This window comes from Streptomyces sp. NPDC093510, assembly GCF_040683555.1.
GTDB lineage: Bacteria > Actinomycetota > Actinomycetes > Streptomycetales > Streptomycetaceae > Streptomyces.
This window is the reverse complement of sequence record NZ_JBFBEE010000013.1, coordinates 1-57671: the sequence shown is the minus strand read 5'-3', so window position 1 is coordinate 57671 and position 57671 is coordinate 1. Positions and strand designations below refer to the sequence as shown.

The window sequence follows — 57671 nt, the reverse complement described above, 5'->3', positions numbered from 1 at the left end:
ACCCAAAGGTGTCGCGGTGTCGCACCACGGGCTGCGGAATCTCGTGGCGGAGAACGTGCGGCGGTACGCGGTCGACCCGGACAGCCGCGTGCTGCAACTGGTCTCGCCGAGCTTCGACGTCTCCCTCGCGGACATCTGGCCCGCTCTCTGCGCCGGCGGCCGGCTCGTGCTCGCGCCGACGCGGCTCGACATCTCCGGCGAGGAACTGGCCCGCCTGGTGCGCGCCGGGCGCATCACCCACGCCGCGATTCCCCCCTCCTTCCTCTCGCAGATGCCGCCGGACGAACTGCCGGACCTGCGCCTGCTGATCACGGGCGGCGAGGCCATGCCCGCCGAGGTGCGGCGGCGGTGGTCGGCAGGCCGCGCCATGTACAACCAGTACGGCGTCACCGAGTCGACGATCATCTCCACGGCGGGGCTGATCCGGCACGGCTCATCGGACGGCGAAGGGCCGCCGCCGATCGGCCGTCCGGTCACCAACACCCAGGCGTACGTGCTGGACGCGTCCCTGCGGCCGGTGCCGGTGGGCGTGCCGGGCGAGCTGTACGTCGCCGGGGCCGGACTCGCCCGCGGCTACCTGGGACGCCCCGGACTCTCCGCCCAGCGCTTCGTGGCGAACCCCTTCATGGTGGACTCCTTCCAACCCGGCCGACGGATGTACCGGACCGGCGACGTGGTCCGCTGGACCCACGACGGCGAACTGGTCTTCGCCGGCCGCGCCGACGACCAGATGAAGATCCGCGGACACCGCGTCGAGCCCGGCGAGGTGGAGGCCGCCCTCGCCGGGTGCCCCGGCGTGCGCCACGCCGCCGTGACGATCAGGGAGGACCGCCCCGGCGAGCGCCGCCTCATCGGCTACGTAGCCGCCGAAACGGGGACGGTCGACGGCGGAACGGTCCGCGAATACGTCGCCGGTGTGCTCCCCGAGTACATGGTGCCGACCGCCGTGCTGGTCCTGGACGCCCTCCCGCGCACCGCCCACGGCAAGGTCGACCGGGCCGCGCTGCCCGCCCCCGACTTCGCGGAGCGCGTCACGAGCCGGGAGCCGCGTACGGCGGCCGAGCGCATCCTCTGCGACCTGTTCGCAGACATGCTGGGCCTCGACCGGGTGGGCGCCGAGGACGGCTTCTTCGAACTGGGCGGCGACTCGATCAGCTCGATGCAGCTGGTGTCACGGGCGCGTCGTGCCGGGCTGGTCGTGACGCCCCGGCAGGTCTTCGAGGAGAAGACCCCGGAACGCCTCGCGGAGGTGGCGGAGCTCGCCGGGGACGAGACCGCGGCGGACGACGACGGTGTCGGCGAGGTGCCGTGGACGCCGGTCATGCGGGCCTTCGGCGAGAAGGTCGCGGGCCCCGGGTTCACCCAGTGGACGACGGTGGGCGCCCCGCCCGACCTCGGCCTCGACACCCTCACGGCGGGCCTCGCCGCCCTCCTCGACACCCACGACATGCTGCGCGCCCGCACGGTCCCCGACGAACCGAAGCTGATCGTCGGCGAGCGGGGTTCGGTCGACGCGTCACCCCTGGTGTCCCGCGTCGACGCGACGGCTCCCGTGGGGGAGACGGGGAGCGGTGCCGCGTCCGTAGCGCGGGACGTTGCTGTGCGGGGGGCCCGGGGGGCCCGGGGGGCCCGGGGGGCCGGGGGCGCCTCGGAAGCTCCGGGCGCCCCGCGGGCCGCGCACACCCCGGACGGCGACGGGCCGGGAGCGCTGTCCGCTGACGTGTCCGTGGCGCGGCAGGTTGCCGTGCCGGGTGCCTCGGAAGCCTCGGGCGTCCCGCGGGCCGCGCAGGCCCCGGACGCTGTCGCGCCTGAAGCGCTGCCCGCTGCCGCGTCCGGAGCCGGGCACAGCACCGTGCCCGAAGCTCCGCCCGCCACCGCCCCGGGGGCTCCGCCCACCCCCACCCCCACCTCCGAAGATCTGGACTCGATCGCCGGCAGGGCCGCGCGTGAAGCTGCTCGGATGCTTGATCCGGAGGGGGGCGTGATGGTGCGGGCGGTGTGGGTCGACGCCGGGCCCGGCCGGACCGGGCGGGTGGTTCTGGTGGCGCACCATCTCGTGGTCGACGGCGTGTCCTGGCGCGTGCTGCTTCCCGACCTGCGGGCCGCGTGCGAGGCGGTCGCCGCGGGGCGGGCGCCTCGGCTCGACCCGGTGGGGACGTCGTTCCGCCGCTGGTCGCAACTGCTGGCCGAGCAGGCGACCGACGAGCGGCGCACCGCCGAGCTGGCGGACTGGCTGGCCCTGCTGGGCGAGCGCCAACAGCCCCTGACGCGCCGCGCGTCGGACCCGGCCGTCGACACCGCGCGGACCCTGCGCCGCCGCTCCTGGACCGTCCCGTCGGAGCAGGTGGAGACCCTGGTGGGCCGGACACCGGCCGCCTTCCACTGCGGAGTGCACGAGGTGCTCCTCGCCACCTTGGCGGGCGCGGTGGCGCACTGGCGCCCCGACAGCGTGTCGTCCGGAGGGCTGCTGCTCGACATCGAGGGGCATGGGCGTGAGCCCGTGGACGGGACCGATCTGCTGCGGACGGTGGGCTGGTTCACGAGCGCGCACCCGGTGCGGCTCGACGTGACCGGCGCCGACCTGGACGGCGCTATGGCGGGCGGCCGGGCTGCCGGTACGTTGGTGAAGGCCGTCAAGGAGCAGGTGAGGGCGGTCCCCGGCGACGGGCTCGGGTACGGGTTGCTGCGTCACCTCAACCCCCGGACGGCCCCGGTCCTCCGGGCCGCCCCGACGGCACAGATCGGCTTCAACTACCTGGGCCGGTTCGCTGCGGGAGCGCGAACGACGGCAGGAACGGGCTCAGGGGAAGCGGCAGGAACGAGCTCGAGGGAAGCGGCAGGAACGAGCTCGAGGGAAGCAGCGGGAACGGCCCCACGAACCGCTCGGACCGGCCAGGTCGGACCCTGGCAGCTCGCCGGACCGGCGGGAACCGGCGGCACGGACGGCTCGGACACCCCGGCCCCGCACGTCCTCGAAGGGATCGCGGCCGTCCGGGACACACCGGCGGGCCCCGAACTCACCGTCACGCTCAGCTGGCCGGGACGGCTCCTCACCGAAGCCGACGTGGAACGACTCGGCCGGACCTGGGTGCACATGCTGACCGGCCTTGCCGCACACACCGACGACCCCACCGCGGGCGGGCACACCCCGTCCGACTTCCACCTCCTCGACCTGGAGCAGGACGAGGTCGACCAGTTCCAAGCGATAGCAGCGAAGCTCGAGGGAGGCCTGTCCCGGTGAAGTCTTCAACCGCCGCCCACGGCTCGGCCCTGGCCGAGGTGTGGCCCCTGTCCCCGTTGCAGGAAGGGCTGCTGTTCCACGCGGACTTCGACGACCGGGGCCCCGACGTCTACGCCGTCCAGTTCCTCCTGGACGTGGCGGGACCGTTGGACGCGGGGCGGCTGCGCGCCTCGTGGGAGGCGCTGCTGGGCCGGCACGCGGCGCTCCGGGCCAGCTTCCACCGCAGGAAGTCCGGCGAGGCCGTACAGCTCATCACCCGCAACGTGACGCTGCCCTGGCGCGAGGCCGACCTCACGGACCTCACCGAACCGGACATGACCGAGCAGGCGGAGAAGCTGGCCGCACAGGAACGCGCCCAGCGTCTCGACCTGACCGTGCCCCCGCTGCTCCGCCTCCTCCTCGTACGGCTCGGCGAGAAACGGCACCGCCTCGTCGTGACGTCCCATCACCTCCTGATGGACGGCTGGTCGATGCCGGTCCTCCTCGACGAGCTCTCCCAGGTGTACGAGGCGGGCGGCGACCCGTCCGTACTCAAGCGCGCGGCCTCCTACGGCGAGTACCTGGCGTGGCTGGGACGCCAGGACAAGGAGGCCGCGCGCGCCGCCTGGCGGGCCGAGCTGGCCGGCGTCGACGAGCCGACGCTCGTCGCTCCTGCGGACCCGAGCGGCGCCCTCGTCCTGCCTGACGAGACCTCCCTGCGGCTCTCCGAAGAGGACACACGGGCCCTGACCGAGGTGAGCCGAGCCCACGGGCTCACGGTGAACACGCTGGTGCAGGGCGCGTGGGCACTCGTCCTCGCGCGCCTCGCCGGCCGCACGGACGTCGTCTTCGGCGCGACCGTCGCGGGCCGTCCCGCCGAACTGCCGGGCGCGGAGTCGATGATCGGCCTGCTCATCAACACGCTCCCGGTACGCGTACGCCTCGACGGCACGCAACCCGTCGCCGACATGCTGGCCCGGCTCCAGGCACGCCAGTCCGGCCTGATCGCCCACCAGCACCTGGGCCTCGCGGACATCCAGCGGCTCGCGGGCCCCGGAGCGGTCTTCGACACCCTCGTGGTCTACGAGAACTACCCGAACCCTCCCGCCCGTTCGACGGACGCCGACCTGCCCGCCTTCTCCGCCTCCGCGGGACACCAGGCGACCAACTACCCCGTCACACTCGGCGTCCTCGTCACCGACCACCTCCACATGCGCGTGACCTCCCGGCCGGACCTGGTCGCCCGGGAGGAGGCCGCCGAGATGGGCCGACGGCTCATCCGCGTCCTCCAGCAGTTCGTGGCCGACCCGTCGACACCGGTGGGCCGGATCGATGTGCTCGGCACACCGGAGCGCGAACTGGTCGTGGACCACTGGAACGACACGGCGGCCGAGGTCCCGGACACCTTGGTCCCCGACCTGTTCGCCGCGCACGCGGAGCGAGCGCCCGATGTGACGGCCGTGCGGTGCGGCTCGGACTCCTTGTCGTACGGGGAGTTGGAGGCGCGGGCGAACCGTCTGGCCCGGTATCTGGTCGGGCTCGGCGTCGGCCCGGAAACACGTGTGGCCCTGTGCCTGCCGCGTGGCGTCGACGTCGTCGTGGCGGAGCTGGCGGTGTGGAAGGCGGGCGGCGCGTTCGTGCCGCTGGACCCGGAGTACCCGGCGGACCGGCTGTCGTTCATGGTGGCCGACAGCGGGGCACGGCTCGTCCTGGGTGCGGGGGAGGGCCTGGCCGGGACAGCAGCGGGCGTGGCGAAGGTGGTGTCGCTGGACGAGACGGCTGTCGCGGAGGCGGTGGCGGCCGAGTCCGACACACCTCTCGGCTGCCGCCTGACGCCTGATCAGCTCGCCTATGTCATCTATACGTCGGGTTCGACGGGCCGTCCCAAGGGTGTGGGGGTGGCGCATGGTGGCGTGGCGAATCTGGCGGCGGCGATGTGTCCGGTGATGGGGGTGGCCGAGGGTGTCGCTGTGCTGCAGTTCGCGTCGTTCAGTTTCGACGCGGCGGTGCTGGATGTGGCGGTGACGCTGTCCGGTGGCGGCACCCTGGCGGTCGCCTCGGCCGAGGAGCGCGCGGAGCCGACAGCGCTCGCGGAGATGATCGAGTCGACCGGAGTCACCACGGCCAGCGTCGTGCCCTCCCTCCTGGGAGTCCTGGACCCGTCGGCGGTCCCCGGCGTACGCGACTGGGTCCTGGGAGCCGAGCTGCTGACCGGGGAACTGGCGAGCCGTTGGACGGCGCGGGCACGGGTGTGGAACACCTATGGCCCGACCGAGGCCACCGTCATGGCCACCGCAGGGCCCGTGGACACCGCGACCGGCCCGTCCGACGCCCCGCCCCCGATAGGCCGCCCGCTCGGGAACGTACAGACGTATGTCCTGGACGGTTTCCTGCGCCCGGCCCCGGTGGGTGCGACGGGGGAGCTCTACGTGGCGGGGCCTGGTGTGGCCCGCGGTTATGTGGGCCGGTCCGACCTGACGGCGGAACGTTTCGTTGCGTGCCCCTTTGGTGCGGGTGGTCGGCGGATGTACCGGAGCGGGGACCTGGCCCGCTGGACGGCCGAGGGGCAGCTGACCTTTGTCGGCCGTGCGGACGAGCAGGTGAAGGTGCGTGGGTTCCGGGTGGAGCCGGGCGAGGTGGAGGCGGTGCTCGCGGCGCATCCCGGGGTGCGGCAGGCCGCGGTGGTCGCCCGCGAGGACCGACCCGGCGACAAACGCCTCATCGGCTACGTGGTCCCGGTCGCGGGCCACCGGGGCGTCGACGACGGCGCCCTCCGCGCTTACGCAGCGGGAAAGTTGCCGGAGTACATGGTGCCGACGGCGGTCGTCGCCCTGGACGCACTCCCGGTCACGGTGAACGGAAAGCTCGACCGAGCCGCTCTCCCCGCACCGGACTTCACCGAACGCATCTCGGGCCGTGAGCCGCGCACGGATGCGGAGCGGGTGTTGTGCGATCTGTTCGCCGAGGTGTTGGGGCTGGAGCGGGTCGGGGTCGAGGACGGTTTCTTCGAGCTGGGCGGCGACTCGATCAGCTCGATGCAGCTGGCCTCACGGGCCCGCCGCGCGGGGCTGATCGTCACGCCCCGCCAGGTGTTCGAGGAGAAGACACCGGAACGTCTGGCGGCTGTCACGCAGACCTCCGGTGAGGCGAGCCCCACTGTCGACACCGGCGTCGGTGAGGTGCCGTGGACGCCGGTCATGCGGGCGCTGGGCGAGCGGGCGGCAGCACCGGGTTTTGCGCAGTGGGTGGTGCTGGGAGCACCGGCCGGGCTGGGTCTGGACGTCGTTACGGCCGGCTTGAGCTGCGTACTGGATACACACGACATGCTGCGGGCCCGCACTGTTCCTGGCGAGGCGAAAATGCTCGTGGGTGAACCGGGGTCGGTCGATGCCGGGGCTCTGGTCTCGCGTGTCGACGCGAGGGGTGTCGGACCGGAGGCGCTCGGGGAGGTCGCCGTGCGGGCCGCGCGGGAGGCGGCGGGGCGGCTGGACCCGGTGTCCGGTGTGATGGTGCGGGCGGTGTGGGTGGACGCGGGCCCCGACCGCCCCGGCCAACTGGTGCTCGTAGCGCACCACTTGGTGGTGGACGGGGTGTCCTGGCGTGTGCTGGTCCCGGATCTGCGGGCCGCGTGCGAGGCGGTGGCTGAGGGCCATGCGCCGAAGTTGGAGCCGGTCGGCACGTCGTTCCGGCGCTGGGCGGAACTGCTGGTCACGCAGACGACCGACGAGAGCCGGGCCGCGGAACTGGACGGCTGGCTGGACCTGCTGGGGGAGCACCGACCACCCCTTGCCCGGCGCCAATTGGACTCGTGCATCGACACCGTGGGCACCCTGCGCCACAAGGTGTGGTCCGTGCCGCCGACGCAAGTCGAGACCCTGCTGGGCCGTACGGCGACCGCCTTCCACTGCGGCGTCGACGACATCCTGCTCGCAGCGCTGGCGGGCGCGGTCACGCGCTGGAGGCCGGAGACGGTGTCCGGGCTCCTGCTGGACGTGGAGGGGCACGGCCGCGAGCCGATCGGAGAGGTCGACCTGGCACGCACGGTCGGCTGGTTCGCCAGCGCCCACCCCGTCCGGATCGAGACGACCGGCATCGACCTCGCGGAGGTACCGACGGGCGGACCTGCGGCCGGGTCGCTCCTCAAGGCGGTCAAGGAACAGGTGCGCGCGATCCCGGGCGACGGGCTCGGCTACGAGCTGCTGCGCCACCTCAACCCCCGGACCGCCCCCATACTCCGGTCCCGTCCCACCCCCGAGATCGGCTTCAACTACATGGGCCGCTTCACCACCGACATCAGTGAAAACCCGGTGGCGGCATGGCAGTTGGCGGGGGAGACGGCCATCGGAGGGACGTCCGACCCGGACATGTCCCTCCAACGCCTCCTGGAAGCGGGCGCGATGGTCCGGGACACCACGGGTGGACCCGAGCTGACAGTCACCTTGAGCTGGCCCGGCCACCTCGTGACGGAGGCCGAGGCCGAGCACCTCGGCCGGACCTGGGTGGAGATGCTGGGCGGTCTCGCCGACCACACGGACGCCCCCGCCGCGGGCGGCCACACGCCCTCCGACTTCCCCCTCCTCGACCTGGCGCAGGACGAGGTCGACGAGTTCGAAGGTCTCGACGCATTCGATGACCTGGACGGCTCCGCAGAACGCCCCAGCTGATTTCGACCCACTCGAGCACATCGCCGTTGCCGCTGTGAGGAGACAGAGACGATGACCCGGTCCCTTGTCGAGGATGTCTGGCCACTGTCGCCGTTGCAGGAAGGGCTCCTGTTCCACGCGGCCTTCGACGACCAGGGACCGGACGTCTACCAGGGGCAGCGCATGCTGGAGCTGGTCGGGCCGCTGGACGTGGACCGGTTGCGCAGGTCGTGGCAGGCGCTGCTGGCCAGGCACGGCGCGCTGCGGGCGAGCTTCCGCGGCCGCAAGTCCGGAGAGGCGGTACAGGTCATCGCCCGCGAAGCGGCGCTGCCGTGGACCGTGGCGGACGCCTCCGGCCTCGTGGAGAGCGCGGCCCTCGACGAGACCGACCGGCTGGCCGCGCGCGAGCGGTCACAACGCTTCGACCCGGCGGTCGCCCCGATGCTGCGGCTGCTCCTGGTCCGCCTCGCGGAGGAACGGCACCGGCTGGTCGTCACCAGCCACCACATCGTCATGGACGGCTGGTCCATGGCGGTACTCTTCAACGAGTTGCCCGCCGTGTACGCGGCGGGCGGCCACACCCGGGGCCTGCCCCGCACGACGTCCTACCGCGAGTACCTGGCCTGGCTGAGCCGTCAGGACAAGGGTGCCGCGCGGGCCGCCTGGCGGGCGGAGCTGGCCGGCTCCGACGAACCGACGCTCGTGGCACCCGCTGACCCGGCCCGGACACCCGTCGCCCCCGAGATCCTGATCACCTACGCCTCCGAAGAACTGACGCACGCCCTCGCACGGACGGCCCGCGCCCTCGGGCTCACCGTGAACACGGTGATCCAGGGCGCGTGGGCGCTGGTCCTGGCCCGCCTCGCCGGACGTACCGACGTGGTGTTCGGCGCGACAGCGGCCGGCCGGCCCGCCGAACTGCCGGGCGTGGAATCGATGATCGGCCTGTTCATCAACACGCTCCCGGTACGCGTACGACTCGACGGCGCGCAGACCGTCACGGAGATGCTGACCGCGCTGCAGGAACGTCAGGCCACCCTCATGGCCCACCAGCACCTCGGGCTCCCGGAGATCCAGAAGCAGTCGGGCCCCGGAGCGGTCTTCGACACGATCGTCGTGTACGAGAACTACCCCCGCCCCCCGGAGGAGGAGCCCGCACCCGGCACCTTCGCCATCCGGTTCCTCGGCGGCGAGGAGGCGGCGCACTACCCGCTCACCCTGGTCGTCGCCCCTGAGGACGACCGGATGGGCTTCAAGCTCGACCACCGCCCCGACCTGTTCGACCGGGTCGCCGCACAGTCGGTCGTCGACGGCCTGACACGGGTCCTCGAACAGATGGTCGCCGATCCATCGCTGCCGGTGGGCCGGATCGACGTCGCGCAGGCGGCCGAGCGGTCGCTGGTGGTGGCGGAATGGAACGCCACAGAGCACCCCGTGCCGACGGAGCCGGTACCCGAACTGATCACCCTCCAGGCGGATCGAGCGCCGGACGCCGTGGCGGTCGAGGACGGCGATCGGTCCATGTCCTACGGGGAGTTGGATGCGGCGTCCGGTCGTCTGGCGTCGTATCTGGTGGGTGTGGGTGTGGTGCGGGGTGATCGGGTCGCGGTGGTGATGGAGCGTTCCGTCGATCTGGTTGTGGCGTTGTTGGGGGTGTGGCGGGTTGGTGCGGCGTATGTGCCGGTGGATGTGGAGTATCCGGCGGAGCGGGTGGCGTTCTTGCTGGCCGACTCGGCGCCGGTGGCGGTGGTGTGCATGGAGGCGTACCGGGACGGGGTGCCTGCGGATGCGGGGACGCGGTTGGTGGTGTTGGACGACCCCGGGGTGCGTGCGGCTGTCGCGGCGTGCCCGGCTGACCCTGTAGCCGTCCCTGCCGGGGCGGAGGACGTGGCGTATGTGATGTACACGTCGGGGTCTTCGGGTGTGCCGAAGGGTGTGGCGGTGCCGCACGGGAGTGTGGCGGGGCTGGTGTCGTCCGGTTCGGGTTGGTCGGTGGGTCCGGGTGACGCGGTGTTGATGCACGCGCCGCACGCTTTCGACGTCTCGTTGTTCGAGGTGTGGGTGCCGTTGACGGCGGGTGGCCGGGTGGTGGTGGCCGGGCCGGGCGTGGTGGATGCGGAACGGATTCGTGCGGCCATCGACGGTGGCGTGTCCGCGCTGCATGTGACGGCGGGGATGTTCCGGGTGCTTGCGGAGGAGTCCCCGGAGTGTTTCGCGGGCTTGGGTGAGGTGCTGACCGGCGGCGATGTGGTGCCGGCGAGTGCGGTGGCGCGGATGCGGGAGGCATGTCCGGGGCTGGCGGTACGGCATCTCTACGGGCCCACAGAGATCACCCTCTGCGCGACGGCCCACCTGCTGCGGCCCGGCGACGAGGCGGGCCGGGCGCTGCCGATCGGCCACCCCCTCGCCAACCGCCGCGTGTACGTGCTCGACGCCTTCCTGCGCCCGGTCCCGCCCGGAGTGGCGGGTGAGCTCTACATCGCCGGGTCAGGACTCGCGCGCGGCTACCTGGGGCGGCCAGGGCTGACGGCGGAGCGCTTCGTGGCGTGTCCCTTCGGTGGGCGTGGGCGGATGTACCGGACCGGTGACCTGGTCCGGTGGACGGCTGACGGTGAGCTGCTGTTCGTGGGGCGTGCGGACGAGCAGGTGAAGGTGCGCGGCTTCCGTGTGGAGCTGGGTGAGGTCGAGTCGGTCCTTGCCGGGCACGGGTCCGTAGGTCAGGCCGTTGTGGTGGCCCGCTCCGACGCCGGGGGCGGCGAGAGGCGCCTTGTCGGCTATGTCGTGCCTCAGGAGCAGGAGGACGCCGATCCCGAGCAGTTGCGCCAGTACGTGGCCGGGGTGCTTCCGGAGTACATGGTGCCGGTGGCGGTCGTGGTGCTGGACGCGTTGCCGTTGACGGTGAACGGGAAGGTGGATCGGGCCGCTCTCCCCGCACCTGATCTCGCCGATCGGGTGACCGGGCGTGAGCCGCGTACTGAGGTGGAGCGGGTGTTGTGCGGCCTGTTCGCCGAGGTGTTGGGGTTGGAGCGGGTCGGGGTCGAGGACAGTTTCTTCGAGCTGGGCGGCGACTCGATCAGCTCGATGCAGCTGGCCTCACGGGCCCGCCGCGCGGGTCTCGTGCTCGCGCCCCGCCAGGTGTTCACGGAGAAGAGCCCGGAGCGGCTGGCGCTGGTCGTGGAGGAAGCGTCGGGACGAGAGGCACGGGCGACCGACGTCGGCACCGGTGAGGTGCCGTGGACGCCGGTCATGCGGGCGTTGGGCGAGCGGGCGGCAGCACCGGGTTTCGCGCAGTGGGTGGTGCTGGGAGCACCGGCCGAACTGAGTCTGGACGTTGTTACAGCGGGCTTGAGTGCCGTAGTGGATACGCACGACATGCTGCGGGCCCGCGTCCTCCATGGCGAGGCGAAGTTGCTCGTGGGTGAGCCCGGGTCGGTCGATGCCGGGGCTCTGGTCTCGCGTGTCGACGCGAGGGATGTCGGTCCGGAGGCGCTGGGGCAGGTTGCCGTGCGGGCCGCGCGTGAGGCGACGGGGCGGCTGGACCCGGCCGCCGGTGTGATGGTGCGGGCGGTGTGGGTCGACGCGGGCCCCGACCGCCTCGGCCAACTGGTCCTAGTAGCCCATCACTTGGTGGTGGACGGGATGTCCTGGCGTGTGCTGGTCCCGGATCTGCGGGCCGCGTGCGAGGCGGCGATCGAGGGCCGTGCGTCGAAGTTGGAGCCGGTGGGCACGTCGTTCCGGCGCTGGGCGGAACTGCTGGTCACGCAGGCGACCGACGAGAGCCGGGCCGCGGAACTGGAGGACTGGCTCGCCCTGCTGGGCGAGCCTCGGCAGCCGCTGGGGCAAAGGGCACTCGACTCCGGCATCGACACTGCCCGAACCCTGCACCAGCAGACCTGGACGGTGCCGCCGAAGCAGGCCGAAGCGCTGTTGAGCCGGACGCCCTCCGCCTTCCATTGCGGTGTCGACGATGTCCTGCTGGCGGCGCTGGCCGGCGCGGTCGGGCTGTGCAAACCGGAGGCGGCGGCAGGGCTCCTGGTGGACGTCGAGGGGCATGGCCGTGAGCCGATCGGGGATGTCGATCTGTCGCGCACGGTGGGCTGGTTCACCAGTGCGCACCCGGTACGGACGGACACGAGCGGCATCGACCTGGCCCAGGCCCTGGCGGGCGGATCTGCCGCCGGGACGTTGCTGAAGGCGGTCAAGGAACAGGCGCGCGCGATCCCGGGCGACGGGTCCGGCTACGAGCTGCTCCGCCACCTCAACCCCGAGACCGCCCCCATCCTCCGCTCCCGCCCTGCCCCCGAAATCGGCTTCAACTACATGGGCCGCTTCACCGCAGGCGCGGCAAAGGGCCAGGGCCGCCAAGGGACGCCCCGCGCCTGGCAGTTGACGGGCGAGAACCCCATCGGCGGCACCGTCGCCCCGGACCTGCCCCTGCCGCACGCCCTGGAGGCCAACGCCACCGTCCGGGACACGCCCGCCGGGCCCGAGTTGGAGATACGGCTGAGCTGGCCGGGCGGCGTGCTGGCGCAGGATGAGGCGGAGCGGCTCGGCCGGACCTGGGCGGCGATGCTGGCCGGTCTCGCCGCCCACTCCACCGCCGACCCCACGGCCGGTGGGCACACGCCCTCCGACTTCCCGCTCCTCGGCACCGCCGCCCTGACGCAGGGCGACGTCGACAGGGTGGAGGCGGCGGTGCCGGGGCTGACCGACGTATGGCCGTTGTCGCCTCTGCAGGAAGGCATGCTGTTCCATGCCACGTACGACGGAGACGGGCCGGACGCCTACCAGAGCCGGCGCGTGCTCGCCGTCGACGGACCGTTGGACGCGCCGCGACTGCGGGCGGCCTGGGAAGCGCTGGTCTCGCGGCACGACGCGCTGCGTGCGTGCTTCCACCGTCTCGCCTCGGGCGAGGCCGTGCAGACCGTGGCCCGTGACGTACGACTGCCATGGCGCGAGGTCGACCTGTCGGACCTCGGCAGGGACGAGGCGTTCACCGAGGCGGACCGGCTCGCCGAGAACGAGACGGTGGAACGGCTGGACCTGACGGCCGCACCCCTGCTGCGCCTGCTGCTGATCCGTATCGGCGCGGAACAGCACCGGCTCGTCGTCACCAGCCACCACATCGTGGCCGACGGATGGTCGACACCGGTGATGCTCAACGAAGTCTCGGCGACCTACGCGGCATCACCCCTCACCACGGCCGCACCTCCCACAACCGCCACCACCCGCCCACCCACACCCACCTGTTCCGCCTCGTACGGGGACTACCTGGCCTGGCTGGACAGGCAGGACAAGGAGGCCGCGCGGGCCGCCTGGCGGGCGGAGCTGGCCGGAGCCGACGAACCGACACTGGTGGCACCGGCGGACCTCGGCGGCGGCCTCGTCCTGTCCGAGGAGCGCTCCGTGCGGCTGTCCGGGGCGGCGACGCGGGCCGTCACCGCGCTGGCCCGGTCCCAGGGGCTGACCGTCAACACCGTCGTGCAGGGCGCGTGGGCGCTGGTGCTCGCCCGGCTCGCCCGGCGCACGGACATCGTGTTCGGCACCACCGTGGCGGGGCGGCCGCCCGAGATCCCCGGTGTCGAGTCGATGATCGGCCTGTTCATCAACACCCTGCCGGTCCGCGTCCGTCTCGACGCCCGACAGCCGGTCCTCGCCCTGCTCACGCAACTGCAGGAGCGGCAGGCAGCCCTGATACCCCATCAGCACACTGGGCTCGCCGAGATCCAGGCGCTCGGCGGACCCGGCGCCGTCTTCGACACGATGCTGATGGTCGAGAACTACCCACGGAACACCTCCCGGCTCTCCGACCCCGATCTGCCCCACGACCCCGACCTGCCCCACGACCCGTCCGGCCCCGCCCGCGGCCCGGTCACCCTCACCCAGCTCAGCAGCCAGGCGGGAACGCACTACCCCCTGGCCATCGGTGTCGTCCCGGACGACCGCATCGAGATCCGGGTGACGTACCGCCCGGATGTGTTCGACGGACAGCGGGCACTCCAAGTGGGCCGGCAGCTGATACGGGTGCTCGAACAGCTCGCGGCCGACCCGGCCCTGCGGGTGAGCGACATCGACGTACTGGGAACGGCCGAGCGCACCGCGGTCGTGGACCGCTGGAACGACACCGCCCGTCCGGTCCGGACGGGGACGTTGGGCGAGCTGTTCGACGCGCAGGCGCGCCGCTCCCCGGACGCCCCGGCCGTGACGGGGACCGACAGGCAGTGGACGTACGCCGAACTCGGCCGGGCCGCCGACCACGTGGCGCACGAGCTGACGACGCGCGGCGTACGCCGGGGACACCTGGTCGGCGTGGTCATGGAGCGCTGCGTGGATGTCGTCGCGGTGCTGCTGGGGGTGGCCAAGGCGGGAGCGGCGTTCGTGCCGGTCGACCCGGCGTACCCGGCCGAGCGCATTGCGCACGTGCTCGCCGACGCGGACCCCGCGCTCGTCGTGTGCACGACCACGACCGAGCCGGCGCTACCCGCGGACGTCACCCGCTGGGTGTTCGACACCCCCCTGCCCGTCTCCGCGCTCACCGGGCGTACGACCCGACCGACAGAGCCGGCGTGCCACGAGGAAGACCCGGCGTGCCACGAGGAAGACCCTGCGTGCCGCATGGAGGGCCCGGTGTGCCGCGTGGAGGACGCCGCGTACGTGATCTACACGTCCGGTTCGACGGGCACACCCAAGGGCGTGGTCGTCTCGCACGGCGGCATCGGCAACCTCGCCACCGGCCAGATCGAACGCTTCGCCGTACGGCCGGACTCACGCGTCCTGCAACTGGCCTCGTGGAGCTTCGACGCCGCGGTCTCCGAAATGTGCATGGCCCTGCTGTCCGGCGCGGCGCTGGTGGTGGCCGACGGCGACAGGCTCCCGCCGCACGGCTCACTGGAGGAGGTCGCCGCCGAGCTCGGGGTCACCCACATGACCGTGCCCCCGTCGGTCCTCGGGACCGTGGATTCCCTGCCGGACACCGTGGAGACGCTGGTGGTCGCGGGGGAGGAGTGCCCGGCCTGGCTGGCGCGGCGCTGGTCGGACCGGCGGCTGGTCAACGCGTACGGGCCCACCGAGGTGACCGTCTGCGCGGCGATGAGTGAGCCCCTGCGGCCGGCGGCGGGCGAAGAAGCCGTGCCGATCGGCCGCCCCCTGGTCAACACCCGGACGTACGTCCTCGACGCCTTTCTGAAGCCGGTCGCCCCGGGAACCGTGGGTGAGCTGTACGTCGCCGGGCCCGGCCTGGCACGCGGCTACCTGCACCGGCCAGGGCTGACGGCGGAGCGCTTCGTGGCGTGTCCCTTCGGTGGGCGTGGGCGGATGTACCGGACCGGTGACCTGGTCCGGTGGACGACTGCGGGTGAGCTGCTGTTCGTGGGGCGTGCGGACGAGCAGGTGAAGGTGCGCGGCTTCCGGGTGGAGCTGGGCGAGGTCGAGTCGGTCCTAGCCGGACATGAGTGCGTAGGTCAGGCCGTCGTAGTGGCCCGCTCCGACGCCGGGGGCGGCGAGAGGCGCCTTGTCGGCTATGTCGTGCCTCAGGACCAGGGGGGTGTCGACCCCGAGCAGTTGCGCCAGTACGTGGCCGGGGTGCTGCCGGAGTACATGGTGCCGGTGGCGGTCGTGGTGCTGGACGCGTTGCCGTTGACGGTGAACGGGAAGGTGGACCGGACCGCTCTCCCCGCACCGGACTTCACCGAACGTGTCTCGGACCGTGGGCCCCGCACGGAGGCGGAGCGGGTGCTGTGCGGGCTGTTCGCCGAGGTGTTGGGGTTGGAGCGGGTCGGGGTCGAGAACGGTTTCTTCGAGCTGGGCGGCGACTCGATCAGCTCGATGCAACTGGCCTCCCGGGCCCGTCAGGCGGGCCTCGTGCTCACGCCGCGCCAAGTGTTCGAGGAGAAGACCGCGGAGCGGCTCGCGCTGGTCGTGGGGACAGCGGGCCGTGAGGTCGCGGTGCACGATGTCGGCGTCGGCGAGCTGCCCTGGACACCGGTCATGCGGGCGCTGGGCGCCCGCGTCACCGGCCCGGGCTTCGCTCAGTGGGTGGTGCTGGCCACCCCGGCCGGGCTGACGCCCGACGTCCTCGCGGCAGGTCTGGGTGCCGTGCTCGACCGGCACGACATGCTGAGGGCCCGCACGGTTGCCGACGAATTGAAGCTGATCGTCGGCGAGCCGGGGTCATTCGACGCCGCGAGCCTGATCACGCGCGTGGACGCGTCACGCGTTGACGCGCCGCATGGCGAAGGGCCGGACCTGGGTGAGCTGGCCCGTCAGGCGGCGGGACGGCTGGACCCGGTGTCCGGTGTGATGGTGCGGGCGGTGTGGGTGGACGCGGGTCCCGACCGCCTCGGCCAACTGGTGCTCGTAGCACATCACTTGGTGGTGGACGGGGTGTCCTGGCGTGTGCTGGTCCCGGATCTGCGGGCCGCGTGCGAGGCGGCAGCCGAGGGGCGTGCGCCGAAGTTGGAGCCGGTCGGCACGTCGTTCCGGCGCTGGGCGGAACTGCTGGTCGCGCAAGCGGCTGATGAGAACCGTGTCGCGGAACTGGGCGGCTGGCTGGCCCTGCTGGGTGAGACCCGACAACGCGTCGCGCGACGACCCTTGAACCCGGACACCGACACCGCCCGAACCCTGCGCCGCCGAACCTGGACGGTGCCGCCGAAGCAGGCCGAAGCCTTGTTGAGCCGGACGCCCTCCGCCTTCCACTGCGGTGTCGACGATGTCCTGCTGGCGGCGCTGGCCGGCGCGGTCGGGCTGTGCAAACCGGAGACGGCGGCAGGGCTCCTGGTGGACGTCGAGGGGCACGGCCGTGAGCCGATCGGGGATGTCGATCTGTCACGCACGGTGGGCTGGTTCACCAGTGCGCACCCGGTACGGACGGACACGAGCGGCATCGACCTGGCCCAGGCCCTGGCGGGCGGGCCTGCCGCCGGGATGTTGCTGAAGGCGGTCAAGGAGCAGGTGCGCGCGATCCCGGGCGACGGGCTCGGCTACGAGCTGCTGCGCCACCTCAACCCGCAGACCGCCCCCGAACTCCGCTCCCGCCCCACCCCGGAGATCGCCTTCAACTACCTGGGCCGCTTCACCGCAGGCACACCACAAACCCCCTCGTCCGTATGGCAGTTGACCGGCGAGACCGCGATCGGCGGCACCGTCTCCCCCGACATGCCGCTGCGGCACGCCCTGGAGGCAGGGGCCGCGGTACGCGACACCCCGGAAGGGCCTGAGCTGACCATCACCCTGAGCTGGGCGGACGAGGCGGTGCCGGAGACGGAGGCCGAGCGGCTCGGCCGGACCTGGGCGGCGATGCTGGACGGCCTGGCCGCGCACACCACCACCGACCTCACCGCCGGCGGACACACCCCCTCCGACTTCCCTCTCCTGCGCACCGCACTGACACAGGGTGACGTGGAGGAGCTGGCAGCCGCGGTGCCGGTGCTGACCGACGTGTGGCCGCTGTCACCGCTGCAGGAAGGCATGCTGTTCCACGCCACCTACGACGAGGGCGGCCCCGACGTCTACGAAGGCCAGCGCGCCCTGGAGCTCGAAGGGCCGCTGGACGCGGCCCGGCTGCGCGCCGCATGGCAGGCACTGCTGCGCAGGCACCCGACTCTGCGCGCGAGCTTCCACCGCCTCGCGTCGGGCGAGGCCGTCCAAGCCGTGGCCCGGGACGTCGAACTGCCCTGGCGCGAAGCCGATGTGGCGGGCCTCTCCGACGCCGAGGCGGTCGCCGAGACGGAGCGCCTGGCCGCCGGTGAACGCGCGGAACGGATCGATGTCACGAAGGCGCCGCTGATGCAGCTGCTCCTGATCCGCCTCGGCGAGAACCGCCACCACCTGGTCATCACCAGCCACCACATCATCATGGACGGCTGGTCCCTGCCCGTCCTGATCGGTGATCTCTCGGCCGTGTACGAGGCGTTGGCGGCGGACGGCGATGAACGGGACCTCCCGGCCGTGACGTCCTACCGCGACTACCTGGCCTGGCTCGACCGGCAGGACAAGGAGGAGGCGCGGCGGGCCTGGCGCACGGAACTGGCCGGTCTCGACGAGCCGACGCTCGTCGTGCCCGCCGACTCGGTGCGGGTGCCGGTCGTGCCCGACCGGGTGCGCTTCGCGTTCCCCGAGGAGCTGTCCCGGGGCGTCGCCGACCTGGCCCGCGACCGCGGCCTGACCGTGAACACCCTGATGCAGGGCGCGTGGGCGCTGCTGCTCGCGCGCCTCGCCGGACGCACCGACGTCGTGTTCGGCGCCACCGTCGCCGGGCGGCCCCCCGACCTGCCGGGTGCCGAAACGGCGATCGGCCTGTTCATCAACACGCTCCCGGTGCAGGTACGGCTCGACGCGCGGCAGCCTGCCGCCGACATGCTGGCCGGACTCCAGGAGCACCAGGTCGCCCTGATGACCCATCAGCACGTCGGCCTCTCCGAAATACACCAACTCGCCGGGCCGGGCGCCGACTTCGACACCCTCGTCGTCTACGAGAACTACCCCCACCCGCCCGCGAGCGGCGACACGTCCCCCGCGGCCCTCACCATCCGTCCCGCGGGCACCCCGCAGGACATGGGCCACTACCCCCTGACCTTCGTCGTCTCGCCGGGCGAGCGCATGCAGGGCGACTTCGTGTTCCGGCCGGACGTCTGCGACCGCGCCCGCGCCGAAACCATGGTCGCGTCCCTGACGCGGATCCTGGCGCAGCTGGTCGCGGACCCGTCGACCCCCGTGGGCCGGGTGGACGTGACCGACAACGCCGTGCACGACCGGGTCGTACGCGAATGGAGTGCCACGGGTCCGCCGATGACCCCGGCGCCGATCCCGGAGCTGCTCGACCGTCAGGTGGCGGAGTCGCCGGATGCGGTGGCACTGGTGGCTGGTGAAAAGGCGCTCAGTTATGGGGAGTTGGGTGCACAGGCGAGCCGTCTCGCCCGGTATGTGATGGCTGCGGGCGTGGGGCCCGAGGTGCGGGTGGCCGTGGTGGGCGAGCGGTCCGTGTCCCTGCTGGTGTCGCTGCTCGCGGTGTCGCTGGCGGGTGGCGTCTTCGTCCCGGTGGACGCGGGATATCCGGCGGAACGGATCGCGTACGTGCTGGAAGACGCGGACCCGGCGGTGCTCGTGTGCACGGTCGCGTCGCGGGGCGTGGTGCCCGACAGCTTCGCGGGGCGGGTCGTGGTCGTGGACGACCCGGTGGTGGCGCGCGAGATCGGGCGGCTCCCGGCGGGTCCGGTGCGGGAGGGGGAGCGGTCGGTGCCTTTGGCGGCCGACCACGCCGCGTACGTCATCTACACCTCGGGCTCCACCGGCGAGCCCAAAGGCGTCGTCGTCACCCACACGGGGCTGGAGAACCTCGCGCGGGCCCAGATCGACCGGTTCGCGGTGCGGGCGGACTCACGCGTGCTGCAGTTCGCGTCGCCGAGCTTCGACGCCGCCGTCTCGGAACTGTGCATGGCGCTGCTCTCGGGCGCTGCGCTGATCGTCGCGGGGGCCGACGAGCTGCCGCCGCGCGTGTCGCTGCACGCCGCCCTGCGGGAGACGCGCGCTACCCATGTGACCGTGCCGCCGAGCGTGCTGGCGGCCGAGGACGCCCTGCCGGACGGGCTCGCGACGCTGGTCGTGGCCGGGGAGGCCTGTCCGCCGGGGCTGGTGGACAGGTGGTCGTCCGGACGGCGGATGATCAACGCGTACGGGCCGACCGAGACCACGGTCTGCGCGGCGATGAGCGAGCCGCTGACACCCGGCCGCGACCTCGTCCCCCTGGGGCGTCCGATGACCGGCGTACAGACGTACGTCCTGGACGAGTTCCTGCTGCCCGTGCCGCCAGGGGTGACCGGCGAGCTGTACGTGGCCGGCGCGGGACTGGCCCGCGGATACCTGGCACGCCCGGCACTTTCGGCGCGGCGCTTCGTGGCCTGCCCGTTCGGCGCGGGGGAGCGGATGTACCGCACGGGTGACGTGGTCCGGTGGACCGACGAGGGCGAACTGCTCTTCGTGGGCCGCTCCGACGACCAGATCAAGATCCACGGACACCGGATCGAGCCCGGTGAGATCGAGGCGGTCCTCGCCGCGCATCCGGACGTCGCGCAGGCCGTCGTCGTCGCCCGCCAGGACCGCCCCGACGACACCCGCCGGCTGGTGGCGTACGTCGTCGCCGACGGCGATCTGGTGCCGGGACTCCCCGCGTACGTACGCGACAGGCTGCCGGAGTACATGGTGCCGACGGCGTTCGTGCCCCTGGAGAGGCTGCCGCTCACCCCCAACGGGAAGGTCGACCGGACCGCCCTGCCGGCACCCGACTTCGCCGGGCGGGTCACCGGCCGCGCACCCAGGACCGCGACCGAGCGCACCCTGTGCGAGCTGTTCGCCGAGGTGCTCGGCCTGGACCGGGTCGGCGTCGACGACAGCTTCTTCGAGCTGGGCGGCGACTCGATCATGTCGATGCAGCTCGCGTCACGGGCCCGTCGCGCGGGCCTGACGCTCACCTCGCGGCAGGTCTTCGAGGAGAAGACCCCCGAACGCCTCGCGCAGGTGACGGTGGCCGCCGAACCGGAGACCGCACCCGATGACACTCCTGACATCGGCGTCGGCGAGGTGCCCTGGACCCCCGTGATGCACGCGCTGGGCGAGCGTGCGACGAGCCCCGCGTTCGCGCAGTGGGTGGTGGTCGGCGCCCCGGCCGGTATCGGCCTCGACGTCCTCTCCGCAGGTCTCGCCGCCCTCCTGGACACGCACGACATGCTGCGCGCCCGGACCGTGCCCGGCGAGCCGAAGCTGATCGTCGGGGAGCGGGGCTCGGTCGACGCGAGCGCCCTCGTGTCCCGCGCCGACGCGACGGCCGCAGCGACCGGAACGCTGGACGAGGTCGCGGGCCGCGCGGCACGGGAAGCGGCCCGACAGCTCGACCCGTCCGCCGGGACACTCGCCCGCGCCGTATGGGTCGACGCGGGCCCCGGCCGCACCGGACGCATCGTCCTCGTGGTGCACCACCTCGTCGTGGACGGCGTGTCGTGGCGCCTCCTCGTCCCCGACCTGCGCGTCGCGTGCGAAGCGGCCGCCGCGGGGCACACCCCTCAACTGGAGCCCGTCGGCACGTCGTTCCGGCGCTGGGCGGAACTGCTGGCCGCGGAGGCGGCCGACGAACGGCGGACCGCGGAGGCCGACGACTGGCTCGCCCTGCTGGGAAAGGAACAACAGGCCGTCGCGAGCCGGGCGTTGGACCCGGGCATCGACACCGTACGCACCCTGCGGCACCGGTCATGGGACGTGCCGCCCGAGCACGCGGCCACCCTCGTGAGCCGCACGCCGACCGCCTTCCACTGCGGCGTCGACGACGTGCTCCTCGCGACCCTCGCGGGCGCGGTCGGCCACTGGCGGCCCGACACCGCGTCCGGCCTCCTCGTCGACATCGAGAGCCACGGACGTCAACCGCTGGAGGGCACCGACCTGTTGCGGACGGTGGGCTGGTTCACCGGCGTGCACCCGGTGCGGCTCGACGTGACCGGCGCCGACCTGGACGCCGCTAGGGCCGGCGGCCCCCCTGCCGGTACGTTGGTGAAGGCCGTTAAGGAGCAGGCCAGGGCGGTGCCAGGCGACGGACTCGGCCACGAACTGCTGCGCCACCTCAACCCCGGGACACGGCCCGTGTTCGAGGCCGCGCCGGCCGCGCAGATCGGCTTCAACTACCTGGGCCGGTTCGCCTCCGGAGGCGGCCGCGCCGCGGGACCGCCGGGACCGTGGGAGATGGCCGGCGAGACCGCGATCGGCGGCTCGGTCGACCCGGACATGCCCGCCACGCACGCAGTGGACGCGGCGGCGGTGGTCAGGGACACCGCCGACGGGCCCGCACTGACGATCACCCTCAGCTGGGCGAGCCGGCTGCTGGACGAAGCCGACGCCGAACAGCTCGGCAGGGCCTGGCTGGACATGCTGGCAGGCCTGGCGGACCACACCGCCGACCCCACCGCGGGCGGACACACCCCGTCCGACTTCCACCTCCTCGACCTCGCACAGCACCAGATCGACGAACTCGAAGCCGGATTCGCCGACGAGAAGCCATGGCCGACAGGCACAAGCCGTAATGAGGAGACAGAGCGATGACGACCCGATCCCGTTCCCTCGTCGAGGATGTGTGGCCCCTCTCGCCGCTGCAGGAGGGCATGCTCTTCCACGCCTCCTACGACGACCAGGGCCCGGACGTCTACACCGTGCAGTCGGCGCTCGACGTCGAGGGGCCCGTGGACACGGATCGGCTGCGGGCGTCCTGGGAGGCGCTCCTGGCCCGGCACGCCGCGCTGCGGGCGTGCTTCCGTCCGGTGACCGGTGCCCGCATGGTGCAGGTGATCCCGCGTGAGGTCGCCCTGCCCTGGTCCGAGGCGGACGTCAGCGCACTCGTGGAGCCCGAGGCCCTCGCCGAGACCGACCGCTTCGCCGCACGCGAACGCTCCCAGCGCTTCGACCTCGCCGTCCCGCCGCTGCTGCGGCTCCTGCTCGTGCGGCTCGGCGAACGACGCCACCGGCTCGTCATGACGTTCCACCACATCCTGCTGGACGGCTGGTCGATGCCGGTCCTCCTGACCGAGCTCTCCCAGGTGTACGAGGCGGGCGGCGACGCCTCCGTCCTGGGGCGCGTGGCACCCTACGGCGAGTACGTGGCGTGGCTCGGCCGCCAGGACAAGGAAGCGGCACGCGCCGCCTGGCGCGCGGAACTGTCCGGCGCCGAAGGAGCGACGCTCGTCGCACCGGCCGACCCGAGCCGCGCCCCGGTGCTTCCCGACCACGTGTTCACCGACCTCCCCGAGGAACTCACCGGCGCCCTGGTCGAGTTGGCACGCGGCCGGGGCCTGACGGTGAACACCGTTGTGCAGGGCGCGTGGGCGCTCGTACTCGCCCGGCTCGCCGGACGCACGGACGTCGTCTTCGGCGCGACCGTCGCGGGCCGCCCCGCCGAACTGCCGGGCGTGGAAGCGATGATCGGCCTGTTCATCAACACGCTGCCCGTGCGCGTACGCCTCGACGGGGCGCAGCACATGAGTGAACTCCTCACGCGGCTGCAGGAGGCCCAGTCCGGCCTCATCGCCCACCAGCACGTCGGACTCGCAGAGGTGCAGAAGCTCGCAGGGCCCGCGGCGGTCTTCGACACGCTCGTCCTGTACGAGAACTACCCGCTCCCGCCGGCCGGCCCCGAGCCGGGCCCCGACGCCGTCACCATCAGGCCCTCGGGGGCGGCGCGCGACGCCTCGCACTACCCGCTCACCCTGGTCGCCGTCCCGGGCGGCGACCGGATGCGCTTCAAGCTGGACTACCGGCCCGACCTGTTCGACCGGGCCGCCGCGGAATCCGTCGTCCAGCGGTTCGTGCGCGTCCTCGAACAGGTCGTGGCCGACCCGTCGGCGCGCGTGGGCGACATCGACGTCCTCGAACCCGCCGAGCGGACCTCGGTGACCGAGCGCTGGAACGCCACCGGACGCCCCCTGTCGGCCGGATCGGTCATCGAGGCGTTCGAGGCGCGGGCCCGCCGGGCGCCGGACGCGGCAGCCGTGCGGTGCGGCGAGGACGCGCTGACCTACGGCGAGCTGGAGGCGCGGGCGAACCGGCTCGCCCGGCACCTGACCGGTCTCGGCGTCACCCGCGAACGCCGCGTGGGCCTGTGCCTGCCGCGCGGCACCGACATGATCGTGGCGGAGCTCGCCGTGTGGAAGGCGGGCGGCGCCTTCGTCCCGCTCGACCCCGAACACCCCGCCGACCGGCTCGCCTACATGATCGCCGACAGCGGCGCCGACACCGTCCTGACCACCGGCGCCGCCGCGACCGGGGTGCCTGTGACCGGGGGGCCCGAGGCCGGGGTGCCCGCGACCGGCGTGTCCGCGACCGGTGTGTCCGCGGGCGCCGCCCGCGTGGTGATCCTCGACGAGACGGAGACCGCACGCGCGATAGCGGCGCAGTCCGCCGAACCGCTCGGCGTACCGGTCTCCACCGACCAACTCGCGTACATCATCTACACGTCGGGCTCGACGGGCCGCCCCAAGGGCGTCGCCCTCGCCCACCGCGGCGTGCTGAACCTGGCCGAGGCGATGCGGCCCGCGCTGGACCTGCGCGACGGCGTCGTGATGCTGCAGTTCGCGTCCTTCAGCTTCGACGGCGCGGTCCTGGACGTGGCCGTCACGCTGGCCGCAGGCGGCACGCTCGCCATCGCCACCGCCGAGGAGCGCACCGATCCCGACGCGCTCGCGGCCATGATCCGCTCGCACGGGGTCGAGGCCGCCAGCGTCGTGCCTTCGGTGCTGCGCACCCTGGACCCCGCGAGCGTCCCGGACGTACGGAACTGGGTCCTCGGAGGCGAATGGCTGACCGCCGACCTCGCGAGCCGCTGGACGGCGCGGGCGCAGGTGTGGAACACCTACGGCCCCACCGAGGCCACCGTGATGGCGACCGTGGGCCGCGTCGACGAGGGCATCAAGCCGGTGGACGCCCCGCCGGCCATCGGGCGCCCGCTGGGCAACATGCGGACGTACGTCCTCGACGGCTTCCTGCGTCCGGTGCCGCCGGGCGTGACCGGTGAGCTGTACGTCGCGGGGCCGGGCGTGGCCCGCGGCTATGCGGGACGGCCCGATCTGACGGCGGAGCGGTTCGTGGCCTGCCCGTTCGGCACGGGCGGACGCATGTACCGCACGGGGGACCTGGCCCGCTGGAGCGCCGACGGACAGCTGTCGTTCGCGGGGCGCGTGGACGAGCAGGTGAAGCTGCGCGGCTTCCGGATCGAGCCGGGCGAGGTCGAAGCGGTCCTGGCCGGGCACCCGTCCGTGAGCCAGGCGGCGGTGATCGCCCGCGAGGACCTGCCGGGCGACAAACGCCTCGTCGCGTACGTCGTCCCGGCGGCGGACGGCGCCCTCGACACCGAGGAGCAGACCCACACAGGGAACGCCGTCCTCGACACCGAGGAGCACACCCGCACAGGGCACGCCGTCCTCGACACCGAAGCGCTGCGCGCCTTCGCCGGCACCCGGCTCCCCGAGTACATGGTCCCGGCGACCGTGGTCGTCCTCGACGCGCTGCCGCTCACCGTCAACGGCAAGCTCGACCGCTCCGCGCTGCCCGCCCCCGAACTCGCCGTACGCGGCGGCCGCGACCCGCACACTCCCGTCGAGGCCGCCCTGTGCGACCTCTTCGCCGAGACGCTCGGCACCGAACGGGCCGGCGCCGAGGACTCGTTCTTCGCGCTCGGCGGCGACTCGATCTCGTCGATGATGCTGGTGTCCGGCGCCCGCCGCGCGGGCCTCGCGATCACCGCACGACAGGTCTTCGAGCACCGCACCCCGGCGGCCCTCGCGCTGGTCGCCGTCCCGTCGGACACCGCGAACGCGGGCGGCGGCGACTCCGGGACCGGCGAGGTGCCTCTGACGCCGGTGATGCACGAACTGCTCGACCGGGTCGGCGTCGACGCGGTCGGCCGGGTCGTCCAGTCCGCCGTGCTCGAGGCCCCGGCAGACGTGCGCACCGAGACGCTGGCCGACGCGGTGCGGGCGGTGGTCGACCACCACGACGCGCTCCGGGCGCGCCTGGTGACCGAACCGGAGCGGCGCCTCGTGGTGTCCGCACCCGGCACGGTGCCCGCCGCCTCGTTCGTACGCCGCTTCGACGCGACCGGCACGGCCCCCGAAGACCTGCCGCGGGTGATCGCGGAGGAGACCCGGGCCGCCGTGGAGCGGCTCGACCCACGGGCCGGCGTCATGCTGCAGGCGGTCTGGCTCGACCTCGGTCCCGACACCGCGGGGCGGCTCGTCCTGGTCGTCGACCACCTCGTGATGGACGCCGTGTCCTGGCGTATCCTGCTGCCCGACCTGGAGCGTGCGTGCGCCGCGACGGCCGCGGGCCGCACCCCCGAACTGGAGCCGGTGCCCACGTCGTTCCGGCACTGGGCGCGTGCCCTGGCGGAGCAGGCGGCAAGCGAGGAACGGGCGGCCGAGCTCGACGCGTGGACCCAGCTGCTCCAAGGGCCCGACCCGCAGCTCACCGCGCTGCCCATGGACCCGGAGCTCGACCTCGCCGACACCGTGCGGCGCACGTCGGTGACCGTCCCGGCCCACGTCACGTCCGCGCTCCTGACCGCGGTGCCCGAGGCGTTCCACGCGGGCGTCGACGACGTGCTGCTGACCGGACTCGCCGCGGCCGTCGCGGAGTGGTGCGACGGCGCGTCGGACGGCGGCTTCCTGGTGGACGTGGAAGGGCACGGCCGCGAGGCCCTGTCCGAGACCATGGACCTCTCGCGCACGATCGGCTGGTTCACCGCAAGCCACCCGGTACGGATCGATGCGGGCACGACCGGCCCTGACGACCTCGAAGACTTCCGCGACGGCGGCCCGGTCGCGGGCAGCGCCGTCAAGCGAGTCAAGGAACAACTGCGGGCGGTCCCCGGCGACGGACTCGGTCACGGCCTGCTGCGCCACCTCGCCCAAGGCGCGGCCGCCGGGCTCGCGAACCTGCCCGGCGCCCGGATCGGCTTCACCTACCTCGGCCGGGTCCCGGTCGGCGCGGGCGGCGGGACCGACGACACAGCACCCGGCCGGAGCCAGGGCCCGGCGGGCGATCCCGCGGGCGGCCGCTTCCCGGTGGCCCATCCGCTGGAGGTCACCTGCGTCGTCCACGACCACGCCGACGGGCCGCGGCTCACGCTCGACGTGGCATGGCCGCAGCGACTGCTCGACGAGACGGCGGCACAGGCACTGGTCGAGTGCTGGGCGGCGATGCTGGCCGGCCTGGCCGCGCACGTCGACGAGCCCACCGCGGGCGGCCACACCCCCTCCGACTTCCCGCTGGTCACCCTCGACCAGGCACAGATCGAGAAGCTGGAGACCGCGGCCCCCGACCTGGTGGACATCTGGCCGCTGTCGCCGCTGCAGGAAGGTCTCCTCTTCCACGCCCTGTTCGACCGGCAGAGCACCGACGTGTACGTCGAGCAGATGATCGTCGGCCTGGAGGGCCCGCTCGACGCGGCACGCCTCCGCGCGGCCTGGCAGGCGCTCCTCGACCGGCACGCCAGCCTGCGGGTGGGCTTCCGCCAGGTGGCGGGGTCCGGACAGTCCGTGCAGGTCGTCGCGGACCGCGCGATCCTGCCGTGGCGCGAGGAGGACTTCTCCGAGCTGGACGAGGACGCGGCATGGGCACAGTCCGAGCGGCTCGGCGGGGAGGAGCGGGACAAGGGCTTCGACCTGGCGAAGCCGCCGCTGGTGAAGGTGCTCCTCGCCAAAACCGGTGAGGACCGGTACCGCATGATGGTGACGCTCCATCACATCGTGCTCGACGGCTGGTCGTTGCCCGTTCTGCGGCGCGAACTGTGGGCCTGCTACGAAGCGGGCGGCACAGCGGCGGGACTGCCGCCGGTGACGCCCTACCGCGACTACCTGGCCTGGCTGGCCCAGCAGGACAAGGAGGCGGCGCAGGAAGCGTGGCGGGAGGAGCTCGCCGGCACGGACGAACCGACGCAGGTCGTCCCCATGTCTCCGGGCGCGGTCGCCGCGACGGACCCGAACGTCTCGTCCGGCGAGGTCTTCGCCGTGGCGGGACCCGCGCTCGACCGTGCGCTCGGCGACCTGGCCCGCGCCGGGGGCGTGACGCTGAACACGGTCGTCCAGACCGCCTGGGCGCTGGTCGTCGGCCAGTTGGCCGGACGCCAGGACGTGGTGTTCGGTGCCTCCGTGGCCGGCCGGCCCGCGGACCTGCCCGGCATGGAGAACATGCTCGGCCTGTTCATCAACACCGTTCCGGTACGCGTACGGTTCGACCCGGCATGGACCGTCGCCGACGTCCTCACGGACGTACAGGCCCGGCAGTCCGTCCTGATGGACCACCAGTACCTGAGCCTGGGCGACATCCAGCGCGTGGCGGGACGCGGAGCGACGTTCGACACGCTCATGGCGTTCGAGAGCTTCCCCACCGGGATGGACGCCGCGACGGAGGACGACGGGAGCACCCGCGAGCCCGGACCGGCCGGCGTGGAACTCACCGAGGCCGGCATGCGCGAGTCGATCAACTACCCGCTCGGCCTGGTGGTGGACCCCCTCAACGGCCTGCGGATGCGGCTCACCTACCGCCCGGACGCCTTCGACGAGGAGGCGGCCCGCGCACTCCTCGACCGGCTGCTGCGGGCCCTGCGGCAGATGGCCGCCGACCCGCGGGCACCCGTCGGCAGGCTGCGGCTCTCCGACGCCGCGGAACGCACCCGCGTCCTGGAGGGCTGGAACACCACGGCCGTGTCCCACCCGGACACCCTGGTCCCCGACCTGTTCGCCGCGCACGCTGAGCGCGCGTCCGATGTGACGGCCGTGCGGTGCGGCTCGGACTCCTTGTCGTACGGGGAGTTGGAGGCGCGGGCGAACCGTCTGGCCCGGTATCTGGTCGGGCTGGGGGTGGGCGCTGAGTCACGGGTCGGCTTGTGTCTGCCGCGTGGGGTCGACATGGTCGTGGGCGAGCTGGCGGTGTGGAAGGCGGGCGGCGCGTTCGTGCCGCTGGACCCGGAGTACCCGGCGGACCGGCTGTCGTACATGGTCGCGGACAGCGGGGCGGCCGTTGTGCTGGGCGCCGGGGAGAGCCTGGCCGAGGTGTCGGTCGGCGGGGCGCGTGCGGTGCTGCTGGACGACCTGGAGGTCGCTCCCGCCCTCGCCGAGGAGGCCGACACGCCACTTGGCTGCCGCCTGACGCCTGATCAGCTCGCCTATGTGATCTATACGTCGGGTTCGACGGGTCGTCCCAAGGGTGTGGGGGTGGCGCATGGTGGCGTGGCGAATCTGGCGGCGGCGATGTGTCCGGTGATGGGGGTGGCCGAGGGTGTCACCGTGCTGCAGTTCGCGTCGTTCAGTTTCGATGCGGCGGTGCTGGATGTGGCGGTGACGCTGTCCGGTGGTGGCACCCTGGCGATCGCCTCGGCCGAGGAGCGTGCGGAGCCGACAGCGCTTGCGGAGATGATCGAGTCGACCGGTGTCACCACGGCCAGCGTCGTGCCCTCCCTGCTCTCCATGCTCGACCCCTCCGCCGTCACCGGAGTGCGCACCTGGGTCCTAGGCGCGGAACTGATGACCGCCGGACTCGCCGGCCGCTGGACGACACAAGCACGGGTGTGGAACACGTATGGCCCCACCGAAGCAACCGTCATGGCCACCGCGGGCCCCGTCGACGAGGACATCCGGCCGCAGGACAAGCCACCGGCGATCGGACGCCCGCTGGACAACGTACAGACGTATGTCCTGGACGGTTTCCTGCACCCGGTTCCCGTCGGTGCGACGGGGGAGCTTTACGTGGCGGGGCCGGGTGTAGCCCGCGGCTATGTGGGCCGGTCCGACCTGACGGCGGAACGCTTCGTGGCGTGCCCCTTTGGTGCGGGTGGTCGGCGGATGTACCGGACCGGGGACCTGGCCCGCTGGACGGCCGAGGGGCAGTTGACCTTTGTCGGCCGTGCGGACGAGCAGGTGAAGGTGCGCGGGTTCCGGGTGGAGCCGGGCGAGGTGGAGGCGGTGCTCGCGGCGCATCCCGGGGTGCGGCAGGCCGCGGTGGTCGCCCGCGAGGACCGCCCCGGCGACAAACGCCTCGTCGGTTATGTCGTGCCCGAGACCAAGGACCTGGAGATCCAGTCCGTCCACGACCACCTGGCGAAGGAACTGCCCGAGTACATGCGGCCCGCCGCCGTCGTGGTCCTGGAGACGCTGCCGCTCACGGGCAACGGAAAGATCGACCGTGGCGCGCTGCCCCGCCCCGACTTCGCCGGACGCATCTCGGGCCGGGAACCGGAGACCGAGCTCGAAGCGACCCTGTGCGCGCTGTTCGCCGAGGTCCTCGGCCTGGAACGGGTGGGCGTCGACAACAACTTCTTCGACCTGGGCGGAGACTCGGGCCTGGCGATGCGGCTCGCCGCACGCATCCGCGAGGAGCTCGGCAGCGAGCTGAGCATGCGGCGGTTCTTCGGCGAGTCCACCCCGCTGGGCGTGGCCCGGATGCTGACGTCCAAGGAACTTCCGGAGCTGCGCCCGGTCGACCACCCCGACGAGATCCCCGTCACCGCGAGCCAGCTGCGCTCCTGGCGGCTCGCCCGAGCCAACCCGGACTCCGCCGCCCAGCGGACCTCGATCGCGCTGCGGCTGGGCGGCAGGCTCGACAAGGAGGCGCTGGAGGCGGCGCTGGGAGACGTCGCGGCACGGCACGACATCCTGCGGACGACGTTCGTGGGGGCCGGTGCCGAAGGCGACGACGTACAGGGCGACGTACAAGAGGACGCGCAGCATGGCGACGCACAGCGAGGGGACGCGGGTCCGGACGAGGTGCGGCAACGCGTCCTGGACGCCGAAGCCGTCCGCCCCGCCCTGCCCGTGGCGTCCGCGGCCGAGGAGGACCTGCCGCGCCTCCTCGCCGACCACGCGGCGCACGAGTTCGACCTCGCCAGGGAAACTCCGTTGGCGGCCCGCCTGTTCGCGGTCGCGGAGAACGACCACGTACTGCTCCTCGTCGTGCACCGCATCGCGACCGACGACGCGTCGCTGATCATCCTGGTCCGCGACCTGGCGGCCGCCTACGGCGCACGCAGGGAAGGCCGCGCACCCGAACGGGCCCCGCTGCCCCTGCAGTTCGCGGACTACGCCCTGTGGGAGCAGGAGCTGCTCAGGGACGAGGAGGACCGCGACAGCCTGATCGGCGAACAGTTCGCCTACTGGAAGAAGGCCCTGGCGGACGCCGAGACCGAAATGGAGCTGCCCGCCGACCGGCCGCGGCCGCCACGGCCCACCCACCGCGCCGACGAGGTGCCGATGGCCCTCGACAGCGCCACGCACATCCGGCTCACGGAGATCGCCGAGGCCGACGGAGCGACCTTCTTCATGATGGTGCAGGCCGCACTCGCGCTGCTCCTCGCCGGGCTCGGCGCCGGCACCGACATCACCCTCGGCACGGTGCTGCCGCGCCGGGACGAGGAAGGCGACCTGGACGGGCTCATCGGCCCGTTCGCCGGACCGCTGGTCCTGCGCACGGACACCTCCGGCGACCCCACGTACCGCGAACTGCTCCGCCGAGCACGCGACACCTACCAGCGCGCGGTCCAGAACCCCGACGTCCCCTTCGGCCGTCTCGTGGACGCCCTGGCACTTCCCGCCGAGGACCGGCACCCCGTCTTCCAGGTGGTGCTCGAGATCCTCAGCGACTCCGCCGAGATGTGGGAGTCCCCGGAACTGCCCGGCCTGCGCACCACCCGCCTGCCCGTGGGGACAGCGGCGGCCGAGACCGACCTCGTGGTCGGCCTCACCGAACGGCACGGGTCCGACAGCGGGCCGAACGGAGTCGACGGCGTGCTCCGCTACGCCACCGAACTGTTCGACCGCTCCACCGCCACCGCGCTCGCCCTGCGGCTCACCCGCGTCCTCCAGCAGGTCGCGGACGACCCGGAACTCCGGCTGAGCCAGGTGGAACTCCTCCTGGACGAGACGGAACGCCACCAGGCCCTGGAGACCCGGGACGCCACGGCGGCACAGATCCCGGACGGAACCGTCGTCGAGCTGCTCGCCGAACAGGCCGCGCTGGCCCCCGACGCCGTCGCCGTCATGGACCACGAGGGTCTGCTCACCCACGGCGCGCTGGACGCCGCGGCCGCCGGGCTCGCCCGGCGCCTCGCCGAGCGGGGCATCGGAGCCGAGGACGTGGTCGTCCTGGCGCTGCCGCCCACCACCGGCCTCGTCGTCGCCCTGCTCGGCGTGCTCAAATCGGGTGCCGCCTGCCTGATCGCCGACCCGAACCGGCCCATGGAGGACGTCGCGTCCTGCCTGCGGCAGGTCACCCCCGCCGCCCTGGTCTGCGCGACGGCCATGGCGCCGCTCCTCGGCGACGGCGTGACGGTCCCCGTCGTACTGCTCGACGACCCGAGGCTCGCCGCCACCAACGACCCGTCCCCGCAAGGCGGTTCGCCGCTCCGGGCGCCCCTGCCCCGGCAGGCGGCACTCGTCCTCGGCGCCACCGCGGCGGACAGTGACGACGGGACCGTCGCAGGCGCCGTCGTCGAGCACCGGACGCTCGTCGACCACGCCGTGCACCACCAGCACGCGGCCCCCACGCACCACGGGGTGACACTCCTCGACGTACGGGCCCCCATGCCCGCACTGCTGACACCGCTGCTCTCCGCCCTGTGCGCGGGCGGCGGCGTCCGCCTCGGCACGCCGGGCCAGGACGCGGCACCGACCGCCGGGCCAGGCGGCACACAACACCTCGTCACCGCGCTGGAGTTGCTGCCGACCGCATCCGGCAGGGCAGCAGGGGAGGCGCCCTTCGCGGAGGTCACCGTGGTCGACTCCGGCGGCCCCGCCACCGTCGACGACACCCGGGCCTGGTTGGCGGCCCACCCCCGCACCACCCTGGTCAGCGCCCACGGCGCGGCGGAGACCGGCGGCCCGTGGCTCGGGCACCGGACCGGCCCCGGCGAGACCCCGCCCGGCCCGGAGCGCACCGGCAGGCCCGTACCCAACACCCGCGCCTTCGTCCTGGACGACTTCCTGCGCCCGGTCCCGCCGGGCGCCACGGGCGACCTGTACGTCGCCGGATCGTCACTGGCCCGCGGCTACGCGGAAGCCCCGGCGCTGACCGGCGAACGGTTCGTGGCCTGCCCGTTCGGGGCCGAGGGTGAGCGGATGCTGCACACCGGCGAACGCGCGAGGCGCACCGCGGCCGGCCTGCTCACCCTCCGCGGCAAGGGCAGGAACGGAACACGCGCGGACGCCGGCCGCCGCGCGGGCGGCGACCACGGCGACCTGGAGATGCTGCTGCCGCTGCGCCCCAAGGGCAGCCTCCCGCCGCTGTTCTGCATGCACACCGGCACGGGCCTGAGCTGGGCGTACGCAGCTCTCCTGCGGCACCTGCCGCAGGACAGGCCCGTCTACGGCGTGCAGGCCCGCGGACTCGCCGTACCGGAGCCGCTGCCGCAGAGCCTGGCGGAGATGGCGGCCGACTACGCGGAGCAGATCAGGACCGTCCAGCCCGTCGGGCCCTACCACCTGCTCGGCTGGTCCCTCGGCGGCCTGATCGCCCAGGCGGTCGCCACCCATCTCGAGGAACAGGGCGAACAGGTACGGCTCCTCGCGGTGATCGACGGCTACCCCGAAGGGTTCGGCGGAGCCCAGTACAGCGACGCCGCGCCCGAGCCGGGACCGGACGACACGTCCACGCCGAGGGCGAGCGACCTCGGACTGCCGCCCGACGAGAACATCGGCCAGGACATGGACGAAGGACTCAGGGCCAACATGCGCCAGGTCATCGACAACGTGGGACGGCTCACCCCGCACCACACGCCACGCCGCTTCCAGGGCGACCTGCTGCTCTTCGTCGCGGCCGACGACCGGCCCGCGGACAGCCCGGCAGCCGTCTCCGGCGAGAGCTGGCGGCCCTACATCGCCGGCGACATCGAGTCCCACGACATCGCCGCCAGCCACTACACCATGCTGCAGCCCGCACCTTCGGCACGCATCGGCGGTGTCGTCGCGGACAAGCTCCGGGACGCGGCCGACACCGGAAAGGAGTGAGGAGAAAGGAATTCCCGGGGCGTCTCGCGGCGCTCCGGGAATCGTGAATCAATCACGGATCGCACAGGGCGAAAGGGACCCTGAATGTCGAAGGCAATATCGAAGGCAGTGAGCACCTCCGCGCACACCCGGAGGAACGGGATAGAACCCGTTCCGGAACTGACGGAACTGAGCGTCCGCACACCGCTCGTCGAACTGGACACCGGCGGGCGCGCCCCGGCCCGCCACTGGCTCGCCACCGGCTACGACGAGGTGCGGGCGGTCCTCGGCGACGACCGGTTCAGCATGCTGCCGTCCGACGACGGCAGGGGAGGCGGAAAACCGCAGATCGAGGTCGGCAACCTGCGTCAGTACGACCCGCCCGAGCACACGCGGCTGCGCAAGATGCTCACCCCCGAGTTCACCCTGCGGCGCATCCGCAGGCTGGAACCCTTCATCGAGGAGATCGTGGCGCACTGCCTCGACGCGCTGGAGGGCGCAGGCCGGCCCGCCGACCTCGTCCGGCACTTCGCCTGGCCCATCCCCGGCCTGGTGGGCTGTGCGCTCCTCGGCGTGCCCCGCGACGACGCGGCCGAACTCGCCCGCAACCTGAACGTCAGCAGGACCGGCACCGGCTTCGGCCGGCACACCAGCCGCGAGCAACGGGAGCGGCAGCGGGCCGCCGTGAACGCGTACATGATCTACATGGGCAGGCTCGTCCGGCAGAAGCGCCGCGACCCCGGCGACGACCTGCTGGGCATGCTGATCCAGCGGCACGGCACGGAACTCACCGACGAGGAACTGACGGGCATGGCCGCCGCCATCATGGGCTCCGGCCTCGAGGACATCGGCGGCATGCTGGGCCTCGGCCCGCTGGCCCTGCTCGAGAACCCCGACCAGCTCGCCCTGCTCCAGGAGCGGCCGGAGCTGATGGCGTCGGCGGTGGAGGAACTCATCCGCCACGTCTCGTCCGTGCAGAACGCCACACCCCGCACCGCCCTGGTGGACGTGACCGTCGGCGGGCACCTGATCCGGGCCGGCGAGTCCGTCATCTGCTCCCTGCTCGCGGTGAGCCGCACCCCGGTGAACGGCGTGCCGCAGGACACCCTCGACATCACCCGCGACAACTCCGGGCACCTCGCCTTCGGGCACGGCGTCCACCACTGCCTCGGCGCGGTCCTGGCCCGCGTCGAACTGCGCATCGCCATCGCCGCCCTGTTCCACCGGTTCCCCGAGCTGAGCGTCGCGGTCCCCGCGGAGGAAATCCGCTTCCGCACCTGGACACCCAACTACGGAATAGACGAACTCCTCGTCCGCTGGTGAATCCTGGACATCCTTGACGGTGTGCGGAGCCGAATTCAGACTCGTAAGCAAGAAAGGGCGAAAGGATTCCGATAATGCCCAAGCCATTGGACGAAACCGAGCAGTCGCCGCTTGTCAAGACCACCCCTCCAGGGACCATGGACCGCGCATGGCTCGCGACCGGGTACGACGAGGTGCGGGCGATACTCGGCGACACGGACCGGTTCACCACGCTGCCGCCCGCGGACAACATCGAGGACTCCCGACGGCTCGTGCAGCCCGGCAACCTGCTGCACTACGACCCGCCCGAGCACACCCGGCTGCGCAAGATGCTGACCGGCGAGTTCACGCTTCGCCGGGTGCGGGCCCTGGAGCCCCTCGTCGAGGGCATCGTGACGGAGCGTCTGGACGCCATGGAGGGCGCCGAACAGCCCATCGACCTCGTGCCGCACTTCGTGTGGCCCACCACCAGCCTCATCGGCTGCACGCTGCTCGGCATACCCCGCGACGACCAGGCCGAACTGGCCCGCCACCTCGACACCAACCGCATCGACAACCCCGACAGGGACCAGCGGGACGCGGCAGGGAACTCGTACCTGGTCTATCTGAGCAAGTTCACCGCCCTGAAGCGCCGCGATCCCGGCGAGGACCTGCTCGGCCGGCTCATCCAGCGGCACGGCGCCGACCTCACCCCCGCCGAACTGACGGGCACGGCCGCGACGCTCCTCGCCTCCTTCATCCAGAACGTGGGCGGCACGCTGGGCCTCGGCATCCTCGCCCTCCTCGAGAACCCCGACCAGCTCGCCCTGCTGAAGAAGCGCCCCGAACTCCTCGACCACGCGGTGGAGGAGCTGATCCGGAGCGTGTCGATCATCTCGCACGCCTCACCCCGCACCGCCCTGGAGGACGTCACCTTCGCGGGCAGGACGGTCAAGGCTGGGGAGTCCATCGCCTGTTCACTGCTCGGCGCCAACAACACCAGCTCGCCCGGGGAGCCGCAGGAACCCATCGACATCACCCGCGACAACAGCCGCCACATGGCGTTCGGGCACGGCATCCACTACTGCCTCGGCGCACCGCTGACCAGGATGGAACTGCGCATCGCCATAGCGGAACTGCTGCGCAGGTTCCCCGGGGTGCGGCTCGCCGTGCCGCGCGAGGAACTCCGCTTCACGTCGAAGGCCGTGGAGACGCTGCCGGTGGCCTGGTAGGGGGCGACATGCCGCACGAGAGCGCACCCGTACCGCTGCACACCCGCCGCACCCGCCTCGACCCGGCCGACGACCTGCGCCGCCTCGCCGCCGACGGGCCCGTCACCCGCGTCAGCCTGGCCCCCGGCGCCGGCGGCGAACCCCTGTGGCTGGTCACGGGCCACGCAGAGGTCCGCCGGGTCCTCGGCGACCACGTCAGGTTCTCCACCCGCCGCCGCTTCGGCTCCCGCGAACCGGCCGGCGACGACGGGCGGCCCGACGAGGGCGTCGGACTCCTGATGGACTACGACCCGCCCGAGCACACCCGGCTGCGGAAGATGCTGACGCCGGAGTTCACGGTCCGGCGGATGCGCAGACTCCAGCCGCGGATCGAGGGCATCGTCGCCGAACGCCTCGACGCCATGGAGCGCGCCGGGCGACCCGCCGACCTCGCCGAGCTGTTCGCGTCGGCGATCCCGGGGCCGGTGCTGTGCGAACTGATCGGCGTGCCCCGCGACGACCGGGACGACTTCCTGCGCCGCTGCCACGCCCACCTGGCCACCGGCGGCGGACGCCAGGAGCGCACGGCCGCCGGGTCGGCGTTCACCCGCTACCTCGCGGCCCTGGTGGCCCGGCAGCGCAAGGACCCCGACGAGGGCTTCCTCGGCATGCTGGTGCGCGACCACGGAGGCGAGTTCACCGACAAGGAGCTGCGGGGCATCTGCATCCTGCTGATGCTCGCCGGACTCGACAACATCTCCGGAATGCTGGGCCTCGGCGCCCTCGCGCTCCTGGAGAACCCCGGCCAACTGGCCCTGGTGCGCGACGATCCCGCCGCCCTGGACCGCGCCGTCGAGGAGCTGCTGCGCTACCTGTCCGTACCGCACGCCCCGACGCCACGGACCGCCGCCGAGGACGTCGTGCTGGGCGGCCGGCTGATCAGGGCGGGCGACACCGTCGTCTGCTCGATCCCGCTGGCCAACCGCGACCCGGCGCTGACCACCGAGCCCGACCGGCTCGACCTGACCCGGGACCCCGTGCCGCACGTCGCGTTCGGGCACGGCATCCACCACTGCATCGGCGCCGCGCTGGCCCGGATGGAGCTGCGCATCGCGTACACGGCGCTGCTGCGGCGCTTTTCCGGCCTGCGGCTCGCGGTGCCCGCGCGGAACGTGGAGTTCCGCGTCCGGTCGACCGCGTACGGCGTGGAGCGACTGCCGGTCACCTGGTGAGCGAGCGAGAGGGGGACGAGAGATGGAGGTGCGTGTCGACCGCGGCAGGTGCGCGGGTTCCGGCCTGTGCATGAGCTACGTACCCGCTGTGTTCGACCAGTCGGAGGAGGACGGGAAGGTGCTGCTCAAGGCGGCACGGCCCGGACCAGGATCGGCCGCCGCGGTACGCGGCGCGGCCGCGAGGTGTCCGGCCGGCGCGATCACGCTGAGCGGGCAGGACGAACGCGGCCGGTAGGCCGCGGCGGCGCACCGGTGCTCAATCACCGCCGGTGCTCAATCATCAGAGTGGGGTGGGGGAAATGACGCATGCTCCTGTACGCAACGTCGTCATCGTCGGCGGGGGCACGGCAGGCTGGATGACCGCCGCGTACCTGACAGCGGCCTTCGGCGACCGGATCAAGATCACGCTGGTGGAGTCGGCGGACGTCGGCACCATCGGCGTCGGCGAGGCCACGTTCAGCGACATCAGGCACTTCTTCGAGTTCCTCGGCCTGGCCGAGCGGGACTGGATGCCCGCCTGCAACGCCACGTACAAGCTCGCGGTCCGCTTCGAGGACTGGCGCGAGCCGGGGCACCACTTCTACCACCCCTTCGAGCAGCTGAGGTCGGTCAAGGGCTTCCCGCTCACCGACTGGTGGCTGCGCCACCCCACCACCGACCGGTTCGACGTGGACTGCTTCGTGATGGCCTCGGTGATCGACGCCAACCGCAGCCCCCGCTACCTCGACAACCGGCTCCTGGAACAGGACTTCGTCGAGGACGAGGCGCTGCCGAACACGATCGCCGAGTACCAGGGCGCGCAATTCCCGTACGCCTACCACTTCGAGGCGCATCTGCTGGCCAAGTACCTCACCAAGTACGCCACCCAGCGCGGCGTGCGGCACATCGTCGACAACGTCGTGGACGTCGGCCTGGACGAGCGCGGCTGGCTCTCGCACGTACGGACCGCCGAGCACGGCCTCCTGGAGGGCGACCTGTTCGTCGACTGCACCGGCTTCCGCGGCCTGCTCCTGAACAAGGCGCTGGACGAACCGTTCGTGCCCTACCAGGACACCCTCCCCAACGACAGCGCCGTCGCCCTCCAGGTCCCCATGGACATGGACAAGGACCCGATCCGCCCCTGCACGACGGCCACCGCCCAGGACGCGGGATGGATCTGGACCATCCCGCTGATCAGCCGCCTCGGCACCGGCTACGTCTACGCACGCGACTACATCGACCCCGACGAGGCCGAGCGCACCCTGCGCGAGTTCGTCGGCCCGGCCGCGGCCGACGTGCCCGCCAACCACATCCGGATGCGCATCGGCCGCAGCCGCCGCTCCTGGGTCAACAACTGCGTGGCCGTCGGCCTGTCCAGCGGCTTCGTCGAGCCGCTGGAGTCGACCGGGATCTTCTTCATCCACTACGCGATCGAGCAGCTGGTCAAGTACTACCCGGCCGCCGACTGGGACCGTTCGCTGCGCGAGCAGTACAACAGCGCGCTGACGAACGTGATGGACGGCGTACGCGAGTTCCTCGTCCTGCACTACCGGGGCGCGAGGCGGGCGGACAACCAGTACTGGCGCGACACCAAGACCCGGGCCGTGCCCGACGCGCTGGCCGAGCGCCTCGAACTGTGGGAGAGCAAGGTCCCCGACACCGGCACCGTCTACCCCCGCTACCACGGCCTGCCGCCCTACTCGTACAACTGCATCCTGCTCGGCACCGGCGGCATCACCGTCAAGCCGTCACCCGCCCTCGACCTGATCGACGAGAAGGAGGCACTCGCCGAGTTCCAGGCCATCAAGGACAAGGCGCGGTCGCTCGTGCGCACCCTGCCGACGCAGAACGAGTACTTCAAACGCATGCGCGACGGGGTGTGAGCGAGGCACATGGACACCGAGTTCCGCGACATGATGGCGTCGTTCCCGACCGGTGTGTCGGTCGTGACGGCCCGGGACGGCAGCGCGCAGCCCCGGGGGATGACGTGCTCCTCGCTGTGCAGCCTCAGTGTCGCCCCGCCGACGCTCCTGACGTGCCTGCGCAGCGGCAGCCCGACACTGGGCGCGGTCATCTCCAGCGGCGCGTTCGCGGTCAACCTGTTGCACGGCGAGGCCGACTGGGTCGCCGCGCTCTTCGCCTCGGGCGCGCCCGACCGGTTCGAGCGCGTCGCCTGGCGGCCGTCCTGCCGCACCCGCAGCCCCGCCCTGATCGAGGCCGCGCACGCCGTCGCCGAGTGCACCGTCGAGCGCACCCACCCCTCCGGCGACCACGTCATCGTCGTCGGAGCGGTGCGTTCCGTCGAACGCTTCCGCCACGGGAGCGCCCTGCTCTACGGCTTCCGGCGCTACAGCGAACTCTCCCCGGGAGTACCGGCCGCGGTCGGTGAGCGGAGCGTCGCCGCCGAACGCGGGAGGTGAGCGCCGTGCACCGGGCCGGGACTCCGGCGGCCGCCGACGAGCTATGGGCCGCCGCCCCCGTACAGCCCATCGCGGCCCACCCCCTGCTGATCTTCCTGCTACAGGTCGGCCTGCTGCTGCTCCTCGCCATCATGCTCGGCAGGCTGGCCGCCCGCTGCGGACTCCCCGCGATCGTGGGGGAGTTGAGCGCCGGCGTACTCCTCGGCCCGTCTCTCTTCGGCTGGGTGGCGCCGGACGCCGCGGCCTGGCTCCTGCCCTCCGACCCCGGGCAGGTCCACCTCCTCGACGCGGTCGGGCAGATCGCGGTGCTCCTCCTCGTCGGGCTCACCGGCATCGAGATGGACCTGCGGATGATCCGGCGCAGGGGCGGTACGGCGCTGCGCGTCAGCCTCGCGGGGCTTCTCGTGCCCCTCGCCCTCGGGGTGGGCCTCGGCCACCCGCTCGCGCGGATGCTCGGCATCGGCGCGTCCGACCGGCAGATGTTCGCGCTCTTCCTGGGCGTCGCGATGTGTGTCAGCGCCATCCCCGTCATCGCCAAGACGCTCATGGACATGGACCTCATCCACCGCGATGTGGGCCAGCTGACCCTGGCCGCCGGGATGATCGACGACACCTTCGGCTGGCTGATGCTCTCCGTGGTCTCCGCCATGACCGTGGGCGGACTGACCGCGGGCGTGTTCGCCGAGGCCGTCGGCTCGCTCCTGCTGGTCCTTCTCGTCGCGCTGCTGATCGGCCGCCCGCTCGCCCGCACCGCCCTGCGGCTCTGCAAGGGGTCGGAGGAGCGGACGGTCTCCGCGGCCGCCGCGATGATCCTGCTCGCCTCGGCCGGCACCCAGTCGCTCGGCCTCGAAGCGGTCTTCGGGGCGTACCTCTGCGGCATGCTCATCGGCTCCAGCGGGGAGTTCGACCGGGCCCGTACGGCGTCGCTGCGCATGGTCGTCCTCGCCGTCCTGGCCCCCGTCTTCTTCGCGACCGCGGGGCTCCGCATCGACCTGCGGGCGCTGCGTGAACCCGCCGTGCTCGGGGCCGCCTCCATCGTCCTGGCCATCGCGATCCTCGGGAAGTTCGCGGGCGCGTACATCGGCGCGCGGCTCAGCAGACTGAGCCGCTGGGAGGCCCTCGCGCTCGGCGCGGGAATGAACGCCCGCGGCGTCATCGAGGTCATCGTGGCGATGGTCGGACTGCGGCTCGGCATCCTCGACACCAGGACGTACACGATCATCGTGCTCGTCGCCGTGGTCACCTCCGTCATGGCCCCGCCGCTGCTCAAGGCGGCCATGAAGCGGGTCGACTGCACACAGGAGGAACTGCGCAGACTCACGGCGCGGCGCGGGGCCCCACAGGTCCGGGGCAGCCCGGAGCGCGCCGAGACGTGACCCGCCACCGCCCGGTGGCGAAGCGGAACGGCCGCGCGCCCTCGGCACGCGGCCGTTCCGGCCTGCCCCGACCCGCGATCCGCCGGCCATGACGGCACTGTGCGGACGCCCCGCTCTGTGTCCCCCGTGTGACCGGCCGCCGCGTAGAAGTTGGGTCCATGTTCACCACACACAAGCGAGCATTCGCACGCAAGCGGGCCATCGCGCCCGCCCTCGTCGCCGCATCCGCTCTCGTCACCGGGTCGCTCCTCACGGGCTGCTCAGGAGACTCCTCGGCCGCCTCCTCGGAGAACGGCTCCTCCGCCTCCCCGACCAGCCCGTTCGACCAGGGCCTCGCGTACTCGAAGTGCATGCGCGAGAACGGGGCGCCCGACTACCCCGACCCGCAACAGGACTCCGGCGGCGTCAGGCTCACACCCGGAGAAGGCGTCGACCTCAACTCGGAGACGTACAAGAAGGCCGAGGAGGCCTGCCGGGACAAGGCACCGCAGGGCCTCGGCGGCGGTGGGGGAGGGGGCGCCGCCCTCGACTCGAAGAAGGTCTCCGCCTGGGCCAAGTGCCTGCGCGAGAACGGGCTGGCCAAGTTCCCCGACCCGGAGATCGAGGGCAGCAACATGAAGATCGACATCAACGGCACCGGCATCACCCCGGGCGGCCCGGAGTTCACCAAGGCCATGGGCGCCTGCCAGAGCAAGTACCCCGGCGGCGGCATGATGATGAACAACGGTCAAGGGGGAGGAGTCCCCCAGTGACCAGCCGCGACGAGACCGAAGCGCTGCGCGTGCCCGGCGAGCCGTCCGGCGCGCTGGAACGCCACGGCTCCGGCGAGGTGTCGACGAAGCGGGCCGGCGGCTCGGCGCTCGACACGACGTCGGAGCCGGGCACCGCCTCCGAACTGGACACCGCCTCCGGACCGGAAACGGCCCTCGGGGAAGGCCCCGGCTCCGCGGAGCGCCCCGACGAGGAGGAGACGCAGGCTGGCAGCGGCCGCAGGCGCCGCCCGCTGCGCACCTCGCTGGTCGTGCTCGCCGCGATCACCGTGACCGCGGCGGCCGGCGTCGCCGCCACCGGCACCATCGGGGGCGACGGCGACGGTTCGGGGGGCTCCGCGCCCGCAGGGCCGCCGGCCACCGCGAAGGTGGAACGCACCACGCTGACCGACACCGAGAGCGTCGACGGCAACCTCGGTTACGGCGACGCGACCACCGTGCAGGCACCGGCCTCGTCGTCCGGCACGGACAACGGACAGGCCTCCCAGAGCGGCCAGTCGGGCCAGTCCGGTCAGTCCGGCCAGGAGGGGGCCTCCGGCGGCGGCGCGGGCGACGGCGTCGTCACCTGGGTGCCCGAGGAGGGCACCGTCGTCGAACGCGGCGAGACCGTCTACCGCGTCGACCAGCAGCGGGTCCCGCTCCTGTACGGCTCGTTCCCGCTGTACCGCACTCTGGAGTCGGGCAGTGAGGGCGACGACGTGGAGATGCTGGAGAAGAACCTCCGCGCCCTCGGATACAAGGGCTTCACCGTCGACGACACGTACGATTCCGCCACGGCCGAAGCGGTGAAGGACTGGCAGGACGACCTGAACCGCGAGGAGACCGGCACCGTCCGGGCGGGCGACGCCGTGGTCGCCTCCGGCGCACGGCGCGTCGCGGACGTGAAGACCTCGCCGGGCGCGGCGCTGAGCGGCAACGTGCTCTCCTGGACCGGCACCGAGCGGACCGTCGGCGTCGACCTCGACGTGCAGTTCGAGGACCTGGTCGAGAAGGGCACCAAGGCCACCGTCCGGCTCCCCGACGACAACACGGTCGAGGCCGAGGTGACGGACATCGGAACGCCGTCCACCGCCCAGGGCGACGACTCCGCGGAGGGCTCCGGAGACGCCGGGTCCGGCGAATCGGACGACAAGGCCACCCTGCCCGTCGAGCTGACCGTGAAGGACCAGAAGGGCCTCGGCCGCTACCAGGCCGCCGCCGTCGAGGTCACCCTGAAGGCGGAGTCCCGCAAGGACGTCCTCGTCGTCCCCGTGGCCGCCCTGGTGGCACAGCGCGGCGGAGGCTACGCGGTGGAGGTCGTCACCGCGGACGGCACCGAGTACCGCCCGGTCAAGCTCGGCATGTTCGCCGACAGCAAGGTCGAGGTGTCCGGAGCGGGCATCAAGGAAGGCACCGTCGTGGGGGTCCCCAAGTGACCCTGTCCACCGCGGAGATCCCCGCGCCCGCCACGGCCCCGCAGGACCGGCCGGTGGTCGAGCTGACCGGGGTCTCCAAGACGTACGAGGACGTCGCCGCCCTGCACGGCGCGGACCTGGTCATCCGGCGCGGGGAACTCCTCGCCATCGTCGGCCCCTCGGGGTCCGGCAAGTCCACGATGCTCAACATCATGGGCACCCTGGACCGCCCCACGTCCGGGCAGGTCCGCATCGACGGGCACGACGTGGCCGGCCTGACCGACCGTGAACTGTCCGCGCTGCGGGCCGAGACCATCGGCTTCGTCTTCCAGCAGTTCCACCTGGCGTTCGGCGTACCCGCGCTGGACAGCGTGGCGGACGGGCTGCTGTACAGCGGCAGGCCGCGCGGCGAACGCCGCCGCCTCGCCGAGCGGGCCCTGCGCCGGGTCGGCCTCGGCCACCGGCTCCACCACGAGCCGCACCAGCTGTCCGGCGGCGAGAAGCAGCGCGTGGCGATCGCCCGCGCGGTGCTCGGCGATCCGCCGCTGCTGCTCGCCGACGAGCCGACCGGCGCCCTGGACTCGCGGTCCGGGGCGGTCGTGATCGAGCTCCTCCACGAACTGCACGAGGCGGGGACGACCGTCGTGGTCATCACCCACGACCGGGACATCGCCGCGACCCTGCCCCGGGAGGTGCGCCTCAAGGACGGCCGCATCGAGCACGACTCGGTCGGTGCCGTCGGCATGAGCTCCTCCTCCCTCGCCCCGGGAGGCCGTGCGATGACCGAGATCAAGGAGCTGGGATGACCGGGATCAAGGAGCTGGAGCGGGCCGCCGCTCCCGAACCCGCGCGGCGGCCCAAACCGGCCCGGATGAACCCGGCCGACGTGCTGCGGGTCGGCGGCTCCGGGCTGCGCTCACGCCCCATGCGGGTGTTCCTCTCGGCGCTCGGCATCGCCATCGGCATCGCCGCGATGGTCGGCGTGGTCGGCATCTCCACCTCCTCCACCGAGGACCTCAACCGCAGGCTGCAGGCCCTCGGCACCAACCTCCTGACCGTCACCCCCGGGCAGAACTTCAGCGGCGGGGAGGCCCATCTCCCCGTCGAGTCGGTCGACATGATCGCCAACATGGACGACGTCGAGTCGGTGTCCGCCATCGGCAAGACCGACGCCAAGGTCTACCGCAGCGACCACACGCCCGAGGAGGAGACCGGCGGCCTCAACGTCTCGGCCGCCAGGACGGACCTGCCGAAGTCGGTCGGCGCCGAGATCGTCGACGGCCGCTGGCTCAACGCCGCCAACAGCCGCTACCCGTCCGTCGTCCTCGGCCCCAAGGCCGCCGAGCAACTCGGCGTCCACCAGGCGGGGGAGGACGTGAAGGTGTGGCTCGGCGGACGCTGGTTCACCGTCGTCGGCCTGCTCGCGCCCAACGAACTCGTGCCCTCGCTCGACTCCTCGGCCCTCGTGGGCTGGACCGTGGCGGAGCGGGAACTGGACTTCGACGGCTCGCCGACCACCATCTTCACGCGGGCCGACGAGGCAGCCGTCAACGACGTGCAGGCCGTCCTCGGCGCCACCACCAACCCCGAGAACCCCAACGAGGCCAACGTCTCGCGGCCCTCGGACGCGCTGGCCGCCAAGGAAGCCACCGACGACACCCTCAGCGGACTGCTGCTCGGCCTCGGCGGAGTCGCGCTGCTCGTGGGCGGCGTCGGGGTCGCCAACACGATGGTCATCTCCGTACTGGAACGCCGCTCCGAGATCGGCCTGCGCCGCTCCCTGGGCGCCACCCGGGGCCAGATCCGCACCCAGTTCCTGGCCGAGGCCCTGCTCCTGTCCGCCCTCGGCGGCGTCGGCGGCGTCCTGCTGGGCATCGCCGTCACCGGGGGCTACTCCGCCTACCAGGGCTGGCCGTCCGTCGTGCCGTTCTGGGCGATGGCGGGCGGTGTCGGCGCCACGCTGGTCATCGGCGGCCTGGCCGGCTTCTACCCGGCCGTACGCGCGGCACGGCTTCCGCCGACCGAAGCGCTGGCGACCACATGAGCGTCTGACACCGGCACGAGGGCCCTCGGGGCAGTCACCCGCGAGAGCCTCCGCGACCGCGGTGCTTCCGCTGGAACCGTCCCCCGTGCCACGGGAGCACCGCGCCCGTCCGTGCCGCCCCGGGCCGATCCCGGACCGCGACACGGACGGGACCCCGGGCCGCCCTACTGCCCGGTGGGTGTCAGTCCCGCCACCCGGGCCAGCCGCCGGAAGGAGTCCAGCAGGCCCACGCGGTCGTACGTGCTGGTCGTGACGAGCACCTCCTGCGCGGCGCTCTCCTTGATCACCCGCTCCAGCTCGTGAGCCACCTGCTCCTCGGTGCCGTGCACATGGCCGGCGAGCCCGGATTCGTAGAAGCCCCGTTCCTTCTCCGTCATGGTCAGCGACTCGACGCGCTCGGCCGGCGGGAGGGGCGGAAACGTGCCGTGTGTGCGGGAGTACGCCATCGACCAGGCCTCCGGGACGAGCAGCCTGCGGGCCGCCTCCTCGCTCTCCGCCACGGCGACGGTGCCCGAGATCATGACGTACGGCTCGGCCAGCCACGGAGACGGACGGAACCCGGCGCGGTACCGCTCGATGCCGCGCAGCATCTTCTCGCGGCCCCGGATGTCCCCGATGACCAGCGGCAGCCCCGCCTCGGCGGCGATCGTCGCGCCCTCGCCCACGGCCAGGATGTACGGGGGGACGCGCAGGCCCTCCGCGGGGCGGGCCCGCACCCCCGTGCCGGACGCGCCGCGGAACCAGTCGAGCAGCTCGGCCAGCTGGGCCGCGAAGTCCTCGGCGTCGTGCTTGTCGCGCCCCAGGGCCTTGCGCACCCCGTCGGTGAAGCCGACCGACCGGCCGAGCCCCATGTCGATCCGGCCGGGGAAGAGCGATTCGAGCACCCCGAACTGCTCGGCGACGATCAGCGACTGATGGTTCGGCAGCATCACGCCGCCCGTGCCGACCCGGATGGTGCGGGTGGCCGCCGCGACGGCGGCCGCGAGGACCGTGGGCGCCGACCCGGCGACGCCGGGCACACCGTGATGTTCGGAGACCCAGAACCTGTGGTAGCCGAGGGCCTCCAGGTCCTGGGCGAGGCGCACGGTGTCGCGCAGGGCCTCCGGGCCGTCGTGCCCCTCACGGGTGCGCGAACGGTCGAGGACAGAGAACCGGACTGCTTCCACACGAGACCCCTTCACCTGGGCGGGACCGGCCACTTCCGGGTGCCGGGCCGGGACGGGCCGCGACTCCGTGGCGTGGCCGGAATCCAACCTTGACCGCGTCTGGCCAAAGTCTATGGTCTGGACTAATCGGCAGCCGTGACCCCCGGTCCTGCACGACCGCAACGCCCTCATCACCCCCATCATTCCCCACCCGCTCACTCGCCCCACGAGGGCACTTCACGCCGCACACCCCCATGAAGCACCGCCCGTGAAGGAGTACGCATGGACAAGAAGCGAAAGACAGCCGCGGCGATCGGCGCCGCCATGGCCCCCGTCCTCGCCCTCACCCTGCCGACCGGTTCGGCCAGCGCCCACGGATACGTCAACGCCCCCGCGAGCCGGCAGGCACAGTGCGCCGCGCGCACCGTGCCCTGCGGCGACATCAAGTACGAACCCCAGAGCGTCGAGGGCCCCAAGGGCCTGCGCAGCTGCAGCGGCGGCAACTCCCGGTTCGCGGAGCTGGACAACGACAGCAAGGGCTGGAAGGTCAGCGACGTCAGCAGGACGCAGACCTTCACCTGGACGTTCACCGCCAGGCACCGCACCGCGAACTACGAGTACTTCGTCGACGGCACCAAGGTCGCCACCATCGACGGCAACAACCAGCAGCCGCCCGCGACCGTCTCCCACCAGGTCAACCTCGGCAACAACACCGGCAGGCACAAGGTCCTCGCGGTGTGGAACATCGGTGACACGTCCAACGCCTTCTACGCGTGCATCGACGTCAACATCCGCTGACGCGCGGCGTCAGACGACGCTGAGCGGATGGGCCGCCGTGGCCGAGCGCGGCGGCCAGGCGCGCGGCGCCAGGATGCCGAGGACGTAGGCGCGGGCGACGAGCGCCGGGCGGGTCGCCGCACCCAAGAGGTGCCGCAGCCGGCTGAGGTGGTAGTCGACCGTCTGCCGGGACAGCTTCAGCGAGGTGGCGATGTCGCTGTTGCTGCTGCCCTCCGCCAGGAGGGAGAGGATGCGGATCTGCGCCGCGGTGAGCGACTGATGGGCCTCGTGGGCGAGGCTCTGGTGGGTGACGACGGCCCAGACGTGCCGGGCGTGGGCGGCGGAGTGCCCGACCGTCGTCAGGTGGAGCTGCGCCCGGCGCTGCAGCCCACGGGCGTCCACGAGCACCGCTGACGTCTCCACCCGTCTGGTGCGGCGGGCTATCAGGCCGTTCCAGCGGCGGTGCAGCAGGTCGAGGCCCGGTTCCGGCGCGAGCAGGGTGTGGGCGCGGCGGCCGACCAGGTCGTGCGGGTCGAGCCGGAACAGTTCGGCGGCCGCCGCGCTCGCCTCCACCACGCGCCCGCTCGCCGAGAGCAGCGCGCAGGGCAGGCCGCTGTGGTCGCGCAGGGCCTGCAGACTCTCCTCGGCCTCCTGCCACTGGACCGTGGCGCGCAGATGGTCCGTGACGTCCACGTAGATCCCGGCGACGCAGGTCCGCGTGTTCTCCCGCACCGGGAAGCGGTGGCCCACCGCCCGGCCCGCGCTGCCGTCCTTGCGCCGGTAGCCGAGGGTGTGGCGCACCGGCGTTCCCCGGCTGAGGATCTCCTGGTCGAGGGCGCGGAACTGGCCGGCCTCGGCGGGTTCGTCGAGATCCTCGATGTACTTGCCGACGACGTCTTCCGGGACCGTGCCGTAGAGGTGCGCGTAGGCGTGGTTGGCCCACAGGTAGCGCCCGAAGCTGTCCCGGATGAAGGCGGCGGCCGGGGCCAGGTCCACCAGCTCCGCGAAGGCCGCGTACCGGCGCGGTACTTCGGCCGGGGCGCCGGCCTCCGCCGCGGGGCCATGCGCACGGCCGGGGGTGCGGTTCTTGCCCGGGGGGCGGCCGCCGCGGGAGCCGCCGCCAAGGGTGTCGCCGCCGAGGGTGCCGCCGCCCTTCTCCAGCACCTGCCACGTCTCGTCGACTTCCCACCAGAACACGGGAAGGTGGTCGAGCAGTGCCTTGAAGCAGGAATGGTCCACAGCGGTCTCCGTCCGTATATGACCGGCTGACGCTCAGTCACAGCGCGTTGGCTATCCCGCCCTCACCCCGCACATGCCCGGTGCGACTCAGGCATTTGCCTGAGTCGCCGGTGCCCCCTGAGGCGTCACGGGCGTCCGCGGCCTGGTCCCCTTGAGTGAGCGGGTGAACACGCCCCGCCATATGGACCGGGTGATTCCCCCGGCCTTGTCGCGCATCACGCACGTATACGGCGACCCGTGACAACTCATACGAATGGAGACGAACTTCAGTGAGCAAGGTGCTGTTAGTGCATGCCAAGGGTGGTCCGCCGCTCGGCCACGTCCTGTCCCGGACGGCCGCGAGGGCGGAAGTGCACCTGCTGGCGCTCAGCGCTCTTCCTCCCGCCGTGGCAGGCTCCGCCCGGAGACTGTGCGCCTCGGTCGTGACACCCGTCGACGACGTGCACCGGCCCGACCTGGTGTCCCTGATCGTCTCGCGGGCCGAGGCCGTCGGTGCGGACGCGGTGCTCACCTTCTCCGAGTACGCGGTCGTGGCCGTCGCGGAAGCCTGCGAGGTGCTCGGTCTCGCCGGGGCGGGCAGGGCCGCCGAACTGGCCCGTGACAAAAGGCTGATGCGTCACACCTGGCGACAACACGGGCTGCCGCAGCCCGAGTTCCGGCCCGTCGCCACGGAGGCGGACCTGCGCGAGGCGGCGCACTCCCTGCCGGGGCCGCTGCTGCTCAAGGCGGCCTGGAGCGCCGGGTCCACCGCCCACCAGATCATCCGCTCCCCGCACGAGGCGCCGGCCGCCTGGGCCCGCTCCCGTGCCGTGATGGCCGAATCGGCGCAGCTGGGCTACGCGGAGCTGCACGTGGCCGAGGCCGACGCGGACTTCGTCGTCGAGCAGATCGTCACCGGCACCGCGTCGGACTGGTTCGACGAGCCGGGCTGGGGCGACTACGTCAGCGTCGAGGGCGTCGTGGCCGACGGCACCTTCCACCCGGTCTGCCTCAGCGGCCGGATGCCCACGGTCGAGCCGTTCACCGAACGCGCGAGCATCACCCCCGCCCCGCTGCCCCAGGACGCCCAGGACCGGATCGTGCACCTGGCCCGTCGCGCGGTCGACGCCCTCGGCCTGCGCGACTGCGGGACGCACACCGAGATCAAGCTCGGCGCCGACGGCGGCATGTGGCTGATCGAGACGGCCGCCCGGTTCGGCGGCGCGATGACCGTGCCGCAGATCGAGGAGGTCTTCGGACTCGACCTCGTCGGCATGCTCGTCGACCACCTCATCGGACGCCGGGTCGAGTGGCCCGAACAGGCCCTCACCCCGGCGGAGGCGCGCGGCGCGGCCGGCTCCCTCGTCGTCCTCGCGGTCGACGGCCGCGGCCGGGCCTGGCCGGACCGCAGGGCCTGGGACTTCCCTGCCGTCTCGGCCGGCATACCTCTCAGCCGGGGCAGCGACCTGTCGGTGGTCGCGGAGAGTTCGCTCCCCGACGGCGGTGTCGTGCCCGTGTACGACCCGGCCGCCGGCGCCAACACCATGGCGGCCCTGTGCCTGCTCTCCGCCACCGACGCGCGGTCCGTGCTCCGCGACTTCGAGACCCTGGTGGACGCCCTGCCCCGGGTGCTGCCCGCCGCCCAGCCCTCCGCCGTACGGCCCGAGGAGGTCCCGGCATGACCGCCCAGCTGCTCACCGGCGCCCCCGAACCGGCCACGGACCGCACGGTCGTCGGCGAGAACCTCTCCCTGCCCCTGTTCCGCACCCTCTCCGGGGTCCTGGCAGGACACCCGTACCTCAAAGTCGTCGTCGACCGCGCCGAGGACACCTGGCACCTGCTCGACACCGCCGCGCACCCCTTCCACGTCGACTACATCGCCACCCGCGTCCTGGGCATGGACCTCACAACCCTCGACGCGGACCTCGACGCGTTCAACGCCTCCGTCTACATGGACCCCGGGCGCCGCTTCCTGCTCGGCGTGCTCTCCCTGCACACCGACGAGGAGGCCGACGGCCGCGAACGCACCTTCCTCGTCCTGGAGACGACCGAGGCCGACACCATGCACGGGCAACTGCTCGAATACTTCTACGAGTTCGTGCGCGCCCGGGTCGACGGCAGGCTGCCGCTGCTGCTCAAGCCCGCCAACCACGGGCAGGAGGAGGAGCTGACGGCGATCAGCGAGCAGCGCGTGCCGCGCATTCTCAGCCACGAACTCTTCGGCAACAGGGCCCGGACACCGCTCAACCCCGGCGAGGCCACCGGGCGGCTGCGGTTCTTCCGGACGCACGAAGAGTACGCGGCGGCGGAGAGCGGGCTCGGCTGGGCGGACATCGTGGCCATGCCGTGCCTGCCGGACGATGTGCCGCGGGTGGCCGGATTCCTCAACACCGCGCCCATCACCCCGCTCTCCCACACCAACGTCCTCGCCTCCGGCTGGGGCATACCCAACGCCATCGTGCGCGACCTGGAACAACTCGTCGACAAGGACGGCCTGGACGGCGCGTGGATCCACTACCGGGTCCGCGAGGACGAGATCACCCTCGCCCGGCTCGACCACGAACCCGCCCTGCGGGCCCCCGCCTGGCACCAGCAGCGCATCCGTCTCGAACCGCCCCTGCTCCGGGACACCCCCGTACTGGCCCTGCACCGGCTGCGCAGCGCCGACCGCGACCGCTACGGCACCAAGGCGGCCAACCTCGGTGAGCTGCACCACGTCCTCGACAGCCGCACGGCCGACCTGACCGCCTTCTACGGGCGGCCCCGCCCGCCGCGCGAGGACCTCTACGGACACCTCGCGGCCCGGCTCGGCCTCAGCACGCCGTCGGCGGCCGAACTGCGCGCAGCCGCCGCCGACTTCGTGGCCCGCACGGTCGGCGCCCCCGAGGGCGTCGCGCTGCCCTTCGCGCTCCAGCAGCACTTCCTCGCCTCGTCCCCCGCCCTCCAACAGGGCATCGGCAAGCTCAAGATGGCACTCGAACTCGACGCCACCGACGCCCTGGACTCGCTCTGCCTGCAACTCCAGCACCTGATCCGGCAGACAGCCGTACCCGAGTCGGTCACCCGGCAGATCAGCCAGGCCTTCCCCGCTCCCGTCGGGTCGCTCGGCCGCCTGGTGGTGCGCTCCTCGTCCAACGCCGAGGACCTTCCGGGGTTCTCCGCGGCGGGCGTCTACGACTCCGTCACCACCGTCCACGGCGCCGATGAACTCCTGGAGGCCGTGCGCCAGGTGTGGGCCTCGCTGCTCTCGCCCCGCAGTGTGCGCCTGCGTCACCAGGTCGGCATCTCCCTGGACGACACCTACATGGGCGTCATCATCCAGGAGTACGTGCCCGCCGCCCTCGGGGGTGTCCTGGTGACCTGCGACCCGACCCGGCGCGAGGACTTCCGCAACGTCTACCTCAACTGTTCCCCCGGCTCACCGGAGCAGGTGGTCGACGGCACGGTCCTCCCGCAGCAGTACCTCTACAACACCGTGGAGGGCGGCGGCCGCACCGTTGCCCTGGGCTCCTGGGGCGACGGCCTCTCCGCCGCCACCCGCGCCCGGCTCGCCGACCTGTCCCTGACGGGAAGGCTCCTGCAGTCCCACTTCAGCGAATCCGACGTGGACAGGCCGCTGGACATCGAGTGGCTGATGACCGACCGGGGCGACTTCCGGCTGGTCCAGATCCGCCCGTACGCGCTGTGAGGGCGGCCTCCGGTCGGGTGGCGGCACCCGGCCTGACGGACACCGCCCGCCGCATCATCCGGCTCAACTACGGCTTCCAGCTGCTGTTCAACCTGCTGTGGTGGATGCCGGTGTTCCACGCCTACCAGAAGGCGGCCGGGCTCTCGGACGGGCAGATCTTCGGCATCCAGAGCATCTACTACGTGGCGTTCTGTCTGTTCGAGATCCCGACCGGCCTGATCGCCGACCGGATCGGCACCCGCAACTGTCTGCGGGCCGGAGCAGTAGTCATGACGGCGGCGAATCTCGCCCCGGTGGTCAGCGCCTCGTACACCGGGTTCCTCGTCCACTTCCTGGCCATCGCGGCGGGCCGCTCACTCACCTCGGGAGCGGCCAGTGCCTACCTGTACGACGGTCTGCGCGCCGAGAAGTGCGACGAGCACTACCTGAAGGCGGAGGGCACCGCGCGGGCGCTCGGGCTGGTGGCGAAGGTCGTGTGCTGGCCCCTGGTCGGCCCGCTGATGGCCGTGGCGCACCCGACCCCGTACGTGCTCAGCGCCGCCAGCGCGGCGGGCTCCCTCGCCTGCGCCGTCGCGCTGCCCCGCCTCGCGGGGGCGGACGGCGGCAAGGGGCGGAGGGAGAGCGGGGGAGGCGCGTTCCTGCGGGACGCGGGCACGGCGCTGCGCTGTGTCGCCTCCTCGCGGTGGCTGGCCCTGGTGATGGTGCAGGGCGTGGCGATCTTCACGCTCTCCCGGATCTGCCAGGTCAACCTCTTCCAGCCGATCCTGCTCGACCACGGCATCGCGGAGGCCTCGCACGGCGGCGTGATGGCGGCGATGACGGTGGCGGAGGCGGTCGCCTCGGCCCGCCCGCAGTGGCTGAGCCGCCGTCTGCCACCGGTCGCCTGGGTCTCCGTCCTCAGCCTCGCGCTCGCGGGCAGCCTGGCGGCCATGACGTTCGGCGGGCCGTGGGCCGTCGTCGCGCTGCTCTGCCTGTTCGCCGCCGCGACCGGCTTCGCGTACCCCATCCAGCGCAAGCTGGTCAACGACGCCGTGCCCGCGCACGCCCCGCGCGCCACGCTGCTCTCGGTCGAGAGCATCGTGGACCGCGCGGTGTGCGCGCTGGCCGCCATCGCCGCGGGCGCCTATCTCGCCGCCGGGCGCCTGGACGCCCTGCTGTGGCACAGCGCGCTCGCCACGGCGGTGCTGCTCGGCGTCTTCCAACTGCTCCTGCGCAGCGGGGTGGTCAAGCGGGAGACCGCAGGGCGAGGAGTTCGACGAGACGGACCGGCAGAAACGCGGGCTGGTGCGGCAGGCCCGTCCGGTACGGCACGAAGCCGAGCGAGGAAGCAGCTCTGACCTCCTCGGCCGTCTCCGCCTGATGCACGACCCGGCAGTGGCCCGAGCCGGCCTTCGCCCGCTGCCAGAGGGCGGGGGCCGGTTTGCGTTCCGCCTCGGTGCGCGGGGTGAACACGCGGTCGTCGAAGTCCTTCCAGGGGAAGGGCGCGGACCCTTGCCAGGTGGCGTCGACCTCCTGCTTCAACCTGGCGGCCCGCTCGGCGTCGGTCGAGCCCCAGGAGGACGGCACATTGGTGATCAGGCCGACCGGGATGTGCCGTTCACGCAGGGCGCGCAGGTAGGAGGCCGCGCCGGGTTGGTAGCCGGTGCTGCCGTCGTCGGCGGTGTGCACGAGGGTCTCGCCGAGGTCGAAGTACACGACGGGGCAGGCCCGTTGGCCGGTGTCCCCGGGCACCGCCGTGCTCGCCGTGGCGCAGAGCACGGTCGACAGCAGGGCCGTGCCCAGCGCCAGACCTGCCCGGACGGAGCCTTTGCAGACGGACTTGCTCATACGTCGACGCCCTTTCCTTGCGCACACCGGTCCACCCCGCCCTACCCCCGGACACCGCGTGTCACTCGGCTTCGCGCGCGCCGCCGCCTTCCGGGCTCTCGCCTTCTACGCTGTCGACGTGACCGAAGACAAAAAACCTCTGGCCGTGTTCGACCTGGACGGCACCCTCGCGGACACCGCGCACCGGCAGCGGTACCTGGAGCGCAGGCCGCGCGACTGGGACGCGTTCTTCGCCGCGGCGCCCCAGGATCCGCCGCTGGCACGCGGCGTTGAGCTGGCCCTGGCGAGCGCGGAGGAGTGCGAGGTCGTCTACCTCACCGGGCGCCCCGAGCGCTGCCGCGCGGACACGGAGGAGTGGCTGGCGCGCCAGGGCCTGCCCGGTGGCCGGATCTGGATGCGCCGCGACGGCGACCGCCGCCCCGCCCGCCGCACCAAGCTGGACATCCTCCGCGACATGGCCCGCAACCGCGAGATCCACATCCTGGTGGACGACGACGAACTGGTCTGCGACGCGGCGGAACAGGCGGGTTTCCCGGTCCTGCGAGCCCGCTGGGCCACCCCGTCCGAGGCGCTGAAAGAGGCCCAGGAACGCGAGGGCCGCACCTGAGGGCTGCGCCGGGGCCCTCGACCCCTTACGCCTCGTCGCCGTCCTCGAGGCGGAAGCCGACCTTCAGGCCGACCTGGTAGTGCTGGATCTGCCCGTCCTCGATGTGGCCGCGCACCTGCGTGACCTCGAACCAGTCCAGTGAGCGGAGTGTCTGCGAGGCGCGGGCGACACCGTTGCGGATCGCCTGGTCGACGCCCTCGTGGGAGGTGCCGACGATCTCGGTGACACGGTAGGTGTGGTTCGACATGAGGATGTTCCTCCGGGCCGTCGGGTGAGGTCGTACGACCGGTGTCGTACGACTTCGTGCATACCGTCACTCCACCGTGCCTCAGCCCGCCCCGTAGCGCGAGATGGCAGGCGGAACGGAAGGCCGGTGGCGCACGAATTGGCACATGAGATGACGCTTCCCCCTTGACCGGCGCTTTGGTACGGACCAAACTCCAGCCAGTAACCCGTTCGAGCCACGTGCTCACCCCCCGCGTCGGGCTGACCTTCCCCTGTCCGCAGGCAGAAAGTGACCCACGTGAGACCGCACCACCGCGCCGCCGTGTCCCTGGCGCTCGTCCTCTCCTCCACCGTCCTCGTCGCCGGGTGCGGCGTACTGCCGGGCGGTGACGACTCCAGGACCGTCACGGTCTGGCTGATGAAGGACAGCGCGTCGCCGGAGTTCGTCGAGCGCTTCACCTCGGACTTCGAGAAGGAGCACGACGGCATCGAGCTGGACATCCGCGTCCAGGAATGGACCGGCATCGGCGCCAAGGTGAAGAAGGCGCTGAAGGAGGAGGGCGGCGAAGGCCCGGAGGTCATCGAGGTCGGCAACACCCAGGTCGCGCAGTACGTCGACGAAGGCGGCCTGTACGACCTCACCCTGGAGTCCGCGCGCGACCTCGGCATGGACGACTGGCTGCCCGGCCTCGCCGAGCCGGGACGCTACCGCGGAGCGCAGTACGGCATCCCGTGGTACGCGGCGAACCGTGTCGTCATCTACAACAAGGACCTGTTCGCCGAGGCGGGCATCACGGAGCCGCCGCGCACCCGCGAGGAGTGGATCGCGGCCACCGAGAAGCTCAACACCGGCGGCAAGCAGGGGATCTACCTCGCCGGCCAGGACTGGTACACCCTTGCCGGGTTCATCTGGGACGAGGGCGGCGACCTCGCCAAGGAGACCAAGGAGTCGTCCGGCGACTGGCGCGGCGCCCTCCACACACCCGAGGCGCTGCGCGGCATGGAGTTCTACCAGCGGCTGCAGTCGCTCGGCGAGGGCCCGCGCGACGCCGACGAGGAGCACCCGCCGCAGGCGGGCGTCTTCGCGGGCGGCGACGTCGCCCAGATCGTCGCGGTGCCGGGTGCGGCCCGCGCCATCGAGGAGAAGAACCCCGAACTGAAGGGCAAGCTCGGCTACTTCCCCATCCCCGGCAAGAAGGCCGGCAAGCCCGCAGCGGTCTTCACCGGCGGTTCCGACCTCGTCGTGCCCGAGCACAGCGACGACCACAAGGGCGCGGTCGAGGTGATCGAGGCGCTGGCGGGCAAGAAGTGGCAGACCGAGCTGGCGCGGACCATGAACTACGTGCCGAACAAGGCGAAACTGGCCTCCGCCGTCGTGGGCGAGGAGGGCGTCGCGGCGATGGCCGTCGGCGCGGCGAACGGCCGGGCCACCCCCAACTCGCCGCGCTGGGCGGCCGTCGAGGCGGACAACCCGATCAAGGGCTACATGACGAAGGTCCTGACGGGCGGCGACCCGGCGACCGAGGCCCGCAAGGCCTCGCGCCGGATCACCGAGACGCTGGACGTCGGCGGCCTGTGACGGACGTCCGGCCCCGCCGCAGGGGGGCGGGGCCGGACATCCCTCGGCACGGCCCTACGCCACCGTGCTCAGCGACAGCGCGAAGCGCGCCCTCTCGTCCGTCCACCAGTGCGTCAGTTCAAGCCCGGCGGCGGCCAGTTCGGTACGTACACCGTCCTGGCGGAACTTCGCCGAGATCTCCGTGCGGAGCTCCTCGTCCGCGGCGAAGTCCACCGCCAGGTCGAGCGCGTGGATCTTCACCGTCTGGTCGGCCGTGGAGCGCAGCCGCATCTCGATCCACTCGCGCTCACGGTCCCAGACGGCGACGTGCTCGAAGGCGTCCGGGTCGAAGTCCCCGGCCAGCTCACGGTTGATGACCGACAGGACGTTCTTGTTGAACGCGGCCGTCACGCCCGTCCTGTCGTCGTACGCCGACACGAGCACCGACTCGTCCTTGACGAGGTCCGTGCCGAGGAGCAGCGCGTCGCCGGGCGTGAGCAGGCTGCGCACGGAGGAGAGGAACGCGGCGCGTTCGGCGGGCAGCAGATTGCCGACCGTGCCGCCGAGGAACGCGACCAGGCGCGGCCCCGGTGTGCCCGGCAGCGCCAGGCCGCGGGTGAAGTCGGCGATCAGGGCGTGCACGTCGAGCGAGGGCCGCTGCGCGATCAGGGCGTTCGCGGCGCCGGTCAGGGCGCTCTCGCTCACGTCCACGGGGACGTAGGTGTGCAGGTCGGCCAGGGCGTCGATCAGGTGGCGGGTCTTCTCCGAGGAGCCCGAGCCCAGCTCGATCAGCGTGCGCGCCCCCGTGACCTCGGCGATCCGGCCCGAGCGGGCGACGAGGATCTCGCGCTCGGCGCGGGTGGGGTAGTACTCGGGCAGGGTGGTGATCTCCTCGAAGAGGGCGCTGCCGCGCGCGTCGTAGAACCACTTGGGCGGCAGCGTCTTGGGGGTGCGGGTGAGGCCGTGCAGGACATCGGCGCGCAGCGCGGCGTCGGTGGCGTCCTCGGGAAGGGTGCGGGTCAGCAGGAACGGGCTCACGCGGGGGGCTCCTTGAGCGGTGTCAGCAGTACGTCGGTGCGGCTGGCGGCGAGCAGGGTGCGGTCGGGCACCTCGCGCCAGTGGGGGTCGTCGTCGTAGGGCTCGGAGGCCACGACGGTGCGGCGGCCGGGTTCCGCGAGGTACCAGAGGGTGTCGCCCCAGGCGGTCGCGGTGATCGTGTCGCCGTTGGTGAGCAGGAGGTTCAGGCGCGACCCGGGGGCCGCCTCCGCGACCTCCAGGACGGTGTCCGCGAGGGCCTGTCCCTCCTCGTCGCCGCGGCGCAGCCGGTGCAGGACGAGCGCCCACACCAGAGCGGAGTCGCAGCGCGCCTCCATGGAGAGCAGCTCGTCGGGCGGCAGGTCCCGGGTGAGGGGGGCGAGCGAGCGGGGCCAGCCGGTGACCGCGCCGTTGTGGCTGAACAGCCACGGCCCGGCGGCGAACGGCGCCGAGGCCGCCTCGCCGTCCGCGCCCGCCACGGTCGCGTCGCTCTCACGCGCGCTGCTCGGCGAGGTGCGC

At 72.6% G+C, this 57671-nt stretch carries 26 protein-coding genes and 1 pseudogene (1 of these 27 running past the window's edge); 21 read left to right on the top strand and 6 right to left on the bottom strand.

What is annotated here, in order from left to right; genetic code table 11:
• From AB0N81_RS21745 to AB0N81_RS21675, 15 genes are all read left to right on the top strand, one after another.
• Positions 1 to 3241 carry the end of an amino acid adenylation domain-containing protein gene (locus AB0N81_RS21745; RefSeq protein WP_365360697.1) on the top strand. The gene continues 8456 nt to the left of window position 1, outside the view, so only the last 3241 of its 11697 coding nucleotides appear in the window; its start codon lies off the left edge, out of view; it ends in the stop codon at positions 3239 to 3241.
• Entirely contained in the window at positions 3238 to 7884 is a 4647-nt protein-coding gene (locus AB0N81_RS21740) for an amino acid adenylation domain-containing protein (RefSeq protein WP_365360695.1), read from the top strand. Before AB0N81_RS21745 ends, AB0N81_RS21740 begins: the two co-directional genes overlap by 4 nt.
• 51 nt (positions 7885 to 7935) lie before the next feature.
• A complete protein-coding gene (locus AB0N81_RS21735; RefSeq protein ID WP_365360693.1) occupies positions 7936 to 21945 on the top strand; it encodes an amino acid adenylation domain-containing protein in 14010 nt (4669 codons plus the stop codon).
• A complete protein-coding gene (locus tag AB0N81_RS21730; protein WP_365360691.1) occupies positions 21942 to 33386 on the top strand; it encodes an amino acid adenylation domain-containing protein in 11445 nt (3814 codons plus the stop codon). Before AB0N81_RS21735 ends, AB0N81_RS21730 begins: the two co-directional genes overlap by 4 nt.
• A gap of 84 nt (positions 33387 to 33470) precedes the next feature.
• Positions 33471 to 34688 (top strand): cytochrome P450, encoded by a 1218-nt coding sequence (locus tag AB0N81_RS21725; protein ID WP_365360689.1) that lies wholly within the window; start codon positions 33471 to 33473, stop codon positions 34686 to 34688.
• 74 nt (positions 34689 to 34762) lie between these two features.
• Positions 34763 to 35878 (top strand): cytochrome P450, encoded by a 1116-nt coding sequence (locus AB0N81_RS21720; RefSeq protein ID WP_365360687.1) that lies wholly within the window; start codon positions 34763 to 34765, stop codon positions 35876 to 35878.
• Positions 35879 to 35886: 8 nt separating this feature from the next.
• Positions 35887 to 37089, top strand: coding sequence for a cytochrome P450 (locus AB0N81_RS21715; protein ID WP_365360685.1), 1203 nt, complete (start codon positions 35887 to 35889; stop codon positions 37087 to 37089).
• A gap of 22 nt (positions 37090 to 37111) precedes the next feature.
• Positions 37112 to 37324, top strand: a complete 213-nt coding sequence (locus tag AB0N81_RS21710; RefSeq protein ID WP_365360683.1) for a ferredoxin — start codon at positions 37112 to 37114, stop codon at positions 37322 to 37324.
• A 64-nt stretch (positions 37325 to 37388) separates the two neighbouring features.
• On the top strand, positions 37389 to 38951 hold the full coding sequence (locus AB0N81_RS21705; RefSeq protein ID WP_365360681.1) for a tryptophan halogenase family protein: 1563 nt from the start codon (positions 37389 to 37391) through the stop codon (positions 38949 to 38951).
• 9 nt (positions 38952 to 38960) lie between these two features.
• Complete coding sequence (locus AB0N81_RS21700) at positions 38961 to 39488, top strand: flavin reductase family protein (RefSeq protein ID WP_365360679.1); 528 nt, start codon at positions 38961 to 38963, stop codon at positions 39486 to 39488.
• Entirely contained in the window at positions 39485 to 40864 is a 1380-nt protein-coding gene (locus AB0N81_RS21695) for a cation:proton antiporter (RefSeq protein ID WP_365360677.1), read from the top strand. The genes AB0N81_RS21700 and AB0N81_RS21695 overlap by 4 nt, the downstream gene beginning before the upstream one ends.
• A gap of 158 nt (positions 40865 to 41022) precedes the next feature.
• Positions 41023 to 41616 carry a hypothetical protein gene (locus tag AB0N81_RS21690; RefSeq protein ID WP_365360675.1) on the top strand — a complete coding sequence of 198 codons (594 nt, stop codon included), beginning with the start codon at positions 41023 to 41025 and terminating at the stop codon, positions 41614 to 41616.
• Positions 41613 to 43049, top strand: coding sequence for a peptidoglycan-binding domain-containing protein (locus AB0N81_RS21685; RefSeq protein ID WP_365360674.1), 1437 nt, complete (start codon positions 41613 to 41615; stop codon positions 43047 to 43049). The genes AB0N81_RS21690 and AB0N81_RS21685 overlap by 4 nt, the downstream gene beginning before the upstream one ends.
• A 53-nt stretch (positions 43050 to 43102) precedes the next feature.
• Positions 43103 to 43834 (top strand): ABC transporter ATP-binding protein, encoded by a 732-nt coding sequence (locus AB0N81_RS21680; RefSeq protein WP_365361076.1) that lies wholly within the window; start codon positions 43103 to 43105, stop codon positions 43832 to 43834.
• Positions 43831 to 45072 (top strand): ABC transporter permease, encoded by a 1242-nt coding sequence (locus AB0N81_RS21675; RefSeq protein WP_365360672.1) that lies wholly within the window; start codon positions 43831 to 43833, stop codon positions 45070 to 45072. Before AB0N81_RS21680 ends, AB0N81_RS21675 begins: the two co-directional genes overlap by 4 nt.
• Before the next feature lie 164 nt (positions 45073 to 45236).
• Here the strand turns inward: AB0N81_RS21675 and AB0N81_RS21670 are convergent, their stop codons facing one another.
• A complete protein-coding gene (locus AB0N81_RS21670; protein ID WP_365360670.1) occupies positions 45237 to 46238 on the bottom strand; it encodes an LLM class flavin-dependent oxidoreductase in 1002 nt (333 codons plus the stop codon).
• Between the two features lie 261 nt (positions 46239 to 46499).
• Here AB0N81_RS21670 and AB0N81_RS21665 point away from each other — a divergent pair, with 261 nt between their 5' ends.
• Positions 46500 to 47015 carry a lytic polysaccharide monooxygenase auxiliary activity family 9 protein gene (locus tag AB0N81_RS21665; RefSeq protein WP_365360668.1) on the top strand — a complete coding sequence of 172 codons (516 nt, stop codon included), beginning with the start codon at positions 46500 to 46502 and terminating at the stop codon, positions 47013 to 47015.
• A gap of 9 nt (positions 47016 to 47024) precedes the next feature.
• Here AB0N81_RS21665 and AB0N81_RS21660 read toward each other — a convergent pair whose 3' ends face one another.
• On the bottom strand, positions 47025 to 48233 hold the full coding sequence (locus AB0N81_RS21660) for a PAS domain S-box protein (RefSeq protein WP_365360666.1): 1209 nt from the start codon (positions 48231 to 48233) through the stop codon (positions 47025 to 47027).
• Positions 48234 to 48502: 269 nt separating this feature from the next.
• Between AB0N81_RS21660 and AB0N81_RS21655 the strand changes: the two genes are divergently transcribed.
• From AB0N81_RS21655 to AB0N81_RS21645, 3 genes are read left to right on the top strand one after another with little or no spacing between them, the layout of a single operon-like run.
• On the top strand, positions 48503 to 49894 hold the full coding sequence (locus tag AB0N81_RS21655) for an ATP-grasp domain-containing protein (protein ID WP_365360664.1): 1392 nt from the start codon (positions 48503 to 48505) through the stop codon (positions 49892 to 49894).
• Entirely contained in the window at positions 49891 to 51900 is a 2010-nt protein-coding gene (locus AB0N81_RS21650) for a PEP/pyruvate-binding domain-containing protein (protein ID WP_365360662.1), read from the top strand. Before AB0N81_RS21655 ends, AB0N81_RS21650 begins: the two co-directional genes overlap by 4 nt.
• Positions 51897 to 53237, top strand: a complete 1341-nt coding sequence (locus tag AB0N81_RS21645) for an MFS transporter (RefSeq protein WP_365360660.1) — start codon at positions 51897 to 51899, stop codon at positions 53235 to 53237. The genes AB0N81_RS21650 and AB0N81_RS21645 overlap by 4 nt, the downstream gene beginning before the upstream one ends.
• Here AB0N81_RS21645 and AB0N81_RS21640 read toward each other — a convergent pair.
• Positions 53125 to 53727, bottom strand: a complete 603-nt coding sequence (locus AB0N81_RS21640; RefSeq protein ID WP_365360658.1) for a hypothetical protein — start codon at positions 53725 to 53727, stop codon at positions 53125 to 53127. The two genes, AB0N81_RS21645 and AB0N81_RS21640, sit on opposite strands and share 113 nt — an antisense overlap.
• A gap of 58 nt (positions 53728 to 53785) precedes the next feature.
• On the opposite strand from AB0N81_RS21640, the gene AB0N81_RS21635 reads away from it, so the two are divergent.
• Positions 53786 to 54334, top strand: a complete 549-nt coding sequence (locus AB0N81_RS21635) for an HAD family acid phosphatase (RefSeq protein WP_365360656.1) — start codon at positions 53786 to 53788, stop codon at positions 54332 to 54334.
• A gap of 25 nt (positions 54335 to 54359) precedes the next feature.
• On the opposite strand, the gene AB0N81_RS21630 is transcribed toward AB0N81_RS21635, so the two are convergent.
• Entirely contained in the window at positions 54360 to 54581 is a 222-nt protein-coding gene (locus tag AB0N81_RS21630; RefSeq protein WP_365360654.1) for a dodecin, read from the bottom strand.
• Between the two features lie 276 nt (positions 54582 to 54857).
• Between AB0N81_RS21630 and AB0N81_RS21625 the strand changes: the two genes are divergently transcribed.
• Positions 54858 to 56138 carry an extracellular solute-binding protein gene (locus AB0N81_RS21625; protein ID WP_365360652.1) on the top strand — a complete coding sequence of 427 codons (1281 nt, stop codon included), beginning with the start codon at positions 54858 to 54860 and terminating at the stop codon, positions 56136 to 56138.
• A gap of 54 nt (positions 56139 to 56192) precedes the next feature.
• Here AB0N81_RS21625 and egtD read toward each other — a convergent pair whose 3' ends face one another.
• Both egtD and AB0N81_RS21615 read right to left on the bottom strand, forming a co-directional pair.
• On the bottom strand, positions 56193 to 57155 hold the full coding sequence (gene egtD, locus AB0N81_RS21620) for an L-histidine N(alpha)-methyltransferase (protein ID WP_365360650.1): 963 nt from the start codon (positions 57153 to 57155) through the stop codon (positions 56193 to 56195).
• Positions 57152 to 57671, bottom strand: a pseudogene (locus AB0N81_RS21615) (class II glutamine amidotransferase); the annotation flags it as partial. The gene egtD and the pseudogene AB0N81_RS21615, both read right to left, overlap by 4 nt.

What these genes read in the sequence shown, in the direction of transcription:
- AB0N81_RS21735 (WP_365360693.1), top strand. Translation starts at nt 7,936, where the DNA reads ATGACCCGGTCCCTTGTCGAGGATGTCTGGCCACTGTCGCCGTTGCAG.
- AB0N81_RS21640 (WP_365360658.1), bottom strand. Translation starts at nt 53,727, where the DNA reads ATGAGCAAGTCCGTCTGCAAAGGCTCCGTCCGGGCAGGTCTGGCGCTG.
- AB0N81_RS21715 (WP_365360685.1), top strand. Translation starts at nt 35,887, where the DNA reads ATGCCGCACGAGAGCGCACCCGTACCGCTGCACACCCGCCGCACCCGC.
- AB0N81_RS21630 (WP_365360654.1), bottom strand. Translation starts at nt 54,581, where the DNA reads ATGTCGAACCACACCTACCGTGTCACCGAGATCGTCGGCACCTCCCAC.
- AB0N81_RS21665 (WP_365360668.1), top strand. Translation starts at nt 46,500, where the DNA reads ATGGACAAGAAGCGAAAGACAGCCGCGGCGATCGGCGCCGCCATGGCC.
- AB0N81_RS21675 (WP_365360672.1), top strand. Translation starts at nt 43,831, where the DNA reads ATGACCGGGATCAAGGAGCTGGAGCGGGCCGCCGCTCCCGAACCCGCG.
- AB0N81_RS21705 (WP_365360681.1), top strand. Translation starts at nt 37,389, where the DNA reads ATGACGCATGCTCCTGTACGCAACGTCGTCATCGTCGGCGGGGGCACG.
- AB0N81_RS21690 (WP_365360675.1), top strand. Translation starts at nt 41,023, where the DNA reads ATGTTCACCACACACAAGCGAGCATTCGCACGCAAGCGGGCCATCGCG.
- AB0N81_RS21730 (WP_365360691.1), top strand. Translation starts at nt 21,942, where the DNA reads ATGACGACCCGATCCCGTTCCCTCGTCGAGGATGTGTGGCCCCTCTCG.
- AB0N81_RS21700 (WP_365360679.1), top strand. Translation starts at nt 38,961, where the DNA reads ATGGACACCGAGTTCCGCGACATGATGGCGTCGTTCCCGACCGGTGTG.
- AB0N81_RS21650 (WP_365360662.1), top strand. Translation starts at nt 49,891, where the DNA reads ATGACCGCCCAGCTGCTCACCGGCGCCCCCGAACCGGCCACGGACCGC.
- AB0N81_RS21720 (WP_365360687.1), top strand. Translation starts at nt 34,763, where the DNA reads ATGCCCAAGCCATTGGACGAAACCGAGCAGTCGCCGCTTGTCAAGACC.
- AB0N81_RS21725 (WP_365360689.1), top strand. Translation starts at nt 33,471, where the DNA reads ATGTCGAAGGCAATATCGAAGGCAGTGAGCACCTCCGCGCACACCCGG.
- AB0N81_RS21710 (WP_365360683.1), top strand. Translation starts at nt 37,112, where the DNA reads ATGGAGGTGCGTGTCGACCGCGGCAGGTGCGCGGGTTCCGGCCTGTGC.